This is a genomic window from Sphingopyxis sp. (assembly GCF_036261875.1).
Taxonomy (GTDB): Bacteria; Pseudomonadota; Alphaproteobacteria; order Sphingomonadales; family Sphingomonadaceae; genus Sphingopyxis.
Genome location: NZ_DATAJZ010000014.1, coordinates 56,673 through 113,253 on the forward strand (window position 1 = coordinate 56,673; position 56,581 = coordinate 113,253).

Sequence of the window (56,581 nt, forward strand, 5' to 3'; positions counted from 1 at the left end):
TCGCGCTCGCCGGGCGGCAATTGCCCTTCGGCGAGGCTCATGCACCAGAGCGCCGCTTCTTCGTGACGGTCGGGCTGGATATCGTCTTGCACGGCCCTCATTGCGCACCCTGCATCTGTTTGGTCAACAACGCGGTCGCCTTGGCGATCTGTTGCTTGACCGCGCTTGTCGAGATGCCGAACGTTGCGGCGATGTCGTCCTGACTCAGATGTTCGAGCCGATAGAGGATGAACATGGTGCGTGTGCGCTCCGGCAAAGTCGCGAGGGCAGATAGGAAAACCGCCATCTCCTCGCGGCTGGCGGTGATGGTGTGCGGATCGAGAACGTCGAATTCCCGCTCCGGTTCGGTAAGCGCGGTTTCGCGATAGCGCTGACGCACAACGAGTTTGCGGACGCGATCTACCAGCAAATTCTGCGCGGTGCGAAAAACATAGACATCGGGTTGATCCGTCGTTCCTTTCCCGACCAGCAGCCTGGCGAAGACCTCCTGCGTCAAATCCTCCGCCTCGGCATAGCTTTGAACGCGGCGCAGGAAAAAGGCCATCAGCGCCGGCCTCCAGCGCTGATCCAGTTGATTGCCGGATTGTCCCTCGTCGGGCGGCAAATTCTCGTCCCTTCGTTGTTCTGATTAGAAAAACGTATGACGCGGCTGCGGGTCTAGGGAGAATTTTTGTCGGGGGCCAGAAAATCGACGCGAGCTGACGGGCGGCAGGCGGAAAGGTCATTCAAGGGGCTGCGATGCTACGCATCGAGCCAACAATCTGGATACACACCTCACGCACGGGTGCATGGTGATTTTCCGCCGCGTTTCGAGGGTGCGATTAGACCGCTCTTGGAAATTTCGATCATAAAACCCACACAATTCCACTGTTTTTCGAGAGTGCTATCCGCATCCTCGCCCTTTTCGCGTGGGGCTGGCGTCGCCAAGGGAAGGCACGGATTTCATTGAAAGGGATAATAAGATCATGCGAGGCAGTAATTTATGGCGAACCGCCGCGCTGACTGTCTTTATCTGCTTTCGTTCGTGTCCATCCAATAGGCGGTGAGGGTATGAGTGGGGGTATTGATAAATTATTTGACGATAATTTCATGTAATTATGATTTATATCAACACTTTAAGGAAAATAGGTTAGAATCCTCGCGGGTCCAAAACTTCGGTATTAGGTAGCAAACGCACAAAGCTACCTTTTACCTGAAATCTCGAGCGTCACGGCAGTCAGTCGGCCTATTCCACCAAGCGCGCCCAGAGCCGGGTTAGACGTAGCGAGGCGCAAGAACCTCATCATTTTCAAGATGCTCCACGTAGCATTCGAGATTGCCTACTATCTTTTCAAAAATGAGCGGCAGGTATGGCACTAGCCCCTCGAATGTCTCGGCGTCTGGCGAAGGGCCACCATGATAGAACCGACAGTGCGTTAAAACGTCGTTTCGCTCGTCATCTGGTAGATGCAGAAGCGGGTCTCGATCATTGTAATCATGAAGATTCGATAGATGGATGAACGCGCAGCCGAACTTGTAGACGGATCGAGTCCATCCTTGGAGGGCGTCCGCAAGATCGACCATTTCTCGGTCTGTAACCTTCGCTCGCGAGGACTGTTGAGTCCATTTTTCTCCCCGAACTGAGGCATCGATTAGAAGTTCTCGGCGCGCCAAGTCCTGCGTGAGCAGATAGATCACGCGGACCATCGAATCCAATTCTTGCCGCAGGACGGAAATCATTTGGCCTGCGAGGCCGGCGCTTGCGAGGAGTTCCATGGCTTGCCGGTGTTCGAGCGATCTGCTGCGAATTTGCCGGATAAAGATAGTTTTATTTGACATCCCCGAGCGCCCAACTTTTTCCAAAGACTTAACCGTACCGATCTCCCCTTTTTCGACTGGAAGATTTTAGCGCACTGCCGGGCGCGCTGCAGCTCCTGCGCGGTCGCCAGCGGCCCTTCCCAGACGAACCGCCAAGGAGAGGGTGCGTCTTAACGGCAATTCAATCCGGCTTCGGAAGATCCTCCATGTGCGGGGTGACGAAATCGCGGAACTTGCCGCCTATAAAGCCGTTTGAAGTCATTCCTGGGCCGTCGCCGATGGGATAGAGGTTACTTGTCTACGCCGACCCTTTGCCGATCTGGAGGCGTTCCACAGCAAGATCGGCCTGATTGACACCCCAATCGGCCAGGCCGGTCGGCCAATTGCCGCCGGTGATCAGCGACTCCGTTGCGGCAGCCATCGCGGGAGCGGTCTGCAGACCATAGCCGCCCTGACCCGCCAGCCAGAAGAAACCTTCCGCATCGGGCGCGAAGCCGGCGACCGGAACGCGGTCGTGCGTGAAGGTGCGCAGCCCCGCCCAGCTATGGCTGATCCGCCGGACGGCGAGCGAGGTATAATGTTCGACCTTTGCCGCTGCGAGAGCGATGTCATAGTCCTCCGGCTGGGCGTCGGTCGGCTCGCTCGGAACCTCGTCGACCGGGCAGGCGAGCAGCCGCCCCGATTCGGGCAGCATGTAAAAATCGTCGACCGCGGTCTTGGTGAACGGCCAGTCGCCGATCTCCTGATCCGGCGGCGCGTCGAAGACGATGATCGTCCGGCGCAGCGGCTGCAGGCCGAGCGGCGCGACGCCTGCCAGACGTGCGACCTCGTCGCACCAGGCGCCCGCCGCATTGACGAGGACGGGAGCGGCGAACCGGTCGCCGGCCGCGGTGGTCGCGACCCAGCTTGCCCCTTCGCGTGCGACCGCGACGACGCGCGCCCCTGCGATCGACTGGCCGCCCGCGCGCTTGATCGCGGCGCGATAATCCTGCTGCAGCGCTTCGCTGTCGAGGCGGCGGGCGGTGCGGTCGATCACGGCGGCAGCGATCCCGTCGCCACCGCACCGAAGAACCGGAACGATGCCCCGCACGCCATCGGCGTCGAGGCGTTCGAGCCCGTCGCTATAGGGTCGCATTTCCGCCTCGAGCGCGTCGAGCCCGGCGAGCATCTCCGGCGGCGCGATGAACAGCGCGGGGGACGAGCGCGACAGCGCGGTGCCGTTCGCGCCCACGGTTTCGAAATGAGGACGGCTGAACGCCGTCATGCCGCGCACGACCGATTTGCCGATGCCGAAATGATAATAGGTCGCGCTCCGGCCGCTCGAATGATAGCCGAAGCTGTCCTCGGCTTCGAGCAGGAGGGTCCGGCCTTGTGGGGCGAGCCGCGCGGCGGCCGACACCCCGGCGATGCCGCCGCCCACGATCAGAAAATCGGCTGTCCGCAATTGCTGCTCCTTTTCGACCGTCCTGTGTTTGCCGGCGGTTATAGCGGCTTCGGCCGCCCCCTCCTAGTTCGCGGCGACGCGGATGATGCCGACGCCCTTCACGATGTCGATGCGCGTGCCGAAAGGCTCCGACAACCGCTGGAGCCGTTCGAGAATGCGGGCGCCAGTCGCGGCGTCGGCCATATGCGGCACCCCGCGCGCCGCACCGGTCGCGGTGACGCCGAGGTCGATCGGATAGAGGCGCACCTCGGTCAGCCGTCCGTCGCGAAAATGGGTGGTCGCGATCACCGATTCATAAAGATTGGGATCGGAAAAGCTCTTCGCATTGCGCGCCTGGAGCAGCTCGGGGGTCGTGACGCTGCCCGGCGTGACGCCGAACTGGTCGAACATATCGGCGGGCACGTCGTCGAGCGAATTGTTCATCATCGCGAAGTTGCCGAGCGAATAGAAGATCGGCTTGCCCTTGTAGATCTCGATGCCGCGAAGCTGGTGCGGCCCGTGCCCCATATAGACGTCGGCGCCCGCGTCGATGATCTGGTGGGCGAGGCCGGGGGCAAAGTCGGCGGGGGTCTGGCTGGCGTTGCCCGGTTCGTGGTTGTGCAGCGAAAAGACGACGAAATTGCCGTTCTGCTTCGCCTGCCGCACCGCGAGCAGATTGGCGGCGAGATCCTTCGGGTTGAGGTCATAGCCGATCGTCATCGGGGTGGTCGGCGCCTCGACCGCGCGAAAGTCGCGGCCCTTGATCCGCACCGGCGCGCCCGGTTTCGTGCCGGTGATGCGGGCCAGCACAGCGAGGTCGGCCTCGGAGACCTGTCCGACCTCGGTGCTGCGGATCGTATTGGCGCCGGGGCGGCCGGGCACGCGGCCCAGCGGATCGGCCGCGGGCGACATGGGCGTGAAGGTCGTCGTCGCCGAGACCAGCGCCACGCGCCCCTGCGGTCCGTCATAATAAGCGGGCGCGCGCGCTTCGGCCATCGTGCGACCGGTTCCGGCGCGCACCAGATGCGCGGCATCGAGCAGCTTCAGCGTCTCGATCATCCCCTCGACACCCCAGTCGGTCGCGTGGTTGTTGGCGTGGCCGACGATGTCGATCCCCATGGCGGCGACCTCCTTCGGCACGCCCGGGTCGGCAAGCATCCAGGTGCCGCCCGATTCGGCCTGCGGCGATCCCTTGAAGGTCGCAAGGTCGAGCGCGGTCGTCTCGAAATTGCCGAAGGTCACGTCGGCGCCGCGCAGGATGCGGAGCATATCGGGCGCCTGCTTTTCGAGCGTCGCCAGCATCGGGCGCAGATAGATGAGGTCGCCGACGGCGGCGAGGCTGAAATCGCCCGCGATCGGCGTGCTGGGGACCGGCGCGGTTTCGAGCGTTTCGCCGCCACGCGGCTGGGCCTGAACCGAAAGTCCGGCCAGCGCGATCGCGGCGGACCCGGTGAGCGCCAGAAGACGCAGCGCCCCGGAGCGGGCAAAGGGACGGGCGAAATGGATCGACATGCTGATGCTCCCCTGATGTGAAGCGACAGCGAATAGGCGGCGGCGCTGACACCAACCTGTCACAGGTCAATCGGCGCGAAGAAATCGCACCGTCACGCACAGCCCGCGCCCCGTCCGGCCATCGGCCAGCTCGATCTCCGCGCCCATGCGCTGCGCCAGCGCGCGCGCGATCGGCAGGCCCAGGCCGGTCCCCGGCGGCTGGCCGCGTCCCCGGATGCGATAGAAGCGATCCCACACCTTTTCGCGCTCCTGTTCGGGAATGCCGGGGCCGTCGTCGTCGATCTCGATCAGCGGTCCGTCCGCACCGTTCGTCAGGCGGACCGAGACCATCCCGCCCGGACGGCTGTAGCGTATCGCATTGTCGAGCAGATTGCCGATCAGTTCGGCGGCAAGCGTCGGCTGGCCCATCGCCATCACCGGACCCTCGCCCTCCTTTTCATAGCTGATGACCCGGTCGGCCGACGCCTGCGCCGCGCGCTCGCCGGTCACGCCGGCAGCGATGTCGGCAAGGTCGAACGGCTGCACCGATATCGTCCCCTGATCCTCGCTCCGCGCGAGCGCGATCAACTGACGCAGCAGTTGCTCGAGCGTGTCGAGGGCGTGGGGAATATCGGTCAGCGCCGCCTGGCCCTGCCGCGATTGAGGGCCATAGCGTTCGAGCACGTCGAGCTGCACACGCGCGACCGCCAGCGGCGTGCGCATCTGGTGCGAAGCGTTTGAGGTGAATTGGCGCAGCGATTCGCTCGCGCGCTCCAGCCGCGCCATCAACCCGTTGAACGCGGCGACGAAGGGGCGGATTTCGGTCGGGGTCGCTTCGTCCGCGTCGAGCCGGACCGAGGGAGAGGCAGCGCGCCGGGCCGCCTCGACCTGTCCGGTCAGCGTGGCGAGCGGGCGCAGACCCCAGCGGATCGCCAGCCAGAACAGCAGGCCGGTGACGACCAGCGCCGTCAGTCCGATCATCAGAACCTGGTGCAGGAAGGCGCGTTCGTGCGCCAGCCGATCGTCGACATAATCGGCGATCTGGATCGCGATCAGCCGGTCGTCGCCATGCGCGCGGCGGATTTCCATCGCGATCCGCGCGGGCTTTCCATGCAATGTTCCATCGCGCAGATAGGCGGCCTGCGTCACCTCGCGCGCGTCGGCGGGATCGAGATAGCCGCGCACCAGCTCGTTTCGGCGATAGGCGTTGGTGAAGGTGGTCGGTGGGTGACGGTCGATCGTGCCGTCGCCGACCGGGCTATAGTCGGCGGGCGGGCGTAGCGCCGCATCGCCCGCGATCAGCCGGTCGCCGCGCCAGACGCTATAGTGGACGACCGGCCGCGCGCGCCGTTTCAGCAGGTGAACCGCAAGCGGCACCAGCCGCTCGCGGTCGCTCGCCGGGCTGTTGTAGGCGAGGCTCAGGGTGCGCACCGATCCGATCAGCACCCGGTCGACGGTATCGGCCTCATTGTTGCGCGCGACCAGCGTCGTGATGATGCCGAAGAACAGCACGAGCGCGGTGAGCGGCAGGAGGACCGCGGCGGTCAGGCGAAAGCGCAGCGAAGGGGGCAGGCGGCGCATCGGTTCAATCGGTCTCGATCATATAGCCGAGCCCGCGGACGGTGCGAATTGCAGGGCCCGACGGCTGCAGCTTGCGGCGCAAGCGGCCGACATAGACTTCGAGCGCGTTGGGCGTGACCGCATCCTCGAAATTGAAGACTTCGGCCGCCAGCCTTTCTTTCGGGATCACCTTGCCCGGGCGTCCCATCAGCGTTTCGAGCACCGCCAGTTCGCGGCGGCGGAGGTCGACGATCCGGCCTTCGAGCGATACGGTGCGGCTCGACCGGTCGAACGACAGCGCGCCGATCCGCAGCACCGGGTCGGCCGTGCCCTGGCTGCGCCGGACGAGCGCACGCAGGCGCGATTCGAGTTCGCGCGGACTGAACGGCTTGGCCATATAGTCGTCGGCGCCGCGGTCGAGGCCGGTAACGCGGTCGTCGATCATGTCGCGCGCGGTCAGGATCAGGATCGGCGTCGCGACCCCGCGCGCGCGCAGCGCCCCCAGTACGTCCAGCCCGTCGATGTCGGGCAGACCCAGGTCGAGGACGATGGCGCTATACGGTTCGCGGTCGGCGAGCTGCAGCGCGTCCTCGCCATTCGCCAGACAATCGACCGCAAAGCCGGCCGCTTCCAGCGACGCGGCCATGCCGCGCGACAATCGCTCATCGTCCTCCACCAACAGCACGCGCATGACCCGATCCCGCTTCGCCTCCTCGTCTTTCCACTGGAAATTACAGTCTGCCTCTATCTCGGCATATGGAAATGTCACGCTTGGGGCCGATAATTTTCCATTCCTTGCGCCAAAGCCGCGCCTTCGCATTTGGTGTCAGCTTCGTGACAGCGATCCCCGGTAAGGCGGCGGCATTCGCGCCTTACCCGCCGCGCCGACGGAGAATCGGAACATGAAGATCAACCTGCCCCTGCTCGCAGGAGCGACCTTGTCCCTATGGGCCGCAGCGCCATCGGCCGCGGCCGCGCCGGCGGCGAGTCCCGACGCCGCCGGCGCACGCCTTGACGCGCTGTTCGCGCGCTGGGCGCATGGTGATACGCCGGGCTGTTCGATCGCGATCTCGCGAAACGGACAGCCGATCGCGATGCGAAGCTATGGCATGGCCAGCCTCGAACTCGGCGTTCCGGCCACCGTCGACAGCATCTATGAAGCGGGATCGGATTCGAAGCAGTTTACCGCCGCCGCGATCCTGATGCTGGTGCGCGAGGGTAAGATGTCGCTGGACGACGACGTCCGCAAATATGTTCCCGAATTGCCCGCTTATACCGCGCCGGTGACGATCGCGCACATGCTGCACCACACCAGCGGCCTGCGCGATTGGGGATCGGTCGCGGCAATCGAGGGATGGCCGCGCAATTCGCGCACCGCGAACAACGACGATGTGCTGAAAATCGCCGCGCGCCAGACCGAGCTCAATTTCGCGCCGGGTAGTCATTATCTCTACAGCAACAGCAATTACAATCTGCTGGCGATCGTCGTCGACCGGGTCAGCGGGCAATCGCTCGCCGATTTCACCCGCGACCGCATCTTCGCGCCGCTCGGCATGACCAGCACGCGCTGGCGCGACGATCATGGCGACATCGTGCCCCGCCGCACCGGTGCCTATGAATATGAGGACGGCGCCTGGCGCAACGAGCAGGTGATCGAGGACGCCTATGGCAACGGCGGTCTGCTCACCACCGTCGGCGATCTCGTCAAATGGCAGGCGGCGCTCGACAGCGATGCCTTCGGGCCGGGCTTCACCGCCCAGATGCAGCAGACGACGAAACTCAATGACGGCACGCCGATCGCCTATGCGCTCGCGCTGGTGAACCTCGACCATCGCGGCCAGCAGGAGGTCAGCCACTCGGGCTCGACCGGCGGCTATCGCGCCTGGATGGCGCGCTATCCGGCTCAGCAACTCGCCGTGTCGCTGCTCTGCAATGCGGGCGATGCCGATACGCCGGTGCTTGGGCGCGCCGCCGCCGACATCTTCCTGCCGGGCGAAAGCGCCGAACCGGCCTATGCGCCGCGCGGCGCCGCGCCGACCGGTCTCTATGCCGACGGCGTCAGCGGTGCGCCGCTGCGCTTCGAGGCCGACGGCAAGAGCGGCTTGCGCGCCGATGGCCGCGCGCTCGTTCCCGTCGGCCCCGGCCGCTGGATGCTGCGCGAGGATATTTTCGCCTTCGGCGCGAAGGGCGCGCTGGTCCGCGAAACGCGCGAGGGAGAAAAAATCCCCTATCGCAAGGTCGAGGCGGTGACCGCGGTCGACCCGGCCTCCTATGCCGGGCGCTTCTGCTCGGCCGAAACCGGAACCTGCCTCAGCTTTCGGGCCCGCGACGGCCAGCTTGTCTACAGCGGCCCGCGCTGGGCCGACCAGATGCTGACGCCGGCCTATCGCGACGTGTTCACCGGCGCCGCGGCGCCGCGCGCCTCGCGCATCGTCGTCAAGTTCCAGCGCGACGCTGCGGGCGCCGTCACCGCGCTCCGCTTTGGCGAGAACCGCGCCTTCGACCTGCTTTTCACGCGAGCGGACTGACCGCCGATTTCATGCAACGCCATTCAAAAAGGGGAATATCCATGCGTAACGACCGGACCGGGCTGAAAGGCCTGTTGAGGAGCGGCAGCGCCGCGATGGGCCTGATGCTCGCGCTGGCCTATAGCGGCGCGGCGGCGGCGCAGGAGGCTGGCGACGAAGCCGACACCGGGGATTCGGCGATCGTCGTCACCGGTTCGCGCATCGACCGCAAGGGTTTCGATGCGCCGACCCCGACCACCGTGGTCGGCGAATCCGAACTGGCGCAGGGCGCGCGTCCCAGCATCGCGCAGGTGCTGAACGATCTGCCGCAGTTCCGCGCGACGGTGTCGCCGAACAGCACCAACGCCAACACCAATTCCAGCACCTCGGCAATGGACCTTCGCGGCCTCGGCGCGACCCGCACGCTGACCTTGCTCAACAACCGCCGCTTCAACGGCGCGTCGGACCTCAACAGCATCCCGCAGGATATGGTGAAACGGGTCGAGATCGTCACCGGCGGCGCGAGCGCGGCCTGGGGCTCGGGCGCGATCGGCGGCGTCGTCAACATCATCCTCGACGACAATCTGACCGGCCTGAAGCTCGGCGTCCAGAACGGCATATCGACGCGCGGCGATGGCTATCGCTACAGCATCAACGGCAGCTTCGGCACCGAATTCGCCGGCGGCCGCGGCCATTTCATGATCGGCGGCGAATATCAGAACGACAATGGCATTCTCAGCCGTAACGCGCGCAAGAATGTCGGCAGCGCCGACCTGTTCACCCCCGCGGGCAGCGCCGAGCAGATCCTCGTGCGCGACGTCAACCCGGCCAATACGGGCCTCGACGGCCTGATCACCACCGGCGCGCTCAAGGGCATGACCTTCGCTGCCGACGGCTCGCTGCGCCCCTATCAATACGGCAGCATGATCAATCAGGACGGAACGCTGATGGTCGGTGGCGAAGGCCGCGGAATCGGCGACCAGAAGTCGCTCGCCAACCCCTATCAGCGCGTCAACGGCTATGCCCGCGCCAGCTTCGAGGTCGGCGATGCGACGGTCTGGATCGATGGCCTCTATAGCCGCATCTGGGCCAAATATCCCTTCTATGCCGAATATGGCAATTACACGCTGAAGGCCTCGAACCCCTATCTCGACGGCATCCGCAGCCAACTCGGCGCGGGGGAGACGACGGTCAAGATTGGCCGCGTCTTCGAAGACTACGGCCTGCGCACCTTCGATTATTACCGCCAGAATGTCGAAGGCGGCATCGGCGTCGACGGCAGCTTCGCCGACGGCGCGTGGCGCTATTCGGCCTATTACAACCATGGCGAACTGCGCAACATGCAGAGCTATCACAACCAGATCGTCGGCTCGAAGATGACCGAGGCGCTCGACGCGGTCCGCGTCGGCGACAACATCGTCTGCGCGGTCGCGCTGACCGATCCGAACACCGCCTGCCGTCCGCTGAACATCCTCGGCGCGGGCCGCGCCGATCCCGCCGCGATCGACTATGTTTTCGGCGACCTCGCCAAGGTCGTCTACACGACCAAGCTCGACAGCATGGGCGCCAGCCTGCGCGGCGACCTCTTCTCGACCTGGGCCGGCCCGGTCTCGGTCGCATTCGGCGGCGAGGCGCGCTGGGAAAAGCAGGTGACGAACAGCATCGACCCGATTTCGACGGCGCGCGGGTTCAGCCGCTTCAACTTCTCGCCGCTCGACGGCGGGTTCAACGTGCAGGAAGGCTTCGGCGAAGTCGCGGTGCCGCTGCTCGACCAGCCGTTCAGCAAGCTCGATTTCAGCGCCGCCGCCCGCTACAGCCATTACAGCACCAGCGGCGGCATCTGGTCGTGGAAGCTCGGCGCCACCGACCGCATCCTCGACAATCTGCTTCTGCGCGTGTCGCGCTCGCGCGACATCCGCTCGGGCAGCCTTGCCGAACTGTTCACGACGCGCACCACGACCTTCTCGACGGTGTCCGAGAACGGCCAGTCATACAGCGTCACGCGCTACGGCGGCGGTAACCCGAACCTGAAGCCGGAGGTCGGCAGCACGCTGACGCTCGGTGCGGTCTTTACCCCGACCTTCCTGCCGGGCTTCAACCTCGCGGTCGATTATTTCGACATCAAGCTGCGCGACGCGATCACCTCGCCGAACGCTCAGGACGTCATCACCGCGTGCGGCAACGGCAACCAGAACGCCTGCTCGCAGATCACGCGCGACGGTCAGGGCCGCCCGACCGAGATCAACTCGACCTATCTGAACCTGGCGCAATACAAGACCAGCGGCGTCGACATCGAGGCGAGCTATCAGCAGCCGGTCGGCGGCGGCACGCTTCGCCTGCGCGCCCTGGCGACCTATGTGTCGAAGGTGGTGATCGACGACGGCATCTCGGTCATCGATCGCGCCGGCGACGTCGGCGACGTCACCTTCGGCACGCCGCACTGGCGGGGGACCGGCAGCGTTACCTACGGCAGCGATAACGCGAGCTTCACGGCGCGCGTCCGCTATGTCGGCGGCGGGGAGTATAACCATCTGCTGAACATCGCGAACAACGACACCTCGGCCCGGGTCTATGTCGATCTCAACGCGCAGGTGAATGTCGATGAGCGCTTCACGCTCTTTGCCAACGTCAACAATCTGTTCGACCGCGATCCGCCGCTGAGCCCGGCGGGATCGATCCATTATGACTCGATCGGCAGCTATGTGACGGTCGGCGCCAAGCTCCGCCTCTGATCGCCCCCGGATCATAGGCAAGGAAAAGGGCGGGCATCGCACGATGCCCGCCCTTTTTTGCGTCCCCCTCCGGCGCGAGGGCCGAAGGGGAAGCCTTATCGGATCATTGGACGCCCGCGGTCGCGAGCAGGATGCCGAGGCCGACGCTGGCGCCGTGCACGCTTTTCGTCTTTTCGACGTCGATCCACTCGTCGAGCGAATGGCCGCGTTCGGCATGTCCGCCCGAACCGATCGTGATCGCGGGGATGCCGAGGCTCATCGGGATATTGGAATCGGTCGAGGAATAGGAGGCGATGGGGGTCAGGCCCTTGGCGCGGATGATCGCTTCGGCGTTGCGAACGACCTCTGCGGTTGCGGGCGTCTGCCCCGCCGGGCGATCGCCGATCAGCTTGACGTCGGCGGTCACCGGCCCCTCCTTGATCGACCGCGCGGCATTCTCGTCCGCGACGCTCTTTTTGACGATCGCGAGGAAAGCCTGCTCGACCTTGGCGAGTTCCTCCGGATTTTCCGAACGCATGTCGAATTCCATGAAGACCTCGTTCGGGATCGAATTGACCGAGGTGCCGCCGCCCGTGACGCTGGCGGAATAGGTGGTCTTGGGCTTCGCGGGCACCGGAATCCTGTAGAAATCGACGACTGTCTGGCTCATCGCGACCATCGGATTGACGAGGCCGAAGGCGCCATAGCTGTGTCCGCCCGGTCCCTTGTAGGTGATGCGGTAGCGCCGCGACCCCACGCCGCCGGTGACGATGCGCGCCGGATCGGTGCCGTCCATCGAGATGAAGGTCTTGATACGATCCTTATATTTGCCCTTGGCCATCATATAGCGGACGCCGCGCAGATCGCCGGGGCCTTCCTCGCCGACATTGCCGACGAAGACGATGTCCTGCCGCACCTTGACGCCGCTTTCCTTCATCGCCCGCGCATAGGCGAGCAGAACCGCCAGGCTGCGCGTATCGTCGCCGATGCCCGGGGCGTGAAGCTGCGTGCCTTCGCGGCGAACCTTGATCGGCGTTCCTTCGGGAAAAACCGTGTCGAGATGCGCCGCGATCATCACGACCGGGCCGCCCGCCGGACCAGTGCCGCGATAGACGCCGGTGACATTGCCTTCGGGATCGATTTCGACGTCGGTCAAGCCGGCCTCCACCAGCATATCGCGATAGGCGGCTGCGCGCGCGGCTTCCTTGAAGGGCGGCGCCGGAATCTCCGTGAGCTTGACGATCTCCGCGACAAGCCGGTCATGATCGCGGTCCAGAATTTCCGCTGCTTTTTCATATCCTTTGCTCTTCAAAACCGTTTCGGGCTTTGCGTTGGCCGCGGCCAATGCCGTGCCGGACGAAAATAACAGGGCGGCTAGGGTAAAAGAGACGGCGTTTCGCATGAAATTCCTTTCGCTGGGGAGCCACGGCCGTCTCTGAAGGCTTCGCGGAAAGCATGTCAAGCGAACCCATCTAACCGTAAGGAAATGACGAATGCCCCGTCCGCCGCCATCCCGCAGCAGCCATGGCTTCTTTTGGGGCTCTCTTCAAGCGCACCAGGCGTCCGGCTAGGATATTTGCCGAAGGCTTGCCCAATCCGGGTACACCGGCGGGTTTGTGGGGAATGCGCGCCCTAAGCTCGACAGCGGCAGCGAATGCTATTGCAGACTATCTGGAGACTTTGCCGGATAGGCCTTCAAATGTCCGCTAGGGTCCGGCCCGGAGCGGGCCGGAGGATAGTCTAGCGGCCGCAGGCGGCGAGGCGAGCGCGTGCGGATTCGGCCTGGCGCATGATGGTCGCGACCAGATCGGCGCAGGTGGGGATGTCGTGGATCAGCGCCTGGCTCTGGCCGCTGGTCCAGATGCCGCCGTCGACATCGCCATCGCGCAGGACATTTTCGCGCCCGCGCACGCCCGCCATCAGATGCTTTACGTCGTCGAAGGTCTTGGTCGGATCGCGCTGGATTTCGGCGACCTCGATCGACACCGCGTTCTTCGCCACGCGGGCGGTATTGCGCAGCGTGCGCCCGACCAGCACGGTGTCGGTTTCGTTCGCCTCGACGATGCGCTGCTTCACATTCGGGTGAATCTTGGCCTCGACCGTCGCGCAGAAGCGCGTGCCCATGTTGACCGCGTCGGCGCCGAGCGCGAGCGCGGCGACCAGGCTGCGCCCGTCGGCCATGCCGCCCGAAGCGATGATCGGGGTGTCGGGAAGCGCGTCGACCGTCGCAGGAAGCAGCACGACGAGCCCGACATCGTCCTCGCCCGGATGTCCGGCGCATTCGAAGCCGTCGATGCTGATCACGTCGACGCCCTTTCGCACCGCCGACACCGAATGACGGACCGAGGTGCATTTGTGGATGACCCTGACCCCTTCTTCCTTGAAGCGCGGCAGATGGTCGGTCGGCGCGCGGCCCGCGGTCTCGACGATCTTGATCCCGCTCGCGATGATCGCCTCGCGATAATCGTCATAGGGGATGGGGTTGATCGACGGCAGCAGGGTCAGGTTGACGCCGAAGGGCTTGTCAGTGCGCTTGCGCGTCGCCTCGATCTCGTCGAACAGCGCCTGGCCGGTCGGATACATGTGCGCGGTGATGAAGCCCAGCGCGCCCGCATTCGCGACCGCGGCGACGAGCTCGCCATAGCCGACGCCGGTCATCCCGCCCATCACGATCGGGGTTTCGATGCCGAACATCTCGGTGATACGCGTCTTGAAAGCCATGGTCTTTTTCCTCGGTTGCGGGCGACTGCCCTGTTCCTATGGCACGCCTTCCTGTCGGCGTGCGGGGGTCGATCAGCCGGCGTCGGCCTTGACAACGCCGCCGTGCCAGCTTCGATATTCGTCCTCGCCGGTATCGATCACATATTGATGGCGGTGAATGGGGTAGGAGCTGACCTGGCGGAACTGGACCCGCCGGACGCCGGGCATTCCGTAGATCTCGTCGATCGTTGCGGTGAGTGCGTTCTGGTCCTTCGCGTAGATATGGGCGAGGAGGTTGAACGACCCCGTCTTCATCGCGCAGCCCGAGCAGCGATCCATGCCCGCGAGCGCGCGATAGGTGGCGCTGAGCTCGCTCGGGTGCACTTCGACATAGGCCCATCCGAAAACGCGCATGTTCGTCGCGCTGACGTCGATGAGCAGGCCATAGGTGATGGTGCCGGTTTCGGTCAGCCGCCGCAGCCGCTTGCGGATGGCGGCTTCGGAAAGGCCGAGCTGGCGGCCGAGTGCCCGATTGCTGGTGCGGCCGTCCCCGTGCAGTATCTCGATGATCTGGCGGTCGATCGGATCGGGGTCGAAGCGGATGGTCATAGCGAGGCGATTCCCGATTTGATGCACGCCTCGCCGATCGAAACGTCGGTCGCGAGCGCGACGACGCCGGGGATCCGGCCGATCCGGGTTTCGACGATCTCGCGAAGGTCGGATACCTCCTGCGCGAAGATCATCACCTGCAGGAAGGGATTGTCGAAGAAGCGGGAGATCGAGAAGACCGTTTCGATTTCGGCGATCTCGGCCGCGATGCGCTCGATGTCGGCATGGTCGCAGCTAACCTCGATCCAGCCGACCGTCGCATAGCCGGCCCGCGCGATATTCTGCTGGACCGACGGCTTGATCACCTTGGCGCGGATGAGCGCGTCGACCCGGACCGAGATGGTGCTTTCGGCGACTCCGAGTTCGCCGGCGATGTCCTTGTTCGAAATCTGGGGCCGGCGTGACAGGACCGCGATGATCTGACGATCGAGCGCGTCAATCTTTCTGGTCCCCGTCATCCGCTCGATGTCCCCATTGCGTCCGGCCCGTTTTCGGTGCGCGCCGCCGGGAATGGGCCGGGAATTTGCATGACTCAAGCGAAAAATCCATCTCATTTGATGAAGATATAAAATACAGAATTATGCGTTCCAATTATGCCTTGACAGGTTCGCATTCATCGATAATCATCATGACATACAGAAAGTCCAAAAATGGGCAAGCGCCGCGTGGGAGCGGCGAACCGGCACCGCAGGGGCCGGGCGCAGGGAGAGGAAAAGGCTATGGGAATCAGACTGAGGCATTCTGTCCGCTGGCTGGCGGCCGCCAGCTGCCTGGCGATCGCGGGGGCGCTGCCCGCGACGGCGAGCGCGGCCGAGGAAACGGCCGACGCCGCCGCGGCGCAGGCCGGCGAAGCCGCGAGCGCGGTCCATGGCGAAACCGATATCGTCGTGACGGCGCGGCGCCGCGAGGAAGGGCTGAGCCGCACGCCGGTCGCAGTCTCGGTGCTCACCGGCGATGCGCTCCAGTCGCGCAGCATCAATTCCGAGGCTGACCTCCAGACCGCGACGCCGGGGCTGATCGTCCGCTCGACCCAGGGGAGCAGCCAGTTCAACTATGCGATCCGCGGACAGTCGATCGATGCCTTCAGCGTCTCGCAGCCGGGGGTGCTGACCTATGTCAATGAGTTCCAGACCAACGCGCTGACGGCGGGTTCGCTCTATGATCTCGGCTCGGTGCAGGTGCTGAAGGGGCCGCAGGGGACATTGTTCGGCCGCAACACCACCGGCGGCGCGGTTCTCTTCTCGACCGCGGAGCCCGAGTTCGACGCGTTCGCGGGCATGGCGCGCGGCCGCGCGGGGAATCTCGGCGCGTGGCAGCTCGAAGGCATGGTCAATGCGCCGCTCGGCGACGGCGTGGCGCTTCGCCTTGCCGGTCTCGTCGACCGGCGCGACGGTTTCGTGCGCAATCTCGTCAATGGCGAGCGGCTCGCCAATGTCGATCGCTGGTCGATCCGCGGATCGCTGCGCTTTCAGATCGGCGATGCGATCGAGAGCAGGTTCGTCGGCGAATATGGGCGGACCAAGGGCCATGGCGATCCGCTTCTGGCCTATTCGGCCAACGCGCCGGGATCGGTCGGCCCGAACGGGCAGGCGCTCGCCGCCGACGTGCCGACGTTCTACAGCCCCATCCTCGACACGATCGCCGGCGCCGGCGCCTATGCGGCCCTGATGGCCGCTTATCCGGGCACGCCGGCGGGGGGCTATGGCGATTATGTGAACGTCCAGCGCGCGCTCGGCACTCGGGCGACCTATCTCGACGCCGATACCGGCCTCGACGCCAGGAGCGGCTACATCATCAACACCACCAGCATCGATGTCTCGGACAGCGCCCAGATCAAGAATATCATCGGCTATTCGAGCAATCGCAACGTGTCGCTGTTCGATCAGGACGGCAGCCCCTTTCCCTTCTATGGCAACGTCCAGACCTTCAACCGGGTGAAGACCTTTTCGGAGGAACTGCAGCTTTCGGGAAGCGCGATCGACGGCCGGCTGAGCTATATCGCCGGCCTCTATTATTCGAAGGAAAAGCGGACGAGCGGACAGGATTTCCGCTATTTCGATCTTGGCCCGGTCGCCAATCCGATCCTCGCGCCCGTTTTCGGCGCGCCGTCGCTGCCGCTCGCCAACCGTCTCGAGGGCGATTTCGACATCCAGAGCATCGGCGCCTTCGCGCAGCTCTCGTTCAAGCTGACCGACCAGCTCAGCGCGACGGGCGGCATCCGCTATACGAAGGAGAAGAACGCCTTCACCGAAGTGTCGGGCTTCGCCCCTTTCTATCCGTCGGGAATCGTCGAGAAGCGCAAGGACAGCAAGCCGAGCTGGACGCTGGGGGTCGAATATCAGGCGACGCCGACCTTCTTTCTCTATGCGACCTATCGCGGAAGCTGGCGCGGCGGCGGCTTCAATTATAATGCGCCGCCGGTCAACGCGTCGGCCGAGAATGGTGGTAACAGCTTCGATCCCGAACGGATCGAGGATGTCGAACTGGGCGCCAAATTCCTCGGCGAGGTCGGCACGGTTCCGCTTCGCGCCAATCTGGCCGTCTATAAAAGCTGGGTGAAGGCCATCCAGCGCGTCGCCTATCTGACCTTTCCCGATGTCGGGCCGGGCGGGGCGACCGTCAACGCCGACGGCGCGACCTTCCGGGGCGTCGAACTCGACGCCGAGGTTACCGTGGCGCCGGGGGTGCGGATCGGCGGTTCCTTCAATCACACCGATCCCAAATATCGCGGCGATACGCAGCAGACGCTGTTCGGCACCTTCATCGACTTCACGACCTTTGCCGACGTGACGCGATATTCGGGAAGCGGCTATATCGACGTCGCGGCGCCGCTCGGCAACGACGCGGGCGAATTGCGCGCGCGCGTCGACATCTATGCGCAGTCGGGCCTCTATTTCTCCAACTATGGTCAGAGCGGCGCGCCCGGCACCCGGCTGCCCTCCTATGAGCTCGTCAACGCCCGGATCGGCGTCGACGACATCGGTGGCACCGGCATCTCCGCCGCCTTCTTCGCCAAGAATATCTTCGACAAGGAATATTTCGTCGGCGGCATCGGGCTCGGCACCGCCGGCGGCTACAACCTCGCGGTTCCCGGCGAACCGCGCACCTACGGCGTCGATTTGAGCTTCCGCTTTTAAAGACCCTCCTCCGCCCCGGCCGCTCGCCGGCCAGGGCGCTTTTCCCTCATTGGAGTGGGCCATATGATTGAAATGGACGCGATCGTCATCGGTGCCGGCATGTCGGGCATGTATCAGCTTCATCTGCTGCGACGGCTCGGCCTGTCGGTGCAGGTTCTGGAAGCCGGCAGCGAAGTCGGCGGCACCTGGTACTGGAACCGCTATCCGGGCTGTCGTTTCGATTCCGAAAGCTACAGCTATTGTTTTTCCTTCGACGAGGACATGCTCCAGGAATGGAACTGGAGCGAACATTTCGCACCGCAGCCCGAAACCTTCGCCTATCTTCGCCGCGTCGCCGACAAGCTCGATCTGCGCAAGGACATCCGTTTCGACACCCGGGTCGCCTCGGCGCACTGGCAGGACGAGGCCGGCCGCTGGGTGGTGCGGTGCGAGGATGGGTATGAAGCCAGCGCCCGCTATCTGGTGACGGCGGTGGGCATATTGTCGATCCCCGTCATCCCGAATTTTCCGGGGCGGGGCAGCTTCGCGGGCCGGCAGTTCCACACCTCCGACTGGCCGCGCGATGGAATCGAGCTTGCGGGCAAGCGTATTGCGGTCGTCGGCACCGGGGCCACCGGGGTCCAGGTCATTCAGGAAATGGCGAAGGTCGCGGGGCAGCTTACCGTGGTCCAGAAAGAGCCGAACTGGTGCAAGCCGCTCTGCAACGGCCCGATTTCGCCCGACGAAATGGCCGATATCAAGGCGCGCTATGCCGAAATCTTCGCGACGTGTCGCGGCAGCGACGCGGGGTTCGTCCACAATTGGGATCCGCGCGGCACCTTCGACGTCAGCGACGAGGAGCGCGAAGCCTTTTACGAACAGAAATATGGCGAACGCGGCTTCGCCTTCTGGCTGAGCAATTTTGCCGATCTCTCGGTCGACGCACGCGCGGCCGGCCTCGCGAGCGATTTCCTCGCGCGCAAGATTCGCGCGCGCGTTGCCGATCCGGCGACGGCGGAAAAGCTCATCCCCAAGGATCATCTGTTCGGCACGCGGCGGGTGCCGATGGAGACGAACTATTACGAGGTGTTCAACCAGCCCAACGTCGACCTGATCGACGTCAACGCCGACCCGCTGATCGAGATCACGCCCGAAGGCATGCGGTTCGAAAGCGGCTTCGTGCCTGTCGACGTGATCATCTATGCCACGGGCTTCGACGCGGTACGCGGCGCTTTCGACCGCATCGATATCGTGGGCAAGGGCGGGTTGACGCTGAAGGAGAAATGGGACGACGGGCCGGTCACTTTCCTGGGCCTCCAAAGCCACGGCTTCCCCAATTTCTTCATGATCGTCGGGCCGCACAGCGGCGCCACCTTCTGCAACGTGCCGCGCTGCGCCGAACAGAATGTCGAGTTCATCGCCGGGCTGATCGGGCACATGGAAGGCAAGGGGCTGACGCGGTGCGAAGCCACCGCGGCCGCCGAGGAAGACTGGACGAACCAGGTGCTCGACCAGGCCGACCAGTTGCTCGCGGGCAAGACGAACAGCTGGTTCACCGGGATCAACCACAACATCGAAGGGCGGGGAAAGCGCAAGATGCTGCTCTACACGCTCGGCCAGCAATATTTCCTGAAGGTCTGCCGCGACGTCGTCGAGCAGGACTATCGCGGCTTCGACATGGCGCGCGAGCGGACGGCCGCCTGAGCCCTTTTCCTAAGGAGAGTCCCATGCCCAGCGCAGCCTATGAAGCCCTGGTCGCCGATCTGTTCACATCGCCGATGCCGACCGACATAAAGGAGATGCGCGAGGCCTATCGCGCGATGGGCGACGCCTTTCCGCTGCCCGATGACGTCAGAGAGGCGAAAACCACGCTCGGCGGCCGCCCCTGCGAATGGCTCGCGGTCGCCGCGGCGCCGCGGCACGCCATCCTGCTCGTGCACGGCGGCGGATATTGCATCGGCGGTCTCGATTCGCACCGGCATCTCGGCGGCGAAATCGCGCGGCAAACCGGCAGCCGCGTCGCCGTGATCGATTATCGCCTGGCGCCCGAGCACCCCTACCCGGCGGGGCTCGACGACTGCAAGCGGGCCTATGCCGAGCTTCTGGAGCAGGCGGGCACCGAACAAATCGCTCTGGTCGGCGACAGCGCCGGGGCCGGGCTCGTGATGGCGCTTCTCGCCGAATTGCTGCGCGAGGAGCAAGTGCTCCCGGCCAGCATCTATTGCATGTCGCCCTGGGCCGATCTTGCCAATACGGCCACGTCGCGGACGCTCAAATGCGCCGGCGACCCGCTGGCGAAGATCGACCAGCTTGCCAAGATGGCCGGTCTTTATGCCGGGGACATCGCGGTCAGCGATCCCCGGATATCCCCGGCCTTCGCCGATTTTCGGGGGGCGCCGCCGGTCTTCATTCAGGCGGGCACCGCCGAAGTCCTGATGGACGACGCGCTCAATCTCGCCAAATCGCTCGCCGATGCCGACGTCGATGTCGACCTCGAACTTCGCGCCGGTATGGTGCACGTCTGGCCCTGGTTCTTTCCCGCGATTCCCGAAGGAGCGGCCGCGCTTACGCGCGCGTGCCGCTTCCTGTCGCGTCATTTCGACGAGGGCTGACCCCGTCTATTTCGCCTGAACCTCGTTGCCGAGGACCATCATCGCCGACAGCGCCAGCGTCTGGGCGCCGCGCTTGATCGTCGGTTCGGGGACCGGCGCGAAATAGGGCGAGTGGTTGACCGGCAGCGGCTTCCCCTCGGCCTTGTAGCGCGCGATCGTCGCCGGGTCGTAGCCGCCGATCGCGAAGAAGACCGACGGCACGCCTTCGTCGATGAAGACCGAATAATCCTCGCTCGCGGTGCCGCCCGACTCGCTGGCGGGGACGAATTGCACATCCTTGCCGAAAACCGTCTTCAGCATCGCCGCTGACCGCGCCGACAGCGCGGCGTCGTTGTGGACCGCGTTGGTGCCCGTCGGCTGGGTGATCGTCGGCTCGGGCGCGTGCGCCATCGCCGCGACCGCGCGCGCGGTGCGCTCGACGCCCTCGACCAGCAGCTTGCGCGTCGCATCGTCGTGCGAGCGCAGCGTGAGCTTGAGGTCGGCATGGTCGGGGATGATGTTGTTGACCGTGCCCGCGGTGAAGGCGCCGACGGTCACGACGCCGAACGCCTTGGGGTCCTTTTCGCGGCTGATGATCGTCTGGACGTCGGTGACGAAGCGGCTGCCCATCATCACCGGATCGATGCTCTTGTCGGGCATCGACCCGTGCGCGCCGACGCCGTTGAAGGTGATGTCGATCGCGTCCGACGCCGAACTGACGACGCCGTCCTTCACCATCACCGTGCCGACCGGCATCGGCGCGACATGCGCCGCGAAGCCGAAGTCGGGCTTGGGCCAGCGGGTGAAGAGCCCGTCGGCGATCATCGCCTTCGCGCCGCTGACAGTCTCCTCGGACGGCTGGCCGATGAACATCAGCGTGCCGTGCCACTGGTCCTTCATCGCCGCGAGCGCCGCGGCGGCGCCGACCCACCACGCCATGTGGCTGTCGTGGCCACAGCTATGGTCGACGAAGCTCAGCTTGCCGTCGACGGTCTGCTGCGCGCGGCTGGCATAGGGGAGGCCGGTCTTTTCCTCCATCGGCAGCGCGTCCATCTCGGCGCGGACGAGCAGGGTCGGGCCCTCGCCGTTCTTGAGGATCGCGACGATGCCGGTCTTGCCGACCTTTTCGGTGACGGTGAAGCCGAGCTTGCGCATCTCGGCCGCCAGGATCGCGGCGGTGCGCACTTCCTGGAAGCCGACCTCGGGATGCGCGTGGAGATCCTTGTAGAGCGCGTCGAGGTGCGGATATTGCTTGTCGATCGTCGCGTCGATCCGCGCCAGTGCGGCAGCGGCGTCGAAGCCGGGCGCGGACGGGGCCGTCTGGGCATGGACGGGAAGCGCGGCGAGGCCGGCGGTCAGGGTCAGCAATATCTTGCGCATCGGGCAGTCTCCACGGTTGGAACGGAAAGGGATGCGCCGGGTCAGCGCAGGAGCGCGGTGACCAGGCGGTGCAGGAAATCGTCGGCGACCGGACGGCGGGCGAGATAGCCCTGGTCGATCGCGGCGGTGATCGCGAAGAGGATTTCGAAGGGCGACAGCACGGGGGCGATGCCCTGTTCGCCGAGCGCGCGGGTCAGCGTCGCGACATTGGCTTTGCGCCGCTGGCGCTGCGCGTCGATGATCGGGGCGATGAGGTCGGGCGCCGCGCGCCGCGCCTCATAGATGGCGGGCAGGCAGGTGCCGACGACCGGGTCGTCATAGCGGTTGCGGACGGCGATCGCGAAAGCCAGCAGGTCGGCCGCCGCGTCGCCCCCATCGACGAGCAGCGCGTCGTCGAAGCGGTCGTTGAAGGCGTCGACGAGCGCCGCGACCGCCGAGGGCCAGCGGCGATAGAAGGTCGGGCGGGGAATGCCCGCGTGCTGGCAGATGCGATTGATCGACAGGCCTGCGAAGCCGTGGGCGCCCAATATGGCGACTGCGCTGTGCTTGATCCGGTCGTCGAGGTCGGCCTGCCGCGGCCGCCCTGCCGTCGTGTCCCTGTCGCCCACTGCCGTGACTTCCATCTATCCCGCACCCGCAATGCCCGATCGCGCCGCCCCAGGCGAATGAATAATATCGATACATGATTGTATCGATATTTTATGCAAGGTCAAGGGTTTCGCTCGGTCCGCGCCGCCGCCTCGTCCGTTTCCGGCCTTGTCCGGGGATTGACACGCGTATCGATTTTGCGCCAAGGCTCAATTTCGATGCATATTTGTATCGAAATGGTTCGCGGCAGCGACAGATAATGACGAAGGGGCGATCAAGCCCTCGCATCGCCGCGGCAGGCAGACAGGGAAGGGCTCTCGATATGTTGGACAATCGCAAACTATTGCTCGTGATTTCGGCGTCGGCTTTCGCGCTCGCCGGCACCCCCGCCTTCGCGCAGGACGAGCCTGCCGCCGCCGAGACGGCGGCCGATGCGGGCGCGAACGAGATCGTCGTTACCGGCTCGCGCATCGCGCGCCGCGACTTCGAGGCCGCGAGCCCGATCGTCACGCTGGGCGCCGACGCCGTCGCGGCGACCGGGCAGGCGACGCTGGAGGGCGCGCTCAACCAGCTTCCGCAATTCTCGGCGGGCTCGACCGCCTTCTCGAACGACCTCAACGCGACCGGACAGGCGACGCTCAACCTGCGCGGCCTCGGCCCGCAGCGCAACCTCGTGCTGCTCGACGGCCGCCGCCTGCAGCCGTCGAACAGCAGCCAGGTCATCGACATCAACACCATCCCCTCGATCCTCGTCGGCGGGACCGAGATTATCAGCGGCGGCGCTTCGGCGGTCTATGGCTCCGACGCCATTTCCGGCGTCGTCAACTTCAAGGTGCGCGACCTCGACGGCATCGAGATTTCGGGCCAGAACACGCTGACCGAGCGCGGCGACGGCGGCATTCGCGAGATTTCGATCGGCGCGGGCACGCGCTTCGCCGACGGCCGCGGCCGCATCATCGTCGGCGCGGCCTACACCGACCGCGACGCCGTCAACATCAACAGCCGCGCCTTCTTCCGCCGGAACCAGGGCGTGTCGGGGACGATCCCGTTCGGCATCTTCACCCCCGGCGCCAACCCCGCCAGCCAGCAGGCGCTCGACGACGCGTTCGCGGCTTATGGCGTCGCGCCGGGATCGGTGATCCCTTCATCCGGGATCGGGGTCAATTCGGATGGCACGCTCTTCGCCAACGGGCGCGGCGTCTATAACTATCACGACAATGAGCCCTATCTCTACAACAACGGGCAGGCGCTGCTGCAGGTGCCGTCGACGACCTATACGCAGATTCCGCTCGAACGCATCTCCACCTTCGGCCGCGCGACCTTCGAGGCGAGCGACAATATCAAGCTGTTCGTCCAGGGGCTTTACACCGACTATACCTCGACGACGATCCAGGATCCCGCCCCGAACGCCGGGCTGTGGACGATCCGCGTGCCGGTCACCAATCCCTTCGTTCCCGCCGCGCTCCAGCCGATCCTCGCATCGCGCGCCAATCCGACCGCGCCGGTCGTCGTGACCAAGCGATACAGCGAGGCCGGTCCGCGCAGCGTCGATCACAAGGCGACGACGTGGCAGGTTCTCGGCGGTGCCTCGGGCAAGTTCGGCGCCAGCGGCATCACCTGGGAGCTCTATGGCTCGACGGGGAAGAGCATCGTCGACGACATTTCCTATGGCTCGGTCTTCACCAGCAAGGTGCAGCAACTCGCATCGGCCGCCGACGGCGGCGCGTCGATCTGTTCGGGCGGTTATAATCCGTTTGCGGTCACCAACTCGCCCGAATGCGTCGCCTTCATCAGCGGCGTGACGCGCAACCGCACCGAGACCAAGCAGGATGTCGTCGAGCTCAACCTGCAGGGCGGCATCGCGCAGCTTCCCGCGGGCGAGCTGCGCTTCGCGGCGGGCGTCGGCTATCGCCGCAACACCTTCGCCTTCACCCCCGATCCGGAGCAGGTGACCGGCAATATCGTCGCGATCGCGCGCACCTCGCCGACCGCGGGTTCGACGAGCGCGAAGGAAGCCTATGCCGAGCTGCTGATCCCGCTGCTCCACGACATTCCGCTGATTCAGGACCTCACGATCGACGCGGCCTATCGCTACTCCGACTATAAGCAGAGCGGCGGCGTTTCGACCTACAAGGTCGATGTCGACTGGACCGTGGTGAACGGCGTGCGCCTGCGCGGCGGCTATCAGCGCGCGATCCGCGCGCCGAACGTCGGCGAGCTCTATACCGCGACCACCGGCCTGTTCCCGACCATCGGTTCGGTCGCCAACGGCGCCGGCGATCCGTGCGACATCCGCAGCGCATTCCGCAATGGCGCCAACGCGGCGCAGGTGCGCGCGATCTGCGTTGCACAGGGGATGCCCGATGTGCTCGCCGACTCCTATGTCAACAACGTCACGCAGGTCGCGGCCTTCCTGTCAGGCAACGCCAATCTGAAACCCGAAAAGGCCGATACCTGGACGGTCGGCGCGGTGCTGTCGCCGCGCGCGGCCTCGCCGTGGCTGTCGAACCTGCGCGCGTCGGTCGACTATTATAATATCGCGATCGACGACGCGATCGCGACGATCCCGGTGTCGGTGTCGCTCAACAAATGCTTCAACGCCGACGGCAGCAACCCGAGCTACGACGCGAATAATTTCTTCTGCGCGCTGATCGGCCGCGACGTCAATTCGGGCGGCATCACCAACGCGCTGCAACCCTATCTGAACCTTGGCGGCTACAAGACCGCGGGGGTCGACGTGCAGCTCGACTGGTCGGTGCGCCTGGCCGATGTCGGGCTCGGTGACGGGTCGGGGCGCTTCGGCATTTCGTCGGTGATCAACTATCTCGACAAGTTCGAGATCCAGAACCTCCCCGGCGGGCCGTTCCAGGATTTCGGCCGCACGATCGGATCGGGAACCACGCTGCCGCGCTGGCGCTCGACGACCTCCTTCACCTTCGGCACCGACAACATGAGCGCGCTGGTGCGCTGGCGGCACATCGGCGCGATGATGGACGCGTCGAAGGTCACGAACGACGCGAGCACGACGCCGGGGGTCAAGGCCTACGACTATTTCGACCTCTCGCTGCGCGTCGACCCGGCCGAGCGCTTCAGCCTGCGCTTCGGGGTGAACAATCTGTTCGACAAGACGCCGCCGGTGGTCAGCGGCGTCCTCGGCCAGACCGACGCGGGCACCTATGACGTGCTCGGCCGCACCTATTATCTCGCCGCCACGGCGCGCTTCTGACGGTCAGGAAAGGGAGAAAACCGATGTCCACATGGATGCGATCGGCGGCGGTCCTCGCCGCCTTCGGCCTCGCGGCAGGAACTCCGGTGCTGGCGGCGGAGGCGCCCGCCGCGCAGGCGGCGCCCGCTCCCGTGGCGGGAACGCTGATCGAAAGCGCGCCGCTCGCGCCCGAATTCGGTCTCGACGGTGCGGCGCAGGCCTTTGCGATCCGCTACGGCTCGACCGACGGCGTCACCGGCAGCGGCGCGGTGCCGGTGACCGGCGCGCTGTTCATTCCCAAGGGCACGCCGCCCGCGGGAGGCTGGCCCCTGATCGCCTGGGCGCACGGCACCGTCGGCATCGGTGACGATTGCGCGCCTTCGCGCAACGCGCGCTCGGCGCGCGACCGCACTTACCTCGATCATTGGCTGGGTGAGGGCTACGCCGTCGTCGCGACCGATTATCAGGGGTTGGGCGGGCCCGGACCGCACGCCTATCTCAACACCCGCGTCGAGGCTTATTCGGTGCTCGATTCGGTGCGCGCGGTGCTCGGCGGCGATTTCGGCCTCGCGAACAAGGTGCTGCTCGTCGGCCAGTCGCAGGGCGCCGGCGCGGCCTTCGCCACCGCGGGCTATGCCGCCGACTATGCGCCCGACGTCAACCTGCGCGGCACGATCGCCACCGGTCTGCCCAACCTTGCCGTGGCGGGGGAAACGAGCCGCAGCGACGGCGACAAGCCCGACCGGCTGATCGCCTATCTGCTCTACATCGCTTCGGCGGCGCAGCAGATCGACCCCAGCTATGATCCCGCCGCCGTGATCACCGAGCGCGCGATGCCGCTCTACCGGCAAGCCGCCGACACCTGTGTCGTCGATATGTTCAATGCGGTGGTCGAGGCGGGGCTGACCCGCGCCAACAGCTTCAGGACCGACTTCTGGCACCATTATGCGCCGATGCTGACCTATGCCGGCTATCCGACGCTCCATATCGCCACGCCGGTGTTCATCGGCACCGGCGCCGAGGATGTCGACACGCCCGCGGCGATGCAGAAAACGGTCGTCGATGGCGCCTGCGCCGCGGGTTCGACGATCGAATGGCACGTCTATCCGGGGCTCGACCATTCGGGGACGGTCAACCGCTCCTTCACCGATTCGCGCCTGTTCGCGCAGCAGGTGATGGCGGGGAAACCCGTCGCCGGAACCTGTTCCGCCAAGGCGAGCTGACGCGATCGCTCGATGTGAATCGAGCGAGCGGAGCGACGCAAGGATGGCGTCGCTCCGCTCGCGATGATGAAGGACCCTGAAATCAGCGGTCGCGGGTATTGCCGCGTTCGGCGCGATGGCTCCCCTGCGATGCGGGCTTGCTCGCTTGCGGCGCGGGCTGGCTCGCGGTCTGTTCCTGCTGCTGGGCAGTGTCCTTGAGCTGGCCCTTGGTCATGCCGGTGACGAGCACGTCGCCCGACCCCGCGAAGCTGGCGGCGGGAAGCGTCGCGACGCGGTTGCCGACCTCGACCGTGACTGCCTCGACGACCCCGCGCCCGGTCTGGCGCAGCTCCTGCACATAGCCGATCACCTTGCCGCGCGCGTCGGTCACCGCCATGCCGGGCTCGACCGCGAACATGCCGCTGCCGCTGGCCGCGCCGCTGCCCGCGGCGGCGAGCTGACCCAGCGCGCCCTGGAAGCTGCCCGCGGCCGAACCGGCGGTGCTGGTGCTGCCCGAGACGTTCGACAGCGCGCCGCCTGCCCGGTCGCGGACAGTCCCGACCGCACCGCGGGTCGTGCCGGTGACGGTCGATGTGGTGTTCTGCGCCGCGCCCTGAAGCGTGCCGGCGGCGCCCTGCGCGGTCTGGCCGACGAAGTCGGTGCCGACCGCCTGCGCGTCGAGGCTGCCGCTTCCCGAGGCGCTGCCCGAACCATCGGCGCTGCCGCCGACGGCATGGCCGAGCAGATCGCCGTTGCCGTTCGCCGAGCCCTTGCCGTTTGCGCCGGCGCTGCCCTTGCCATGCACGCGGCCCGAGTGGCGATCGACATTCGCCTCGCCGCGGCCCGAGCCGGTGAGTTCGCCGGCGCTGCCGAGCGTGCTGCCGAGCGTGCTGCCGATCGGGCCGGTCGGATTGCCGAGCGTCCCGCCCAGCGTGCCGCCGAGACCGCCGGTGAGGCCGCCGCCGCCGCCGAGCAACTGCGCCGCGGCGGGCGCCGAAAAGGCCATGGCCGATGCGGCGAGCGCGAGGGCCGGAATGAAAATGCGATGGGTCATTGTCCTGCTCCTGAATCTGCGGCCCGGAGGGGTGGGCCTGTGGAGAGAACGATGCCGGGGTCGATTTTCTTCCGAATAATTTCGGCAGCGGGTCAGCGGCCGCCGCAGGTGCCGCAGACGAGGCCATGACCGTAGATTTTGTCGCGGCCCCTTTTGCCGAGATCGCGCGCTTCCATGACCAGCGCGGCGACCGCCGGACCGATGGCATTGATCGACGGCGCGGGATAGCGGAGCGCGAGCCGGCCCGCGACGAGCGGCGCGGCGAAAGAAGTGCCGCGCAGCCGATCGGTGCTCTGCGCGCCGGTCGCCGCCAGCACGGCGTCGCCGGGCGCCGCGAAATCGACGTGCAGCGCGCGGCCTGCTTCGGGAAGCGCGCGGTCTTTCGCATCGACCCCCGTCACCGCGAAGACGCCGGGATAGGATGCCGGATAGGCGGGCGGCGCGGCGGGCCCGTCGTTGCCGACCGCCGCGACGATCAGCATCCCGCGCTGCCGCGCGCGGAGGACTGCCGCCGACAGCAGCTTGTTGTCGGGTCCGACGAGGCTGATCGTCGTCACCGCGACGCCCCTTTCGACCAGCCAGCCCAGCGCGCGGGCGATCGCGCTTGCATTGCCGCCCGCGGGGTCGGTGCCATAGACATCGGCCGCGAGCAGGCGCCGACCGGGCGCGGCCCCGCGCACCGGCCCGTTCCCGACGAGCAGCGAGGCGACCGCGGTCCCGTGGCGGTTTGCCGACGGTGCACCCTTCGCAAAGCCGCGCTGTTCGACGCGTCCCGCGATCGATGGATGCGCGGCGACGCCGCCGTCGATCAGGCCGAGCGCCGCCGGTCCCGCGCCCGCCGCCGCTGCGAGCGCAGCGTGCGGTACCGCGCCGCCCGGCCCGCTGGCGAAATAGAGATTGTCGACATCGATCTCGGCCGCGGGGAGCAGTTTTGCCAATTGCTTGCGCGCGCGCGCGAGGCTGCGGCCCTCCGGCACGTGAAAACGCGCGATGTCGAGGTCGAGTCCCGCGATATGGTCGCGGTCGAGCAGGGCAAAGCCGTGCTGGCCCGCGCGCGCGATCATCGCCGCGTCGATCCCGCTCGCGACGAGGACGCCGCGCACCGCGGGCTCGCCGCGCTCGTCGAGTTCGATACTCTCGCGATGGCTGCACAGCAGCGCGGTGATCCGGTCGAGCCGGAGTCCCGTCAGTCGGTCGCCCGCCGAGAGCAAAGGCTCGGCGTTCAGCTTGGGCAACGGCGGCAGCGTGTGCGCCGGGTCGGGAATCTGGACCTGCGGCAAGGCAAGCTGCGCGTCCGCGCGCGGTCCGATCGCGGTGACCAGCAGGCAAAGCATCATCGGCAGGGCGGCCCGGAGTTTCATCTCACCTCTCGCAAAAATCGTCCCTGGACGAAATGGGGAGCGCTTTCCCGGAAAAATTTAGCATGTCGCGGAAGAAACGATAGAAGGCTGTCGTTTCTTCCTCGGACAATCGAAAAGGCGATCATGCGCTTTGAAGAGGAACTGGTCGAGCTGCTGCCGCGTCTGCGCCGTTTCGCGCGCGGGCTGGCGCAGAGCGCCAGCGACGCCGACGATCTGTGCCAGGCGGCGATCGAGCGCGCGCTGAAATCGCGCGAACAGTGGCAAGACGGAACGAGACTGGACAGCTGGATGTACCGCATCACCCGCAATCTCTGGATCGACGAGCGCCGCGCGGCGGGCCGGCGCGGCGTCCATAGTCCCATCGACGAGGCCGCGACGCAGGTCGCGGGCGATGGCGCCGCCGAGGTCGAGGCCGGCGCGCTGCGCGGCGATGTCGACGGCGCGATGGCGCGGCTTCCCGACGAACAGCGCGAGGTGGTGATGCTCGTCCTCGTCGAAGGCTATGCCTATCGCGAGGCGGCCGAAATATTGGAGGTGCCGATCGGCACCGTCACCTCGCGCCTCGCGCGCGGCCGCGAGACGTTGATGCATTTGCTGGGAGAGGCGGCATGAGCTTCGACCCCGCCACCGTCACCGCTTTCATCGACGGCGAACTCGACGACCTGACGGCACGCCGCATCGCGCGCGAGGCCGAGAGCGATCCCGCGCTGGCGGCCGAGATCGCGCGCCACCGCGCGCTGAAGGCCCGCCTGACGGCGCATTTCGCGCCGGTCGCCGAGGAGGCGGTGCCCGAACGGCTGCGCGCGCTGCTGGTGGATGCCAGCGTCGACACCAGCCTTGCCGGTCGCCGCGAAGCGAAGCGCGCGCGCTTTTCGTCGATCCATTGGGGGGCAATCGCGGCGTCGCTGGTGCTCGGATTGACGCTGGGCCTGAGGCCGTGGCTGCCCGCGCCCGACGTGACCAGCGCGAACGGCACGCTGGTCGCCGCGGGATCGCTGGCGCGGGCGCTCGACACGCAGCTCGCCTCGAACCAGCCCGCCGATGCCGCCGTGCGGATCGGCCTCAGTTTCCGGGACAAGCAGGGCCGCACCTGCCGCAGTTTCGAGGGCGCCGCGTTTTCGGGTATCGGATGCCGCGAGGACGGGCGCTGGGCGCTCGAGCGCGCGCTGCGCGGGGAAGGCAGGCGAGACTATCGTCAGGCCTCCTCGGGCGCGCTGGCGGCCGATGTGGCGGCCATGCTGGCGGGCGATCCCTTCGATGCCGCCGCCGAACGCGCCGCGCGCGACCGGGGGTGGTCCGATTGAGCGCCGCCCTCTAGAGGGTCGCCGGCCGGGCCCTTGGGGCGGCCGCCATGGCGCTGGCATAGCCGCCGGGCGCGAGGCGGGCGATCAGCATGGCGGCGATCGCGACGCAGCCGAGGTGGAGCAGCCAGCCGGCGACGAAGCCGCCGGTGCGGTCGTGCAACGCGGCGACGATCCACGGCGGCAGCGCCGCGAGCAGGAAGCCGCCCCCCTGCATCAGCGCCGACAGCGCGCCGGCTTCGGCCGCGTCCGCCAGATGATCGAGCGCGACGATCATCATCAGCGCGAAGCACCCGCCGAGCCCGGCGCCGAGCAGGATTGCGATGGCGAGCGGCGCGGCCTCCGGCGCGAAGGCCAGCCCGGCAAAACCCGCTGCCTGCATCGCGAGCGTCAGCGCCAGCCAGCCGCGCCGGTCGGTCCGCCCGCGCGCCGCGACCGGCAGCAGCAGCGCCGCGGCGGCCTGAGCGACCGCCAGCACCGCGAGCAGGGTGCCGCTGGCGGCGATGCCGCGCCCCTGGTCCTGATAATAGGGAGCGAGCCAGGCGACCGAGGAGGCATAGCCGCCGTTGACCAGCCCGAAGCCGGCCATCAGCAGCCAGGCGCGCGGGCGGCGGAGCAGCGCGCCCATGCTTCCGTGCCCCGTCCGCGCCGTCTCGTCGCGCGGTAGCTGCGTCGCCAGCGCGAGCGCCGCTATCGCCGGTGCGGCGAACAGGGCAAGGCCGACGCGCCAGCTTCCGGTCGCCTCGACGAGGAGCGGGGCCGCCTGCGCGCCGAGCGCGCCGCCGCCCATCAGCATCGCCGAATAGAGGCCCATGACGATCGCCACGCGTTGCGGAAAATCGCGCTTGATGATGCTCGGCAGCACCGCCTGAACGACCGCGACGCCGAGCCCGCAGAGGAGCGCGGTGCCGAGCAGCAGCGCGCCGCTCGCGGCGAACAGGCGGAGGAAGGAGCCGAAGGCGAGCAGCGCCAGCGCCAGCATGACCAGCCGTCGCGGCGCGATCCTGCGCTGGAGCAGCGGTCCGGCGAAGGCGCCGATCCCCATGAGCAGCATCGGCAGCAGGGTCAGCAGCGCCATATCCTGCAACCCCAGCCCCGTCGCTGCGCTGATTGCCCCCGCGAGCGGCCCGATCCCGGTCAGGAACGGCCGCAGGTTGAGCCCGATCAGCGCGATCGCCGCGAGCGGGAGCAGGCGGGCGGCTTTCATCCCGCTTTCGCCTGCTGCTTTCGCGCCCAGTCGGCGTAAAGGGCGGGGTCGCCCTGCGGGACGTGGCGGATCGTCATCGCCTGTTCGGCGAAGGGCTTGGCGAGGTCCGCATAGATGGCGGCGGTCGACAGGCCATAGGGCGCGCCGTCCTCGTTCGAATAGGCATAGGTGACCGCGGCGATGCCCGACAGGCGCATCGCCGCCAGGCACATCGGGCAGGGGTGGCCGCTCGCGAAGACCGCGCAGCCGCCGAGGTCGGGCGAGCCGAGCGCGCGGCTCGCGGCGCGGAGCGCGCCGAGTTCGGCGTGCGCGGTTGGGTCGCCGGTCGCGAGGATCTCGTTGACGCCGGTCGCGATCACCGCGCCGTCCCTGACCACCACGGCGCCGAAGGGGCGGCCGCCATCGTCGGCGTTGGCGCGTGCGAGAGCGATCGCTTCGGCGAGGAAGCGTTCGGTATCGTCCATCATCGGGCCTTTCTGCCTATTTTGCCGCCGCGGCGTTCCACGCCGCGACCTTGGCGCGGGTGTCGGCGAGCATCTTGTCGAGCGCCGCGCGGTCATAGGCGGCGCCGCGCAACACCACGGCGCGGATCGCGCGCGTCGCGGCGATGTCCTGAAGCGGGTTGCGGTCGAGCAGCACGAGGTCGGCGGCCTTGCCCGCCTCGACCGCGCCATAATGGTCGAGCTTGCCGAACCACGCAGGCCCGGCGCGCGTCGCGGAGGCCAGCGCCTGTGCCGGGGTCAGCCCCTTGTCGACGAAAATGCCGAGTTCCTGATGCAGCGCGATGCCGGGATAGTTGAACGAATTGAGGAAACCCGCGTCGGTCCCCGCCATGATCGTCACCCCTGCCTTTTGCAGCATCGGCAGCACCGATGCCTCATGCTCATATTCGGCGTGGCGCGCGGCGATGGCGGCGGCGTCGGCCTTGGCGGCGCGATCGATGCGCCACTGATAGGTTGCGCGCAGGCCGGGGCCGATCAGGCCGAGATAATCGTCGCTCTTGTGATCGTCCCGATCGAGATAGGCGATGACGCGGCTGCCGTTCAGCGTCGGAGTGACGAACACGCCCTTCGCGGTGAGTTTGCGATAGGCGGCCATCGCGGTTTCGGGGTCGAAGCCCGCGTCGATGCGGCGATAGGCCTCGGCCCGGTCGATGCGCCCGGCGGCGAAATCGGCGGCGATCGCGGCTTCGTCCTTCACCCCGGCCTTATAGGCATAGCCGATATGCTCGATCGAACTGATCCCGGCGTCGACTGCCTGATCGACGGTGAGCGCGAGCGGGATATGGCCCGAGACGCGCAGCCCCGCCGCGCGCACCTTGCGGATCGCGTAGAGGAAGAGGTCGGGCTTCATCGTGCTGTCGGTGATCTTGACGAAATCGACGCCAAGGCCGGTGAGCTTGGTGACCGCCGCATCGACATCGGCTTCCGACCCCGTTTCGATCGTGCCCTTCCAGATCGGCTTGATGCCCTCGATCTTGGGGCCCGAGCTCAGCAGGGTCGGGCCGAACAGCCTGCCGCTCGCAATCTCGCCGCGCCACGCCAGCACGTCGTTCGGCAGGTCGCCCGAGGCGTCGCGCACCGTCGTGATGCCGTGCGCGACATAGAGCGGCAGCAGCGCCTTATTCTCCTCGACCAGCGCCGGGCCGCCGCCGAAATGGACGTGCATGTCCCAGAGGCCGGGGATCAGGAAGCGCTGGCTGCCGTCGATGATGCGTCCGGCGGACCATGCCTTTGCGACTTCCGCGTCGCCGCCGACCGCGACGATCACGTCGCCTTTGGTCGCCACCGCCTGGTCGGCGATCAGCCGCGCGCCGGCGACGTCGACGATCGTTGCGTGGCGGATCAGCAGGTCGGCCTGCTCCTTCGCGGCGGCGGCGGTGGACAGGGGCAGCAGGGCGAGCCCCGCGATAAGGACGGATACCAGCTTCTTCATGGCGTCGATTCCAGCTTGTTGAACGATCCGTCGCAGATAGGCCTTTGGCACATCATTATCCAATGAGATGTTTAAATGCCTATCATTCAAGTTTAGGATGATGCCATGTTCGATCCGCGCCTCCTCCGTGCCTTCGTCGCGATCGCCGACACGGGAAGCTTCACGCAGGCGGCCGAGCGGCTCCACAGCACCCAGTCGACGATCAGCCAGCAGCTTGCGCGGCTGGAACAGGCGGTCGGGCAGGGGCTGATCGACCGCGCGGCGCGGCCGGTTCGCGTCACCGCGCCGGGCGAACGGTTGCTCGGCTATGCGCGCCGCATCCTCGCGTTGCAGCAGGAGGCGGAGACGTTGCTTGCCGACCGCGCGGGCACCGCGGCGATCCGCATCGGGGTTCCCGAGGATATCGTGACGTTGCCGATGAGTGAAATCTTCGCGCGCTTCGCCGAGCGGCATCGCGAAGTGCGCCTCGACGTCACCACCGGGCTCAGCCGCGACCTCGACCGCCGTTTTCGCGCGGGCGAGTTCGACATCGTCGTCGTCAAGGAAGCCGCCGCGAGCCCCGACCATCGCGCGACCTTTCCCGAGGCGATGGCGTGGTTCGAGAGCGCGGAGCGTGCGCGGCCGTGGACCGATCCCGTCCCGCTCGTGACCTTTCCGCCGGGCGGCCTTTATCGCGAGGCGATGTTCGAGCGCGTCGACCGGGCCCGCCGCCACTGGTATGTCGCCTTCACCGCGACCAGCCTCGCCAGCGTCCTCACCGCGGTCGCGGCGGGGCTCGGCCTGTCGCTTCTGCCCCGCGCCGCGGCCGAAGGGTGCGGGATACGCCCCTATGGCGGGTTCGGCGAGGCGGCGGCGATGGCGGTCTCGGTCTATTCGTGGGAGGATGCGGGCGAGATCGGCCTGCTGCTGGGCCATATCAAGGCGGTGCTGCAGGGTCGCTACGAAGCCTATCGCGCGCCGTTCGGGATTTGAGCGAGTGGGTCGGGGAGGGCGGGATTCAAGCCGCAACTCGCCGTCCGAAAGAATTTCTTCGCTTGACGATTCCTAAATCAATCTTTTAAGTTGAATTTGTCGCTCGAAGCTGGTCGAGACGGGCGACGGGCTCTCCCGCCTTCTCTCCTCGACCCGCGGCTTTTGACCGGGAAGCAGCTTGCTCCGCGTTACCAACGGCTAAAGCGCGTGATGCTCGGGCGACGGCGCCAGGCATTGCGTTCCCCCAGCAGGGGTATTGCGATGCGCATGTGTAGCAGCAGGTCTTGAACCGATGCCGATCGGGTCCGGCGCTTTCGCCGGCCCGTCTTTCTTTGCGTCGTGCCCCGCCCTGGCGGGGGTGCGGCTTTGGTCCGGCGCCGCCAGCCAAATGCGCGCGCCGGTGACAGGTGAACCCATGCCTTTGCTGACTCCATCCGACCTGTCGGATCTCGCTCGCTATCCCGCGTCCCTGCGCAGCGCCGCCCGCGCGCTGTGGGGAAGCGGGCTGGCGACCGCGCGCTCCGGCCCGGCGCCGCGCGCCCCCCAAAATCCGCGATTTCGTGGAAAATGAAAGAATTTTTTCCGTTTCAATAAGAAATCTTCTTCGCACAGCGCGGCGAGGCTCTGTTACAGATGAAGCGAAGCGCTTTGCCGCGTGTATCCCAAGCGACCGGGCAGGGCGCCGGGTTGATGATAATAGCAAAACCAGGAGGACTGATATGACCCCTTTCCGCACCATGGCGACCAGCGCCATCGCTCTCGCGGCGATCGCCGCCTTTCCCGCGCAGGCGCAGGATGCGCCCGATGCCGCGGATAGCGCCGGCAACGGCGACGAGATCATCGTCACCGGCACGCGCGCGGCCGGGCGGTCGCGGCTCGACTCGCCGGCGCCGGTCGACGTGCTGAACGGCGAGACGCTGCGCCGCCAGGGGTCGACCGAAGTCGGGCAGGCGCTGGCGACCGTTGCGCCGTCGATCGACTTCAAGCGCTCTTCGGCGGTCGACGGCACCGACGCGATCCGCCCCGCGACGCTGCGCGGCCTGTCGCCCGACCAGACGCTGGTGCTGATCAACGGCACCCGCGCCCACACCTCGGCGCTGCTCAACGTCAACGGCAGCGTCGGGCGCGGCTCGGCGGCGGTCGACCTCAACACCATTCCCACGGTGGCGCTCGACCGCATCGAGGTGCTGCGCGACGGCGCGTCGGCGCAATATGGGTCGGACGCGATCGCGGGCGTCATCAACCTGCGCCTGCGCGAAGCGCGCGAAGGCGGCGGCGTATCGGCGACATACGGCATCTATGCCACCGACATCGACACCGCGCGCGGCCATCGCAGCGTCACCGGCGAGCCCGTCCTCACCGTATCGGGCTGGCAGGGCATCGGCTTCGGCAACGACGGCTACCTCACCATTTCGGGCGAATATGTCGACCGCAAGCCGACGAGCCGCGGCGATTTCGACCCGCGCGTGACGCCCAGCCGCGTCACCAGCCGCTTCGGCGATCCCGAGGTCGAGCAGGCGACGGTCTTCGCCAACGCCGGGGTCAACGTGACCGAGGCGTTGCAGCTCTATGGCTGGGTCGGCTATCAGGACCGCGACAGCAAGAGCGCGGCCTTTCCGCGTCTCGCCACCACGGCCGCGGCGAACGGCGTCGGCAGCATCTGGCCTGACGGCTTTCTGCCGCTGATCAACACCAAGTCGCGCAACCTGACGAGCGCGCTCGGCCTGCGCGGCGACGTCGGCGAATGGAATGTCGACCTCAACCTCAGCTATGGCCGCAACCGCATCGCTTTCCGCACGCTCAATTCGGCGAACTACAGCCTCGGCGCCGCCTCGCCGACCGAATTTTATGACGGCGCGGTCACCTATGACCAGTGGATCGGCGGCCTCGACGTGTCGCGCAAGTTCGACATCTTCCATTCGCTGAACCTCGCCTTTGGCGCCGAGTGGCGGCGCGAGGGCTATAAGATCGCGGCGGGCGAGCCCGATTCCTATACCGGCAGCGGCGCGCAGGGCTTCCCGGGCTTTGATCCGCGCAACGTGGTCGATGCGCACCGCCGCAACATCAGCGGTTATATCGACATCGAGGCCGAACTGACCTCGCGCTTCCTCGTCGCGGTCGCGGGCCGGGTCGAGGATTATTCGGACTTCGGCTCGACCGCCAACGGCAAGATATCGGCGCGTTTCGATGCGACCGACTGGTTCGCGCTGCGCGGCACCGCCTCGACCGGCTTCCGCGCGCCGTCGCTGCAGCAGCAATATTATACCTCGATCACTTCGGTCGTGGTCGATGGCGACGTGCTGCTGACCGGTCATTATCCGCCGACGAACATCGTCGCCGAAAAGCTGGGCGGCCTGCCGCTCGAGCCCGAGAAATCGACCAACTTCTCGCTCGGCGGGGTGATCCACAGCGGTCCGTTCAGCCTGACCGTCGACGCCTATCAGATCAAGATCCGCAACCAGATCGCGCTGTCGGAGAATATTCGCGGCACCGGCGCGCCGGGCGATCCGATCAACGCGATTCTCGATCCGCTGGAAGTTCAGGCGGCGCGTTTCTTCATCAACGGGGTGCGCTCGAGGACGCGGGGCGTTGACGTCGTCGCCAATTATAAGGCGCGGAGCGAGAATCTCGGCACCTTCGACTTCACGCTGGCCGCGAATTTCAACGACATCGACGTGACGCGGGTGCCGACTTCGACCTCGACACTGAACCCGGCGCCGACCCTGTTCGGGCGCAGCCGCATCCTGACGCTGGAGGAAGGGACGCCGCGCACGAAGATCACCGGGGCGATCGACTGGTCGGGCGACCTGCTCGGCGCGACGCTGCGCACGACCTATTATGGTCAGGTCAACCAGCCCGGTACGGCAGCCGACGGGTCGGCGGATATCTTGACCGGCAAGCATGTCATCACCGACCTCGAGCTGCGTTACCAGCCCATCAAGGGGGCGCAGGTCGCGCTCGGCGCGAACAATCTGTTCGACGTCTATCCCGACGCGACGCCCGCCGCGCTCAACTCGACTGGGGTCGTCGGTTTCCCCTATTATTCGCCGTTCGGCTTCAACGGCCGCTATCTCTACGCGCGGGTCGGCCTGACCTGGTAAGCGCGACCGCGAACCGCGGGTCCGGCCCTATTCGGGGGCCGGACCCGCATCGCTGCGTTCGGCCAGCATGTCATAGTGGCGGCCGATTCCGAAACGGGTGAGGCAATCGAAGCCGGCGCCGCCGAGGCGGCGCGCGATCGCGGCCCCGTCGGTCCAGCGTTCGTCGACCTCATAGAAGATCGCGGCGATCCGGCCGAGATGCGCCGACGCCATCAGCGCCTCGATCACCGCTTCCTCATGACCCTCAACGTCGATCTTGACGATCAGTGGCGGTGCGCCGTCGATCAGCGTATCGACCCCTGCGATGCCGAGGATGCGAATCTCTTCGCCCTCCGCTCCGCCCGTGTCGCGCAGGCTGGCGGTTCCGCTGTGTGCGCGGTCGGTGGCGATGCGCGCGATGCCCGACTGGAGCGAAACCGCGGCATGGACCGGCTTGATCGTCGCGCCCAGGCCGTTGAGCGCGATATTGTCGCGCAGCAGGACAAAGGTCGCGGCGACGGGCTCGAAGGCGACCGCCGCCCTGCAATGCGGGTTCTGGGCGGCGAGCAGGCTGTAGAGACCCTGATTGGCGCCGATATCGACGAAGGCGAAGGCGCGGTCCTGCGCGGCGAGATAGTCCGACAGCGCGCGGCCATAGGTCGCATAGTGGCAATAGCGGAAGGTGCGATCCTCCCAATTGGCGCGCATCCGCACGCCGTAGCGCGAGGTCACGACCCCGCTCTCGCGGCGGAGCGGCAGCCGGGCGAGCAGGTTCACCCATAGCTTCGCGAGCGTCTTTGCGACGCCATAGTCGAGGAAGGCGGCGAAGCGCGAAGATGCTGCGGTGGTCATGCGCGCGCCATGAAATCGAGGATCGCCTCGGCCGCCCGCTCGGACGAGGGGCGGTCCTGAAGGTCGAAGCTGTAGCCGAAGATATCCTCCTGCCGCGCGCGCATTGCCGGGGACAGCGTCGGCGTTTCGGCGAGCGCCGAGTCGAGTTCGTCGATGCTGGTGAGCACGGTGCCGGCGCGCCAGTGCGCGAAGTCGGGATTGCCCTGCCACGCGAGTCCGCGCGGGTTGAGGAAGAAGCAGGGGCGCGGCCGGCGGATGAATTCATAGACCTGGCTGCTCGCGTCGCCGAGGTAGATGTCGGCGGCGTCGGTATAGGTCATGTCGAGGCTGGCGGCGCTGCCGGTATCGATCAGCATATGGTCGTGCTCATAATGGTCGGCGCGCGGGCCGAGGTTCCAGCCGAGCGCGAAGGGAGAGAGCGAGGCGGTGACGCGCTTCCTGAACAGCATCACATGCGGCGCGAAGATGAGGTTGTAGCGGTCGCTCCTTGCGAACCAGTCGAGAATCGCCGGCCCCATGCGATACCAGGACGATAGCGCGGGCGACGGGTGCGGATTGTAGAGCACCGTCGGCCGGTCCTTGGGGAAGAGGCGCGGATGGCTGGGCGGCGCGAGGTCGAATTTGGGGTAGCCGACGATCGCATGGCCGTTCTCTTTCAGCAGGTCGGCCTCGGCCAGCCGGTCGCGGATCTTTTCGCCCGACAGCAGGACGAGGTCGAATTTCCCGCTCGCCTTGTCGAAACCGATCGCGCGGTCGCCCGCGCCGTGGCGGGTGTGGACGAGCTTCAGCGATTTGAGGCCGAACAGCGACTTCAGGAGGAGCGAGGTTTTTTCGGGGACGACGAGCGCGTCGAGGGTGCGGAAGCGGTCGAGATTGCGGCGGAGCGTCGAGACGATGTCGGTGGGAAGCGCGCGGCCGCTGGCGCGGTTGGCGGCGCGGGCGAGCGCCGACGGCGGCCGCAACCGGACGATCTCGGGCGCGGCGCCCGGCGTGGCGGCCGCGAGCCGGCGGACCTCGCCCTCGCAGCCTTCGGAGACGAGGATGCTGACGCGCGCATTGGTGCCACGACCGAGCAGCGCCAGCGCCACCGGCAGCGCGTGCGCGACCTGATGCGCGCCGTGATGGTTGAAAAGGAAGCCGATGTGCATCGCGTCACCGCCGCCAGTCGAGAATCGGCCAGCCGCGCGCTTCGGCCACGCCGCGCAGTTTCGCCGACGGATTGACCGCGATCGCTTCGTCGGCGAAGGCGAGCATCGGCAGGTCGGAGATATGGTCCGAATAGAAACGGATATGCGCGCGGTCGCGGGCAATCCCGGCGCGGTCCAGAAAGGCCGCGACCCGGTGGCGCTTGTCGCCGCCATAGCAGTTGGCCGAGCCGATCGCGGGAGTCAGGCAGCCGTCCCGCCACGTCGAGTCGGTCGCGATCACGTCGGCGATCCCCAGCCTGCGGGCGAGCGCGGCGGTATAGAAATGCGGTGCGGCGGTCGCGATGACGACGCGGTGGCCCGCCGCGCGTTCGGCCTCGATCAGCGCGAGGCCCTGCGGGTAAAGTCCGCGGGCGACGAGGCGGCGCGCGAAGCGGTCGGCCAGTCGCGCGGCGTCGCGCTCGGCCAGCCGCGGCCCGAGCGCGACGCGGTGCATCGCCTGTTTCATCGTCCGGCGTGGGACGAGCTTCAACGCATAGAGAATCGCGACGGGCAGCAGCAGCGGGAGCAGCAGGATGCGCCACGGTGCGCGGGTGCGGATCGCGAAGAGCAGGAAGGGGGTGTAAGTGGGCAGGATGGTCAGCGTGCGGTCGAGGTCGAAGACCGACAGCATCGCCTTTGCCGGCACCGGGGATGCCGCCTCATGCTCGATCCGGCGCTTTGCTTCTGCCATCGTCCGCTCCTTCTCCGAACGGAATGGCAGCGGTGCCTGACGCCCGGATGGCGCGAAGATTTGATTTTCGACATGTTCGGTGACCGGGTGGCGGCCCAGCCGTCGAACCGGTATCGAGGGGGGTCTATGCATATCCTGGTGATCGAGGACGATGCCCGCGTCGCGGAGCATATCGGCAAGGGGCTGACCGCCGCCGGGCACCTCGTCGATGTCGAGGGCGACGGCCGGTCGGGCCTGCTCCGCGCGGCGTCCGAAAGCTATGACCTGATCGTCGTCGATCGCATGTTGCCGTACGTCGACGGGCTGACGATCGTCCAGACGATCCGCGCGACCGGCGATACGACGCCGGTGCTGTTCCTGAGCGCGCTCGGCGAGGTCGACGAGCGTGTGGCGGGGCTGCGCGCGGGCGGCGACGATTATCTGACCAAGCCCTTCGCCATGTCCGAACTGCTCGCGCGCATCGACGTGCTCAGCCGCCGCGGCCCGGCGCTGTCGGCCGAAACGAAGCTTTGCGTCGGCGATCTCGACATCGATCTGCTCGGCCAGCAGGTGCGGCGGCAGGGGGCGGTGATCGACCTGACGGCGCGCGAATATCGCATCCTGACCTATCTGGCCCGCAACCAGGGCCGGGTCGTCACCCGCTCGATGCTGCTGGAGCATGTGTGGGACTATCATTTCGACCCGCAGACCAACATCATCGACCAGCATGTCAGCCGCCTGCGGCAAAAGGTCGACAAGGGGTTCGGCCGGACGCTGATCCACACGGTGCGCGGCACCGGCTATGTCATGCGGGCGGAAGGATGAGGGCGCGCGGGGTTGGGCGCGGCGGCCTCCGGCACAGCCTGACGCTGCGGCTGGGGCTGATTTATGTCGCACTCTTCCTGACCTCGACCGTGGCGCTGTTCGGCGCCGCCTATTGGATCGGGGTCTATCAGCCGCTGCTCGAAGCCGCGGCGGGGGTGAGCGACGAAGCGGCCGAACTGGTGGCGATCGACCGCGGCGGCGGGCGCGATGCGCTGGTGCGCGCGCTGCTGGAGCGCGAGAAGACGGGCCCCAAGCGCCCCTTTCACGCGCTGATCGCCCCGGACGGCAAGACGGTGGCCGCCAATCTGCCGAGCTGGCCCGAAACGCCGATCGGCGGCTGGACCACGCTGGAGGCCGACGTCTATCAGGCAGGACAGGAACAGGATTATGAAGCGCTCGTCGTCGAACGGCGGCTGAGCGACGGCGCGCGGCTGATCGTCGGGCGCGATGTCGAGTCGATCGACGATCGCGACGAGCTCTACACCATCGGATCGCTGTGGCTGATCCTCTTTGCGGCGCTGCTCGCGCTCGGCGGCAGCGTCGCGATGAGCCGCGCGGTCGGCCGGCGGATCGATGCGGTGACGCGGACGGCGCGGCGGGTGATGGCGGGCAATCTGACCGAGCGCATCCCCTTGCGCGGCACCGGCGACGATTTCGACGAGCTTTCGGCGACGCTCAACCTGATGCTCGGGCGGATCGAGGAGGCCGTCGAATCGGTGCGCCGCGTATCGGACAATGTCGCGCACGAACTGCGCACCCCGCTGGCGCGGCTCCACGCCGATCTCGACGAACTGCGCGCGGCGGAAAGCGAAGACGAGCGCCAGCGGCTCGCCGAACAGGCGGCGGCGGAAGCCGAGCGGCTGCAGGCGATCTTCGACGCGCTGCTCCGCATCGCGCGCATCGAAAGCGGGCGGCACCTGAGCGGAGTGCGCCGCATCGACCTGACGACCTTGCTCGCCGATGCGGCCGAACTCCACACCCCCGATGCCGAGGCGCATGGGCAGAGGATCGAAAGCCGCGTCGCGCCGGGGCTGGAACTCGACGCCGATCCGAACCTGCTGTTCCAGGCGATCTCCAACCTGCTCGACAATGCGGTCAAATATGGCGGCCCGGGTGCGGTCATCGCGGTGACCGCGCAGCGGACTGAGTGCGGGATCGAAATCGCGATCAGCGACAGCGGCCCCGGCATCGCCGATGCCTGGCGCGACCGGGTGACCGAGCGTTTCTTTCGCGGCCCCGATACGGCGGGGCAGCCCGGAACCGGCCTCGGCCTGGCGCTGGTGTCGGCGATCGTCGGGCTGCATAAATGGCACCTCGATATCGAGGATGCCCGGCCCGGGACGCGCGTCCGCATCCGCTGCTGACCCGCTTCATGCTGCCCGCCGTGGCTTTCGGGCGATCCGCCGCGCTCCATCTTGTCAATTATTTTAGTTGAATTAATATCCCTGCCGCGGGACGTATTCCGAGTCGACCGATCCATCACCGACCGGCGAGAGGAGAATGCCGATGGCCAGCCTTGCCCAGATTCCCGATATCTTCGATGCCGCGCGCTCGCTGGGCATCGCCATTTCGCCCGCCACCCCGGCGATCGGCGCCGAGATCAGCGGGCTCGACCTCGACCGGCCGCTGTCTTCGATCGAGGGCGACCTGCTGCGCGCGGCGTGGCTGCGCTTCAAGGTGATCTTCTTTCGCGACCAGGATATCAGCCACGAAAGCCATGTCCGGCTCGGCCGCTTCTTCGGCGAGCTCGAAGGCCATCCGGTGATCCCGCATATCCCCGGCTATCCTGAAATATTGCGGATCGAGGGCGTCGAGGGCGTGCGCCTGACCGCCGAAACGCTCGGCCCCTTTCAGGCCTATAACAAATGGCACACCGACGTGACCTTTCGCGAGCGGCCGTCGATCGCCTCGATCCTGCGCGCGTGCCTCCTGCCGCCGCTCGGCGGCGACACGATGTGGGCCGATGCCGCGGCCGCCTATGCCGGGCTGCCGCAGGCGGTGAAGGACCGGATCGAGGGGCTCGACGCCGAACATGACATCGTCCGCAGCTTCGGCGGCCGCGTGACCGAGGAAAAGCGCGCCGAACTCGCGCGCGACTTTCCGCCGGCGCGCCATCCCGTCGTCCGCACCCATCCCGACACGGGCGAGAAGATCCTCTACGTCAACTACACCTTCACGACGCGCATCCTCGGCGTGAGCGAGGAAGAGAGCGACAGCCTGCTCCGCCTGCTGTTCGACCGGATTAAGGTGCCCGAATATCAGGTGCGCTTCCGCTGGACCCCGAACGCCATCGGCATCTGGGACAATCGCTCGACCCAGCATTATGCGGTCGGCGATTATTGGCCCGCCGAGCGCCTGCTCGAACGCGTGACCGTCGCGGGCGACGTGGCGCGTCGGTGAACCTGATTAGCAGCGAACTTCATTCGCCGCGCCCGCGCTTTCGCACCGCGACCCGCGTCGCGATCGTCGGCGCCGGCTTTTCAGGGACGATGCTCGCGCTCAACCTGCTCGAACAGGCCGATGTCGAGGTGCTGCTGATCGAGCGCGACCGCCATCGGATGGGGGCGGGGGTTGCCTATAGTAGCAGCGAAAGCGCGCATCTGCTCAATGTGCGCGCGGGCAATATGAGCGCTTTCGCGGATCGCCCCGATCATTTCTGCGACTGGCTCGCGGCGCGCGGGCTGGGCTGCGACGCCGCGTTCGTGACGCGCGCGACCTATGGCCGCTATCTGCGCGAGACGCTTGCGGGGGCGATGGAGCGCCATGGCCGGCGGTTGAAGCTGGTCGACGACGAAGTGCTCGATATCGAGGAGCGCGGCGGGCAGGTGACGCTCGGGCTCGTCAACGGCGGGCTGATCGAGGCCGACCGCGCGGTGCTCGCGATCGGCAATCTGCCGCCGCACGATCCGCCCGCGATCGCCGGCGCGCATCTGCCCGCGCACCGCTATATCGGCGATCCCTGGGCGAGCGCGTTCGAGGAGGGGCTGGACAAGGCGGCGGCGGTGCTCGTCGTCGGCACCGGCCTCACCGCGGTCGACGTGATATTGCGGCTGGTGTCGCACGGCCATGAGGGGCCGATCACCGCGCTGTCGCGGCGCGGCCTGCGTCCGCACCGCCACGTCGACGGGCTGCGGCCCAAGCCGGTGCTCGCGAAGCCGGCGCCTGAATTGTCCGAGCTCGTGCGCTGGGCGCGGGGCGAAGCGCGCCGCCGCGACTGGCGGCTCGTCGTCGATTCGATCCGCCCGATCACCCAGATGATGTGGGCTTCGGCCGAGGCGGCGAAGCGGATGCGCTTCCTGCGCCATCTCCGCCCTTTCTGGGACGTCCACCGCCACCGGCTCGCGCCCGCGGTCGCCGACCGCATCGACGCGCTGGTCGCGTCGGGCCAGCTTTGCTTTCGCGCGGGCAAGATCGCCGGGGTGAGCGTCGAGCGCGACGCGCTCGCCATCGCCTGGCGGCCGCGCGGCGCGGCGGAGCCGGTCGTGACCCGTGCGGCGCGGATGATCAACTGTACCGGGCCGCAGTGCGACCTGCTGCGGTCGACCGACCCGCTGGTGAAGCGGATGCTGGCGGCGAAGCGCATCCGGCCCGACGCGCTGCGCCTCGGGCTCGACATCGACCGCGATGGCCATGTCGTCGATGCGCGCGGCCGCGCCTCCGACCATATTCTCGCGATCGGCCCGATGACGCGCGGCGATCTGTGGGAAGTCGTCGCGGTGCCTGATATCCGCGTTCAGGTAAGCGCGCTCGCGCGCCGCCTCGTCAACGCGCACTGGACGGGCGGCGAGGGGCTGTGACTTCGTTCAGGCCGCTCCCGGCAAATCCTCGCCCTCCAGCCCCTGATATTTGAGCTGGAGATAGCGTTCGCGCGTCGCGAGCTTGTCAAGTTCGCCCGCCGCGAGGTTGCGCGCCGCTTCGCCGATCTCGCGTTCGAGCATGGTGAGTCCGCCGACGAGCGTTTCGTCGGGGGTGCGGCCGGCATGGGCTTCCTTGCGCAGCCCCGCCGGGATGCGCTGATAGCCCGCGACGAGTTCGGGCAGATCCTCGCCGACGAGCTTGCGGATGTTCGCGGCGGCGGGGCTCGATGCGTCGAGCGTCTGGAGCTGCGGTGCGAGCAGGTCGAGCTGCACTCCGATGCCGTCGACGAGCTGGCGCGCGGGTGCGGGAAGCGCCGGTCGCTGCGCCTCCAGCCAGATTTCGGTGCGGCCCGCGAGCTGCTTCAGATCCGCCTTGGGCAGATCGGCCTGGCGCGGCTCGGGGAAGGGCGGCCATTTGCCGAACAGGAAGGCGACCGCGACCAGCAGCAGCGTGACCGCCATCACCCCGGCGAAACCGAGCGGCTGGATCACCATGCCGAAGATTGCCGCGGCGATCAGCACCGCGCCGCCGGCCAGAAAGATTCGGCCGATCTTGCGGGCGAGATGCTGGCGGCGCAGCGCCATGCTCTTGGTGCCGATCGGGCGCCGCCGCTCACGCGACCGCTCGATCGCCGACGCGGCGGAGAGGCGGACCTTGTCGACCTCGCTCATGGTCATTTCGCCTTAGCCTTCGAGCGCGGCGAGCGGGCTGCCCTCGCCGCCGACGCTCGCCTGCGCCTGGCTCGCGCCCTCGGCGCGCGCGATATAGCCCTTCGACTTGGCGACCTCGCTTTCGAGCGTGCCCACCGTCGTCTTCATCGTGTCGAGCGCCTTGAGCTTGAAGGTGTCGATCGCGTCCATCGTGTCGTAGATGTTCTGGAAGGCGCGGCTCAGCGTCTCCATCGGGATCGTGCTCGACGCCGCCTGTTCGTGGATGCGCGCGGTATTGTCCTTCAGCATCTTCGACGTGCCGTCGATGATGTTCGCGCTCGTGGTGTTGAGCGCGGTAATCTGTTCGAGCACCAGCTTCTGGTTGGTCATCGCCTGCGCGACGGTGATCGCGGTCTTAAGCGCGCCGACGGTCGTGGTGCTTGCGCGGTCCACGCCCTTCACCAGCTCGACATTGTTCTTCTTGACCAGATCGAGCGCGAGATAGCCCTGCACCGTCACCGCCATCTGGGTGAGCAGGTCTTGGGTGCGCTGGCGCGCGTAGAAAAGGGCGTTTTCGCGGAGGATCTTCGCCTTGGCGGGGTCGGTGCCGTCGAGTTCGGTCGCCTTCGCCTCCAGCCGTTCGTCAAGCGTTTTGGCGATGTGGATCATCTGTTCGAGCTTGCCCATCGATTCCCACATCTTGCGGCGCTCGACGTCGATGGCGGCGTTGTCCATCAAGAGCTCGTCCTTGCCGTTGGAGAGCGCGGTCAGGATGCCGCCGATATGCGTCTGGGCGCTGCGGTATTGCGCGAAATAATTGTTGATCTTGCTGCCGAAAATCTTGTCGAGGAAGCCGCGCTTCGACAGCAATTTGCCGTTCGCCGACGGGTCGAGCCGCTCGACCGTGGTGCGAAGTTCGATGAGGCTCTGGCCGATGTCGGTGTCGCGGTCCATCGCGCGGATCGGGCGGTCGAGGAAGCGGTTGCTGTGGCTCGCCGCCTCCAGCATCTCCTTGCGGCCCATATTGGTGATCTGGTCGACGCGCTTGCCGAATTCGGGGCTGTTCTCGTCCTGCGCGACGAGGTCGTCGATGAAGCCGTCGACGCGCTCCTCGAGCTTCGATTTCTGCTCGCCCGACAGCGGGACGAGCCCGGCGGCCTTTTCGGGCGCGACGGCGGGGACGGGTTCGGGCGGCGTCAGCGTCAATGCCTCGGTTGCGGTCGCCGTCGCGGTCTCTTCGCTCATAACTATCCTTCCAGCTCCGTGCCCGTTTTCTATATGACATGCCGGTCTGTATTGTTCAAGTATCACACCTTGGAAGAGAGGCGCGGGCGGCGCGATTTTGATTTCACGCGAAGGCGCAAAGAAGAGAAATCTCACACAAAGACACAAAGAGGGCGCGCCCGGCCAGAGGCATCGGCCCGTCGCCGCAGGCGACTATATCGAATGCGCTTCGCGCGGTTCTTTGCAGCGCTTATAGCGTGCCCCGCCCTCTTTGTGCCTTTGTGTGAGAAAATTCAGGCGATGTCGTCGCCGCGCCGCGCCAGCCCCGGCGCGATCCAGGCGGAGACGATGAGCTGCGCCATATGATAGATGAGGATCGGCACCAGCACCATGCCCGCGACCGCGGGCGGAAACAGCGTCGCGGCGAGCGGCGCGCCGACCGCGATGCTCTTTTGCGCACCCGCGAAGAGCATGGTGATGCGGTCGGGCCGGGCGAGGCGCAGCAGGCCGCCGAGCAGCCAGGCGCCGGTGAAGGCCAGCGCCAGCATCGCGGCGACCGCGGCAAAGACGATGCCGATCTCGCGCATGTCGAGCTGGTGCCAGATGCCGCCGACGACGGCGGCCGAAAAGGCGACATAGACCGCGATGGCGATCGAGGTGCGGTCCATGAAAGTCGCCGCGCCGCGATGTGCGAGCACCCAGGGACGCAGCCAGCGCTGCGCCGCCTGCCCGGCGATGAAGGGCAGCAGCAGGGTGGCGACGATGCGGAGCGCGGCGTCGCCGCTGATGTCGCCCGCGCTGCCCGCGATCGCGGCGAACAGCAACGGCGAGACGATGACGCCCGTCAGGTTCAGCAGCGCCGCCGCGACGACGCTGGCCGCGACATTGCCGCCCGCCATGCTGCTGGCCGCGGTCGCCGACATGACGGTCGACGGCAGGATGCCGAGGAAGAGGAAGCCGAGCGCCAGCGTGGGCACGGCGTCAGCAGCGGCGCCGTCGCCGCCTGCGCCGCCAGCCCGATCAGCGCCATGGCCCCGAAGCTGTAGAGAAGATTGCCGCCCTGCAGGCGCCAGTTGCGGATGCCGTGCAGCACCTCGTCGCGCGGCAGGCGCACGCCGTTCAGGAAGAACAGCAGCAGAATCGCGGCCGTCGATATATTTTGCGCGATCGGAACGGCTGCGCCGCGCACCGGCAGCAGGCTGGCGAGCAGGATCGTCGCGAACAGGACGGGGACGAAGCGGTCGGGAAAGATACGGGACAGCATGGGGCGGTGCGATGGCGGCGCGCGCGGCGCTTGGCAAGCCCAAGGATCGGCGGCCGATATTCCAAAATCCTATTGCTCGACACGCGGGGGAGCGGCGCTAAAGGGCGGCGATGGCCCGCATCCTGATCCTCGCCGCGCTTCCTGAAGAGGCCGACGCGCTGTTCCCCGGCGAAGGCGTCCACGACGACGGCGCCTTCGCCGTCCGCCGGCTCGCCGCGCACGGCCATGATCTCGCTGTCGTCACCACCGGCCTCGGCAAGGTCCATGCCGCGCTTGCCGCCGGGCTGTTCGGCGCCGACGCCGACCTGCTGCTGATGAGCGGCACCTGCGGCGCGCTCGATGCCGAGGCGGGCCGCGCCTATTGGCTCGCGGAGGCGGTGCAGCATGATTATGGCACGGTGCGTCCCGATCGCTTCGACCGCTATCGCGCCGGGGACTGGCCGGCGGGCGAGGCGGGCGAGGTGCATTTCACCGCCATGCCCGACCCCGGCCTCGGCCTGCCGCACGCGCGGATCGCGAGCGGCGACAGCTTCGTCGCCTGTCCCGACGTCGGCGCCGGCATCGCGCGCGGCCTCGGCGCAGCGCTCGTCGACATGGAGGTCGGCGCGGTCGCGCAGGCAGCGGCGCGGCTCGGCAAGCCGTGGGCGGCGATCAAGGCGGTCACCGACACCGCCGACGAAGGCAGCAGCCGCGATTTCCACGCCAATCTGCTCCGCGCGGCGCAGAGCGCGGCCGCCGAAATCGAGCGACTCGTCGCGCGGATTGCGTTATAAACGCCTCGGCAATTTTGTTGCGCTGCGGTAGGAAATTCGCTACGCGCGCGGCCAAATCGCGGCACGGCGCCGCGCTGCTCCCATAAGGTATTTTTGATGTCCCTGCGCAATATCGCCATCATCGCGCACGTCGATCATGGCAAGACCACTCTCGTCGACCAGCTTTTCCGCCAGTCGGGGACGTTTCGCGACAATCAGCGCGTCGAGGAACGCGCGATGGATTCGAACGACCTCGAAAAGGAGCGCGGGATCACCATCCTCGCGAAGTGCACCTCGGTCGAATGGGGTGAGGGCGCCGACGCGACGCGGATCAACATCGTCGATACCCCGGGTCACGCCGATTTCGGCGGCGAGGTCGAGCGCATCCTGTCGATGGTCGATGGCGTCATCCTGCTCGTCGACGCGGCCGAAGGCCCGATGCCGCAGACCAAGTTCGTGACCGGCAAGGCACTCGCGCTCGGCCTGCGTCCGATCGTCGTCGTCAACAAGATCGACCGCAGCGACGCGCGCGCCGCCGAAGTGCTCGACGAGGTGTTCGAGCTCTTCCTGTCGCTCGACGCCAATGACGAGCAGCTCGACTTCCCGATCCTTTACGCCTCGGGCCGCGGCGGCTTCGCCTCCGACAGCCCCGACGCGCGCGAAGGGACGCTGGAGCCGCTGTTCAAGACGATCGTCGGTCATGTGCCGGCGCCGGGCCTCGACGAGAACGGCCCCTTCACCTTCCTCGCGACCCTGCTCGACCGCGACAATTTCATCGGCCGCATCCTGACCGGCCGCGTCCAGTCGGGCACGGTCAAGGTCAACCAGCCGATCCACGCGCTCGACGCTGAGGGCAAGGTGATCGAGACCGGCCGCGCGTCGAAGCTGCTCGCGTTCCGCGGGCTCGACCGCGTACCCGTCGAGGAAGCGCGCGCGGGTGACATCGTCGCGATCGCGGGGCTGACCAATGCCACCGTCGCCAACACCGTCGCCGACCCGAGCGTGAGCGAGCCGATCGCCGCGCAGCCGATCGATCCGCCGACGCTGTCGATGCGCTTCGCGGTCAACGACAGCCCGATGGCGGGCCGCGAGGGCAGCAAGGTGACGAGCCGCATGATCCGCGACCGCCTGCTGCGCGAGGCCGAGACCAATGTCGCGATCCGCATCACCGAAAGCGCCGACAAGGACAGCTTCGAGGTCGCGGGCCGCGGCGAGCTTCAGCTCGGCGTGCTGATCGAGACGATGCGCCGCGAAGGCTTCGAGCTCGGCATCAGCCGCCCGCGCGTCCTTTATGGCGAGGACGAGGCCGGCAAGCGCACCGAACCGTATGAAACCGTCGTCATCGACGTCGACGACGAGCATAGCGGCACGGTCGTCGAGAAGATGCAGATCCGCAAGGCCGATCTCACCGACATGCGCCCGTCGGGCGGCGGCAAGACGCGCATCACCTTCAGCGGCCCCTCGCGCGGCCTGATCGGCTACCACGGCGAATTTCTGTCGGACACGCGCGGCACCGGCATCATGAACCGCCTGTTCGAGAAATACGGCCCCTACAAGGGTGTGATCGAGGGCCGCAAGAACGGCGTCCTGATCTCGAACGGCGCGGGCGAGGCGGTCGCTTATGCACTCGGCCCCTTGGAAGAGCGCGGCATCCTGTTCGTCTCGCCCGGCGAGGCGCTCTATGAGGGGATGATCATCGGCGAGAATGCCAAGCCCGACGACCTCGAGGTCAATCCGATGAAGTCGAAGCAGCTCACCAACTTCCGCTCGACGGGCAAGGACGACGCGATCCGCCTTACGCCGCCGCGCCGCATGACGCTGGAGCAGGCGATCGCCTATATCGACGACGACGAGATGGTCGAGGTGACCCCGAAGAACATCCGCATTAGGAAGGCGATCCTCGACCCGCACGAACGCAAGAAGGCGTCGCGCAAGAAGGAAGCGGCGTAAGATACAGACCGGCGGCTCCATCGGGCCGCCGGTTTTTCTTTGAACCCTCCCCCATTTCCGTTCGTGTCGAGCGAAGTCGAGACACCCCGCGGCTTGGCGTAGTCCCAATGGGTGTCTCGACTTCGCTCGACACGAACGGTTAGATAGGTCGGCTTTCCAATCTCAAGAGGATCGCGCCGTGGCCCGCCTGATCCTGTTCAACAAACCCTATGGCGTCCTGTCGCAATTCACCGATCGCGGCACCGAAACCGCGCGCGCGACGCTGTCGGATTATATCGATGTTCCCGGCGTCTATCCGGCCGGGCGGCTCGACCGCGACAGCGAGGGCCTGCTGGTGCTGACCGACGATGGGGCGCTGCAGGCGCGCATCGCGTCGCCGCGGCACAAGATGCCCAAGACCTATCTGGTGCAGGTCGAGGGCGAACCCGATGCGGCGAGCCTCGACCGGCTGCGATCCGGCGTCGTGCTGAACGACGGCCCCACCCGCCCTGCCGCTGCCCGCCGGATCGACCCGCCGGAATTGTGGCCACGCGACCCGCCGGTGCGCTATCGCAAGAGCGTGCCCGACTGCTGGCTGGAACTGACGATCACCGAAGGCCGCAACCGCCAGGTTCGTCGGATGACCGCCGCCGTCGGCCATCCGACGCTGCGGCTCGTGCGCTGGCGGGTCGGGTCGTGGGATCTCGGCGATCTGGCGCCGGGGACGTGGCGCAGTGCGGAGTGAAAGCGCCGACCCCTAGCTTGCCGGATCGTACATGAACGCGCGAAGCTCCTGCGCGCACCGGCAGGCCGCGGCGATCTTGCCCGCCCATGCGACCGCGTCTTCACGGGTCGGCAGTTCCAGCACCGTGAAGCCGCCGTTCAGCCGGCTGTCCGGATAGGTTTCGGGGGACACCGACCCGTCGGCAAAGACCCGCACCGGCGCGACCTGCTCGTCGATGCCTCCGCCGAACACATAGACGCCGGCGGCCTTCGCTTCCTCGATCACCGCATGCGCGGCGGCGGACACGACCGGAAGCTCCTCGTCCGTGAGGACCATGGCTTCGCTCGGGAAGGAGATGAGATATTTGGTCATGCCGCGATGATGCATCGCCTGCGTGAAGGCGGCAAGGGGGCGCGGGACCGCATCGCTTTTGCATGTGCCCCGACGGCGTGGTAATCGGGGACGAAGCTCAGGGTGTTAAGGCTTGATCGGCCGGCCCTGTCCCCGCTGGAGAACCGCCGATGACAATCCGCAAGAAGATCGCCCAGATTGCGATGGGAGCATCGCTGGGCCTTGGTCTGGGGCTGACCGTCCTGCCGGTAGAGGGCATCGCGGCGCTTCGGCAGGGCGCGAAGGCGCCCGACTTCACGCTGAACGCCGCGTTGGGCGGCAAGCCTTTCAGCCTGTCGTTGAAGCAGGCGCTCAGGAAAGGGCCGGTTGTGCTTTATTTCTTCCCCGCCGCCTTCACCCCCGGCTGCACGGTGGAAGCCCATCTCTTCGCCGAGGCGAGCGACGACTTCAACCGGCTCGGCGCGCGCGTCGTCGGCGTCACCGCCGGCAACATCGATCGCGTCGCGGAGTTTTCCCGGTCGGAATGCCGCGACAAATTCGCCGTCGCGGCCGATCCGGGCGCCAAGATCGCGGCGAAATATGACACCGCCATGCCGGGGCCGGGACAGACGATGATCTCCAACCGGACATCGTTCGTCATCGCGCCGAACGGCACCATCCTGCTCGCTTACACTGATCGCAATCCGCAGGCGCATATCGAAAAGACGATGGCGGCAGTCCGCGCGTGGAAGGCGCGCCACCGCTGATCCGAAGCCGCGAACGGCCGTTTCCGGGGCGTATTCATTCCCATTCGACCATCAAGTTTCCGCGCGCGCGGCGCATCGTTTTGCTGCGCTTGACAAAACAGGTCAACCCGTCTGTATTGCAGATGGAGGTGTGCAATGATCGGGAAATGGGCAGGCGCGATGGTGATGGCGGGGACGGCGATCGGGGCGATGACCGGCGCCGCGACCGGGACCGAGCGCGGGCAGACGACCGACGCGGCCGATGCCCAAATCGTCGAGCTTCGCCAATACAGGCTGGTTCCGGGTGTGCGCGATGATTTCGTGGCGCTGTTCGACAGGGCGTTCGTCGAGAGCCAGGAAGCGCTCGGGATGCGGATCGTCGGCCAGTATCGCGATCATGACGACGCGGCGCGTTTCACCTGGATTCGCGGTTTTCGCGACAGGACGGCGCGTGAGCAGGGGCTGAAGGGTTTTTACTTCGGACCCGTGTGGCAAGCGAACCGCGCCGCCGCCAATCCGATGCTCGACGACAATGATAATGTGCTGTTGCTGAAACCCGCGGCGCCGGGACTGGGCTTCGCTTCGGCGCAGGCGCGCGCGTCCGATGCGGGGGGCGATGCGGCGGGCGGGGCGGTGCAGGTGGTCATCGAATATCTGTGGAAGACTCCCGACACGGGTTTCGCAGCTTTCTTTGCAAACGAGATGAAGCCGGCGCTCGAAGCGGCGGGGGTGAACGTCATCGCCGCCTATGTGCCGCTCGGCGAGCCGAATAATTTCCCGCAGCTTCCGGTTCGCGACGACCGCAAATTGCTCGCCTGGTTCGTGCGCGGCGACAGCCACGACGCGATCGCCGCGGCGCTGGCGCGAGCGCGCGGGAGCGCGCGCTGGCAAAGCCGGGTCGCGGCCGTCCTGCACGATGCCGAGGAACGCCCGCCGCAGATGCTGCGGCTCGACCCGACGCCGCGATCGGCGCTGCGCTGAGAAAGGAGAGGATGATGCACGACGGACGCCATGATTTCGCATTCCAGACCGGCGACTGGCGGGTGCGGCATCGCAAGCTCAGCGAGCGGCTGGCGGGAAGCGACGACTGGTTCGAATTCGACGGCACCTGCCGCGGCTGGGAGTTGATCGGCGGCGCGGGCAATGTCGACGATCATTGGCTGGACGACCCGCACGGCGCCTATGCCGCGGCGACGGTGCGGCGCACCGATCCCGCGACCGGCCTCTGGTCGATCTGGTGGCTCGATTCGCGCTTTCCGGGGCTTGCGCCGCCGCTTCAGGGGGGCTTCGAGGGCGGGGTCGGCACCTTCTTCGGCCAGGACGACCATGCGGGGAGGCCGATCGACATCCGTTTCATCTGGTCGGAGATCACCGAGTCCGGGGCGCGCTGGGAGCAGGCCTTTTCGGCCGATGGCGGCATGACCTGGGAAGTCAACTGGATCATGGCGTTCACCCGCGCATGACCGCGCGGCCGTTGCTGTTCGGCAGCCTGTTGTCGGGGCACAGCTACAAGGTGCGGCTCGCGCTGCTGCTGCTCGGCATCGAGCATGACTATCGCGCGATCGACCTGTCGCGGCCGCACGCCGATCGCGATTCCGACTGGCGGCGGTGGAGCCGGTTCGGCGAGGTGCCGGTGCTCGTCGCGGACGGGCGCGCGATGACGCAGTCGAACGCGATCCTCCTCCATCTCGCGCGCACCCATGACGCGCTGGGGTGGCGCACCGATCGCGATGCCGTCACCGAATGGCTGTTCTGGGAAGCGAACCGGATCGGACTGTCGCTGCCCAATTACCGGCTGTGCCAGTTGTCCGACGCGCCGCTGCCGCCCGATGTCGCCGGCTGGCTGCATGAGAGGATGATCGCCGATCTGGCTTGGCTGGAAAAAGAGCTGGCGGAGCGCGCCTTTCTGGTCGGCGATGCGGTGTCGGCCGCCGACATCGCGTGCAGCGCCTATCTCCATTATCGCGATGTGCCGGGCCTCGCCCTGAGGGCCTATCCCGCGATCGATCGCTGGCTCGGCCGGATCGCGGCGCTGCCTGGCTGGCGCGCGCCGCTGGAGGTGATGGGCGAAGGACGCCCCGAATAGCTCAAACTTAAGGCCGGGCCAGCAATCGCATCAGGATCGCGACCGCCGAATCGAGCGGGGCGGGCGATTGTTCGGCCTTCGCAATGGTCATCGCGCCCGAATAGGCGGCGACGATGAAGCCCGCGAGGTCGGCGGGCGAGACCCCGGCAAGCGCCGGCGGCGCGGGCTCGGCGGCGATGCGTTCGGCGATGCGATCCTGCCAGTCGGCGAAGATATGCTGGAGCGCGGCGCGGAAATCCGAATCCGAAAAGGCAAGCTCGACCGCGAGATTGTTGACCGGGCAGCCGCGCACGAAACCCTGGTCACCGAGTTCGCTGCCGATCGTCCCCATCGCCGCGCGCACTCCCTCGGCCACGTTCGGCGCGGCGATCAGCGGATCGAGCCAGGCGGCCTGCAGTGCATCCGCGACCCGTTCGCGCACGACGGCCAGGCCGAGCGCCTTTTTCGATTCGAAATGATGGTGAAAGGCGCCGCTCGACACCCCCGCGCGCCGCTTCACATCCTGCACCGACGTGTCGTGATAGCCGCGTGCCTGGAACAGGTCGGCGGCGGCGTCGAGGATGCGTGCGCGCATCCCCTCGGGGTCGTTGGTCCGGATCCTGCCGCGGCGCTTCGTTTCCATCATGGACCGGACTAGGCGAAATTCGCCGCAGTCGCCAGCCGCCTCGTCCCGGTCCGGTTCGTGGCAGCGCTTGATTTGGCGCCGCGTCTCGCCTAGCGGCGACGGCCAGAACCGGAGATAGAAGATGACCGATACGCCGCCCGACCATTTGTCGACCAACCCGCGCTCGCCCCATTTCGACATGGAAGTGCTGCAGCGCGGCATCGGCATCCGCTTCAAGGGCAAGGAACGCACCGACGTCGAGGAATATTCGATTTCGGAAGGCTGGATCCGCGTCGCCGCGGGCAAGTCGAAGGATCGCTTCGGCCAGCCGATGACGATCAAGCTGTCGGGCGAGGTCGAGGCGTGGTTCGAGGATGCCGCCGAGGGCGGCGAGGCGTCGGAAGACTGACTTCAATCGTCATTGCGAGCCCTTCGACTGCCTTGCAGGCGCTCAGGATAAACTACGCGAAGCAATCTCCAGCTATCGGACTGGAGATTGCTTCGCTGCGCTCGCAATGACGAATATGAGGTGAGCCTGACTCAGCGCAGCGAAGCGACGACGAGGTCGAGGCCGTTGCCGGGCTTCCAGTCGTTCTGCGCCCAGACGGGCTCGCCGCCGCTGATGCGGTGATCGGACTTGGCGTCGCCGTCGGCGTAGATGAAGCCCTGCACCGGATTGGCGCGCAAGCCGAGGTCGCCGATCGGCGCGTACCAGACGCGGACCAGGCTCCAGTCGCCCTTGTCGCTGACGTCGAGGACGCGGACGTTGCGCTCGATCTGGCCGCGGCGGCCGTGGATCGGCGACCAGTTGGCGTGGTCGATCAGGATTTCGCGGTCGCTGATGATCTTCTTGACCACCGCGACATGGCCGAGCGGCATCCCGCGGGTGCCGGCGAAGGCCATGACCGCGCCCTTGCGGGGTTCCTGGCCGCGGTCATATTCGCCCGCCGCCTGCGCCCACCAGGTCTTGGCATTGCCGCGAATCTCGACGCCCGATTCGGCGCGGGCGAAAGGGACGCACTGGAGATAGTCGCGCGCGGCGGCCGGGACGCTGGCAAGCAGCGAAGCGCACAGCGCGAAAGCACCCAGA

51 protein-coding genes (2 of these 51 only partly in view) are annotated in these 56,581 nt (G+C 67.0%); 23 read left to right on the forward strand and 28 right to left on the reverse strand.

From position 1 onward, the window contains the following. From VHO04_RS07970 to VHO04_RS08000, 7 genes are all read right to left on the reverse strand, one after another. Positions 1-92 carry the 5' end (the start) of a FecR family protein gene (locus VHO04_RS07970; protein WP_329627823.1) on the reverse strand. The gene continues 913 nt to the left of window position 1, outside the view, so only the first 92 of its 1,005 coding nucleotides appear in the window; its start codon is at positions 90-92; its stop codon lies beyond the left edge, outside the window. Between the two features lie 5 nt (positions 93-97). Next, positions 98-604: an RNA polymerase sigma factor gene (locus tag VHO04_RS07975; protein ID WP_067106010.1), complete on the reverse strand. Its 507-nt coding sequence runs from the start codon at positions 602-604 to the stop codon at positions 98-100. A gap of 650 nt (positions 605-1,254) precedes the next feature. Continuing rightward, positions 1,255-1,755 (reverse strand): hypothetical protein, encoded by a 501-nt coding sequence (locus VHO04_RS07980; RefSeq protein WP_329627824.1) that lies wholly within the window; start codon positions 1,753-1,755, stop codon positions 1,255-1,257. A gap of 340 nt (positions 1,756-2,095) precedes the next feature. Further along, positions 2,096-3,241 carry an FAD-dependent oxidoreductase gene (locus tag VHO04_RS07985; protein WP_329627825.1) on the reverse strand — a complete coding sequence of 382 codons (1,146 nt, stop codon included), beginning with the start codon at positions 3,239-3,241 and terminating at the stop codon, positions 2,096-2,098. Positions 3,242-3,304: 63 nt separating this feature from the next. Beyond that, the gene (locus tag VHO04_RS07990) at positions 3,305-4,732 is read right to left on the reverse strand and encodes a CapA family protein (protein WP_329627826.1); all 1,428 of its coding nucleotides are present in this window, start codon (positions 4,730-4,732) and stop codon (positions 3,305-3,307) included. 66 nt (positions 4,733-4,798) lie between these two features. After that, on the reverse strand, positions 4,799-6,292 hold the full coding sequence (locus VHO04_RS07995) for a sensor histidine kinase (protein ID WP_329627827.1): 1,494 nt from the start codon (positions 6,290-6,292) through the stop codon (positions 4,799-4,801). 4 nt (positions 6,293-6,296) lie between these two features. After that, positions 6,297-6,962 carry a response regulator transcription factor gene (locus VHO04_RS08000; RefSeq protein ID WP_329627878.1) on the reverse strand — a complete coding sequence of 222 codons (666 nt, stop codon included), beginning with the start codon at positions 6,960-6,962 and terminating at the stop codon, positions 6,297-6,299. A 211-nt stretch (positions 6,963-7,173) separates the two neighbouring features. On the opposite strand from VHO04_RS08000, the gene VHO04_RS08005 reads away from it, so the two are divergent. Both VHO04_RS08005 and VHO04_RS08010 read left to right on the forward strand, forming a co-directional pair. Then, complete coding sequence (locus tag VHO04_RS08005; protein ID WP_329627828.1) at positions 7,174-8,799, forward strand: serine hydrolase domain-containing protein; 1,626 nt, start codon at positions 7,174-7,176, stop codon at positions 8,797-8,799. 41 nt (positions 8,800-8,840) lie between these two features. Continuing rightward, positions 8,841-11,510 (forward strand): TonB-dependent receptor plug domain-containing protein, encoded by a 2,670-nt coding sequence (locus VHO04_RS08010; protein WP_329627829.1) that lies wholly within the window; start codon positions 8,841-8,843, stop codon positions 11,508-11,510. A gap of 103 nt (positions 11,511-11,613) precedes the next feature. Here the strand turns inward: VHO04_RS08010 and VHO04_RS08015 are convergent, their stop codons facing one another. From VHO04_RS08015 to VHO04_RS08030, 4 genes are all read right to left on the reverse strand, one after another. Then, positions 11,614-12,801, reverse strand: coding sequence for a M20/M25/M40 family metallo-hydrolase (locus VHO04_RS08015; protein ID WP_329627830.1), 1,188 nt, complete (start codon positions 12,799-12,801; stop codon positions 11,614-11,616). 428 nt (positions 12,802-13,229) lie between these two features. After that, positions 13,230-14,210 carry a nitronate monooxygenase family protein gene (locus VHO04_RS08020; RefSeq protein WP_329627831.1) on the reverse strand — a complete coding sequence of 327 codons (981 nt, stop codon included), beginning with the start codon at positions 14,208-14,210 and terminating at the stop codon, positions 13,230-13,232. 72 nt (positions 14,211-14,282) lie between these two features. Further along, positions 14,283-14,798 carry an Lrp/AsnC family transcriptional regulator gene (locus VHO04_RS08025; RefSeq protein ID WP_329627832.1) on the reverse strand — a complete coding sequence of 172 codons (516 nt, stop codon included), beginning with the start codon at positions 14,796-14,798 and terminating at the stop codon, positions 14,283-14,285. Next, positions 14,795-15,256, reverse strand: a complete 462-nt coding sequence (locus tag VHO04_RS08030) for an Lrp/AsnC family transcriptional regulator (RefSeq protein WP_329627833.1) — start codon at positions 15,254-15,256, stop codon at positions 14,795-14,797. The genes VHO04_RS08025 and VHO04_RS08030 overlap by 4 nt, the downstream gene beginning before the upstream one ends. Before the next feature lie 261 nt (positions 15,257-15,517). Here VHO04_RS08030 and VHO04_RS08035 point away from each other — a divergent pair, with 261 nt between their 5' ends. The 3 genes from VHO04_RS08035 to VHO04_RS08045 all read left to right on the forward strand — a co-directional run bounded on the left by VHO04_RS08035 (position 15,518) and on the right by VHO04_RS08045 (position 20,526). Further along, entirely contained in the window at positions 15,518-17,935 is a 2,418-nt protein-coding gene (locus VHO04_RS08035) for a TonB-dependent receptor (RefSeq protein WP_329627834.1), read from the forward strand. Between the two features lie 63 nt (positions 17,936-17,998). Beyond that, on the forward strand, positions 17,999-19,618 hold the full coding sequence (locus VHO04_RS08040; protein WP_329627835.1) for an NAD(P)/FAD-dependent oxidoreductase: 1,620 nt from the start codon (positions 17,999-18,001) through the stop codon (positions 19,616-19,618). Positions 19,619-19,641: 23 nt separating this feature from the next. Further along, positions 19,642-20,526, forward strand: a complete 885-nt coding sequence (locus VHO04_RS08045) for an alpha/beta hydrolase (protein WP_329627836.1) — start codon at positions 19,642-19,644, stop codon at positions 20,524-20,526. A gap of 6 nt (positions 20,527-20,532) precedes the next feature. Here VHO04_RS08045 and VHO04_RS08050 read toward each other — a convergent pair whose 3' ends face one another. Continuing rightward, positions 20,533-21,885, reverse strand: a complete 1,353-nt coding sequence (locus tag VHO04_RS08050; protein ID WP_329627837.1) for an amidohydrolase — start codon at positions 21,883-21,885, stop codon at positions 20,533-20,535. 41 nt (positions 21,886-21,926) lie between these two features. After that, the gene (locus VHO04_RS08055; protein WP_329627838.1) at positions 21,927-22,508 is read right to left on the reverse strand and encodes a TetR/AcrR family transcriptional regulator; all 582 of its coding nucleotides are present in this window, start codon (positions 22,506-22,508) and stop codon (positions 21,927-21,929) included. A gap of 287 nt (positions 22,509-22,795) precedes the next feature. Between VHO04_RS08055 and VHO04_RS08060 the strand changes: the two genes are divergently transcribed. Both VHO04_RS08060 and VHO04_RS08065 read left to right on the forward strand, forming a co-directional pair. Further along, entirely contained in the window at positions 22,796-25,699 is a 2,904-nt protein-coding gene (locus VHO04_RS08060; RefSeq protein WP_329627839.1) for a TonB-dependent receptor domain-containing protein, read from the forward strand. A gap of 23 nt (positions 25,700-25,722) precedes the next feature. Further along, a complete protein-coding gene (locus tag VHO04_RS08065; RefSeq protein WP_329627840.1) occupies positions 25,723-26,901 on the forward strand; it encodes a lipase family protein in 1,179 nt (392 codons plus the stop codon). Between the two features lie 82 nt (positions 26,902-26,983). On the opposite strand, the gene VHO04_RS08070 is transcribed toward VHO04_RS08065, so the two are convergent. Together VHO04_RS08070 and VHO04_RS08075 are read right to left on the reverse strand one after the other, a co-directional pair. After that, positions 26,984-27,934 (reverse strand): hypothetical protein, encoded by a 951-nt coding sequence (locus VHO04_RS08070; protein WP_329627841.1) that lies wholly within the window; start codon positions 27,932-27,934, stop codon positions 26,984-26,986. A 92-nt stretch (positions 27,935-28,026) separates the two neighbouring features. Beyond that, entirely contained in the window at positions 28,027-29,295 is a 1,269-nt protein-coding gene (locus tag VHO04_RS08075) for a S8 family serine peptidase (protein ID WP_329627842.1), read from the reverse strand. 123 nt (positions 29,296-29,418) lie between these two features. Here VHO04_RS08075 and VHO04_RS08080 point away from each other — a divergent pair, with 123 nt between their 5' ends. Next, a complete protein-coding gene (locus tag VHO04_RS08080) occupies positions 29,419-29,907 on the forward strand; it encodes an RNA polymerase sigma factor (RefSeq protein ID WP_329627843.1) in 489 nt (162 codons plus the stop codon). Further along, on the forward strand, positions 29,904-30,599 hold the full coding sequence (locus VHO04_RS08085) for an anti-sigma factor (RefSeq protein ID WP_329627844.1): 696 nt from the start codon (positions 29,904-29,906) through the stop codon (positions 30,597-30,599). The genes VHO04_RS08080 and VHO04_RS08085 overlap by 4 nt, the downstream gene beginning before the upstream one ends. Positions 30,600-30,609: 10 nt before the next feature. Here the strand turns inward: VHO04_RS08085 and VHO04_RS08090 are convergent, their stop codons facing one another. Genes VHO04_RS08090 through VHO04_RS08100 form a run of 3 tightly spaced genes read right to left on the reverse strand, consistent with a single transcriptional unit; the run spans position 30,610 to position 33,738 of the window. Continuing rightward, entirely contained in the window at positions 30,610-31,803 is a 1,194-nt protein-coding gene (locus VHO04_RS08090) for a cyanate transporter (protein WP_329627845.1), read from the reverse strand. After that, positions 31,800-32,270, reverse strand: coding sequence for a nucleoside deaminase (locus tag VHO04_RS08095; RefSeq protein WP_329627846.1), 471 nt, complete (start codon positions 32,268-32,270; stop codon positions 31,800-31,802). The genes VHO04_RS08090 and VHO04_RS08095 overlap by 4 nt, the downstream gene beginning before the upstream one ends. Positions 32,271-32,283: 13 nt before the next feature. After that, a complete protein-coding gene (locus VHO04_RS08100; protein WP_329627847.1) occupies positions 32,284-33,738 on the reverse strand; it encodes an amidohydrolase family protein in 1,455 nt (484 codons plus the stop codon). Positions 33,739-33,843: 105 nt separating this feature from the next. Here VHO04_RS08100 and VHO04_RS08105 point away from each other — a divergent pair, with 105 nt between their 5' ends. Both VHO04_RS08105 and VHO04_RS08110 read left to right on the forward strand, forming a co-directional pair. Next, positions 33,844-34,710 (forward strand): LysR family transcriptional regulator, encoded by an 867-nt coding sequence (locus tag VHO04_RS08105; protein WP_329627848.1) that lies wholly within the window; start codon positions 33,844-33,846, stop codon positions 34,708-34,710. Positions 34,711-35,429: 719 nt separating this feature from the next. After that, positions 35,430-37,811: a TonB-dependent receptor gene (locus VHO04_RS08110; protein WP_329627849.1), complete on the forward strand. Its 2,382-nt coding sequence runs from the start codon at positions 35,430-35,432 to the stop codon at positions 37,809-37,811. A gap of 27 nt (positions 37,812-37,838) precedes the next feature. Here VHO04_RS08110 and VHO04_RS08115 read toward each other — a convergent pair whose 3' ends face one another. From VHO04_RS08115 to VHO04_RS08125, 3 genes are read right to left on the reverse strand one after another with little or no spacing between them, the layout of a single operon-like run. Continuing rightward, positions 37,839-38,642, reverse strand: coding sequence for an FkbM family methyltransferase (locus VHO04_RS08115; protein ID WP_329627850.1), 804 nt, complete (start codon positions 38,640-38,642; stop codon positions 37,839-37,841). Continuing rightward, complete coding sequence (locus tag VHO04_RS08120; protein ID WP_329627851.1) at positions 38,639-39,790, reverse strand: hypothetical protein; 1,152 nt, start codon at positions 39,788-39,790, stop codon at positions 38,639-38,641. Before VHO04_RS08120 ends, VHO04_RS08115 begins: the two co-directional genes overlap by 4 nt. Before the next feature lie 4 nt (positions 39,791-39,794). Beyond that, complete coding sequence (locus VHO04_RS08125) at positions 39,795-40,520, reverse strand: HAD-IB family hydrolase (protein WP_329627852.1); 726 nt, start codon at positions 40,518-40,520, stop codon at positions 39,795-39,797. Between the two features lie 126 nt (positions 40,521-40,646). Here VHO04_RS08125 and VHO04_RS08130 point away from each other — a divergent pair, with 126 nt between their 5' ends. The 4 genes from VHO04_RS08130 (at position 40,647) to VHO04_RS08145 (ending at position 45,121) form a co-directional block, all read left to right on the forward strand. Beyond that, on the forward strand, positions 40,647-41,324 hold the full coding sequence (locus VHO04_RS08130) for a response regulator transcription factor (protein ID WP_329627853.1): 678 nt from the start codon (positions 40,647-40,649) through the stop codon (positions 41,322-41,324). Next, complete coding sequence (locus VHO04_RS08135; RefSeq protein ID WP_329627854.1) at positions 41,321-42,688, forward strand: HAMP domain-containing sensor histidine kinase; 1,368 nt, start codon at positions 41,321-41,323, stop codon at positions 42,686-42,688. Before VHO04_RS08130 ends, VHO04_RS08135 begins: the two co-directional genes overlap by 4 nt. Positions 42,689-42,830: 142 nt before the next feature. After that, positions 42,831-43,724, forward strand: coding sequence for a TauD/TfdA dioxygenase family protein (locus tag VHO04_RS08140; protein ID WP_329627855.1), 894 nt, complete (start codon positions 42,831-42,833; stop codon positions 43,722-43,724). After that, positions 43,721-45,121, forward strand: coding sequence for an FAD/NAD(P)-binding protein (locus VHO04_RS08145; RefSeq protein WP_329627856.1), 1,401 nt, complete (start codon positions 43,721-43,723; stop codon positions 45,119-45,121). Before VHO04_RS08140 ends, VHO04_RS08145 begins: the two co-directional genes overlap by 4 nt. Before the next feature lie 6 nt (positions 45,122-45,127). Here VHO04_RS08145 and VHO04_RS08150 read toward each other — a convergent pair whose 3' ends face one another. The 4 genes from VHO04_RS08150 to VHO04_RS08165 form a co-directional block, all read right to left on the reverse strand. After that, complete coding sequence (locus tag VHO04_RS08150; RefSeq protein ID WP_329627857.1) at positions 45,128-45,853, reverse strand: hypothetical protein; 726 nt, start codon at positions 45,851-45,853, stop codon at positions 45,128-45,130. A gap of 12 nt (positions 45,854-45,865) precedes the next feature. Continuing rightward, positions 45,866-47,077 (reverse strand): toxic anion resistance protein, encoded by a 1,212-nt coding sequence (locus VHO04_RS08155; protein WP_329627858.1) that lies wholly within the window; start codon positions 47,075-47,077, stop codon positions 45,866-45,868. 272 nt (positions 47,078-47,349) lie between these two features. Further along, positions 47,350-48,024 (reverse strand): bile acid:sodium symporter, encoded by a 675-nt coding sequence (locus tag VHO04_RS08160; protein ID WP_329627879.1) that lies wholly within the window; start codon positions 48,022-48,024, stop codon positions 47,350-47,352. After that, the gene (locus VHO04_RS08165; protein WP_329627859.1) at positions 47,907-48,320 is read right to left on the reverse strand and encodes a bile acid:sodium symporter; all 414 of its coding nucleotides are present in this window, start codon (positions 48,318-48,320) and stop codon (positions 47,907-47,909) included. Before VHO04_RS08165 ends, VHO04_RS08160 begins: the two co-directional genes overlap by 118 nt. 110 nt (positions 48,321-48,430) lie before the next feature. On the opposite strand from VHO04_RS08165, the gene VHO04_RS08170 reads away from it, so the two are divergent. The 3 genes from VHO04_RS08170 to VHO04_RS08180 all read left to right on the forward strand — a co-directional run bounded on the left by VHO04_RS08170 (position 48,431) and on the right by VHO04_RS08180 (position 51,746). Beyond that, positions 48,431-49,093 carry a purine phosphorylase gene (locus VHO04_RS08170; RefSeq protein WP_329627860.1) on the forward strand — a complete coding sequence of 221 codons (663 nt, stop codon included), beginning with the start codon at positions 48,431-48,433 and terminating at the stop codon, positions 49,091-49,093. Between the two features lie 96 nt (positions 49,094-49,189). After that, positions 49,190-51,022: a translational GTPase TypA gene (gene typA, locus VHO04_RS08175; protein ID WP_257545400.1), complete on the forward strand. Its 1,833-nt coding sequence runs from the start codon at positions 49,190-49,192 to the stop codon at positions 51,020-51,022. Positions 51,023-51,200: 178 nt separating this feature from the next. After that, the gene (locus tag VHO04_RS08180; protein ID WP_329627861.1) at positions 51,201-51,746 is read left to right on the forward strand and encodes a pseudouridine synthase; all 546 of its coding nucleotides are present in this window, start codon (positions 51,201-51,203) and stop codon (positions 51,744-51,746) included. Positions 51,747-51,758: 12 nt separating this feature from the next. Here the strand turns inward: VHO04_RS08180 and VHO04_RS08185 are convergent, their stop codons facing one another. Continuing rightward, a complete protein-coding gene (locus VHO04_RS08185) occupies positions 51,759-52,097 on the reverse strand; it encodes a transcription initiation protein (protein WP_329627862.1) in 339 nt (112 codons plus the stop codon). A gap of 149 nt (positions 52,098-52,246) precedes the next feature. Here VHO04_RS08185 and VHO04_RS08190 point away from each other — a divergent pair, with 149 nt between their 5' ends. From VHO04_RS08190 to VHO04_RS08205, 4 genes are all read left to right on the forward strand, one after another. Beyond that, entirely contained in the window at positions 52,247-52,822 is a 576-nt protein-coding gene (locus tag VHO04_RS08190; RefSeq protein WP_329627863.1) for a peroxiredoxin, read from the forward strand. A gap of 135 nt (positions 52,823-52,957) precedes the next feature. Beyond that, complete coding sequence (locus VHO04_RS08195) at positions 52,958-53,782, forward strand: NIPSNAP family protein (protein WP_329627864.1); 825 nt, start codon at positions 52,958-52,960, stop codon at positions 53,780-53,782. Positions 53,783-53,793: 11 nt separating this feature from the next. Further along, a complete protein-coding gene (locus VHO04_RS08200; RefSeq protein ID WP_329627865.1) occupies positions 53,794-54,264 on the forward strand; it encodes a DUF1579 domain-containing protein in 471 nt (156 codons plus the stop codon). After that, the gene (locus tag VHO04_RS08205; RefSeq protein ID WP_329627866.1) at positions 54,261-54,887 is read left to right on the forward strand and encodes a glutathione S-transferase family protein; all 627 of its coding nucleotides are present in this window, start codon (positions 54,261-54,263) and stop codon (positions 54,885-54,887) included. The genes VHO04_RS08200 and VHO04_RS08205 overlap by 4 nt, the downstream gene beginning before the upstream one ends. 7 nt (positions 54,888-54,894) lie before the next feature. On the opposite strand, the gene VHO04_RS08210 is transcribed toward VHO04_RS08205, so the two are convergent. After that, positions 54,895-55,512 carry a TetR/AcrR family transcriptional regulator gene (locus VHO04_RS08210; protein WP_329627867.1) on the reverse strand — a complete coding sequence of 206 codons (618 nt, stop codon included), beginning with the start codon at positions 55,510-55,512 and terminating at the stop codon, positions 54,895-54,897. Positions 55,513-55,633: 121 nt separating this feature from the next. Between VHO04_RS08210 and VHO04_RS08215 the strand changes: the two genes are divergently transcribed. Then, positions 55,634-55,900: a DUF3297 family protein gene (locus VHO04_RS08215; protein ID WP_329627868.1), complete on the forward strand. Its 267-nt coding sequence runs from the start codon at positions 55,634-55,636 to the stop codon at positions 55,898-55,900. A gap of 131 nt (positions 55,901-56,031) precedes the next feature. On the opposite strand, the gene VHO04_RS08220 is transcribed toward VHO04_RS08215, so the two are convergent. Continuing rightward, positions 56,032-56,581 carry the 3' portion of a CHAP domain-containing protein gene (locus tag VHO04_RS08220; protein WP_329627869.1) on the reverse strand. It continues 17 nt past the right edge of the window, so 550 of the gene's 567 nt are visible here — the last part of the coding sequence; its start codon lies off the right edge, out of view; its stop codon occupies positions 56,032-56,034.

What these genes read in the sequence shown, in the direction of transcription:
- VHO04_RS08210 (WP_329627867.1), bottom strand. Translation starts at nt 55,512, where the DNA reads ATGATGGAAACGAAGCGCCGCGGCAGGATCCGGACCAACGACCCCGAG.
- VHO04_RS08080 (WP_329627843.1), top strand. Translation starts at nt 29,419, where the DNA reads ATGCGCTTTGAAGAGGAACTGGTCGAGCTGCTGCCGCGTCTGCGCCGT.
- VHO04_RS07980 (WP_329627824.1), bottom strand. Translation starts at nt 1,755, where the DNA reads ATGGAACTCCTCGCAAGCGCCGGCCTCGCAGGCCAAATGATTTCCGTC.
- VHO04_RS08095 (WP_329627846.1), bottom strand. Translation starts at nt 32,270, where the DNA reads ATGATGGACGATACCGAACGCTTCCTCGCCGAAGCGATCGCTCTCGCA.
- VHO04_RS08190 (WP_329627863.1), top strand. Translation starts at nt 52,247, where the DNA reads ATGACAATCCGCAAGAAGATCGCCCAGATTGCGATGGGAGCATCGCTG.
- typA (WP_257545400.1), top strand. Translation starts at nt 49,190, where the DNA reads ATGTCCCTGCGCAATATCGCCATCATCGCGCACGTCGATCATGGCAAG.
- VHO04_RS07990 (WP_329627826.1), bottom strand. Translation starts at nt 4,732, where the DNA reads ATGTCGATCCATTTCGCCCGTCCCTTTGCCCGCTCCGGGGCGCTGCGT.
- VHO04_RS08170 (WP_329627860.1), top strand. Translation starts at nt 48,431, where the DNA reads ATGGCCCGCATCCTGATCCTCGCCGCGCTTCCTGAAGAGGCCGACGCG.
- VHO04_RS08035 (WP_329627834.1), top strand. Translation starts at nt 15,518, where the DNA reads ATGGGAATCAGACTGAGGCATTCTGTCCGCTGGCTGGCGGCCGCCAGC.
- VHO04_RS08010 (WP_329627829.1), top strand. Translation starts at nt 8,841, where the DNA reads ATGCGTAACGACCGGACCGGGCTGAAAGGCCTGTTGAGGAGCGGCAGC.
- VHO04_RS08105 (WP_329627848.1), top strand. Translation starts at nt 33,844, where the DNA reads ATGTTCGATCCGCGCCTCCTCCGTGCCTTCGTCGCGATCGCCGACACG.
- VHO04_RS07995 (WP_329627827.1), bottom strand. Translation starts at nt 6,292, where the DNA reads ATGCGCCGCCTGCCCCCTTCGCTGCGCTTTCGCCTGACCGCCGCGGTC.
- VHO04_RS08200 (WP_329627865.1), top strand. Translation starts at nt 53,794, where the DNA reads ATGATGCACGACGGACGCCATGATTTCGCATTCCAGACCGGCGACTGG.
- VHO04_RS08085 (WP_329627844.1), top strand. Translation starts at nt 29,904, where the DNA reads ATGAGCTTCGACCCCGCCACCGTCACCGCTTTCATCGACGGCGAACTC.
- VHO04_RS08155 (WP_329627858.1), bottom strand. Translation starts at nt 47,077, where the DNA reads ATGAGCGAAGAGACCGCGACGGCGACCGCAACCGAGGCATTGACGCTG.
- VHO04_RS08060 (WP_329627839.1), top strand. Translation starts at nt 22,796, where the DNA reads ATGTTGGACAATCGCAAACTATTGCTCGTGATTTCGGCGTCGGCTTTC.
- VHO04_RS08130 (WP_329627853.1), top strand. Translation starts at nt 40,647, where the DNA reads ATGCATATCCTGGTGATCGAGGACGATGCCCGCGTCGCGGAGCATATC.
- VHO04_RS08090 (WP_329627845.1), bottom strand. Translation starts at nt 31,803, where the DNA reads ATGAAAGCCGCCCGCCTGCTCCCGCTCGCGGCGATCGCGCTGATCGGG.
- VHO04_RS08070 (WP_329627841.1), bottom strand. Translation starts at nt 27,934, where the DNA reads ATGACCCATCGCATTTTCATTCCGGCCCTCGCGCTCGCCGCATCGGCC.
- VHO04_RS08215 (WP_329627868.1), top strand. Translation starts at nt 55,634, where the DNA reads ATGACCGATACGCCGCCCGACCATTTGTCGACCAACCCGCGCTCGCCC.
- VHO04_RS08110 (WP_329627849.1), top strand. Translation starts at nt 35,430, where the DNA reads ATGACCCCTTTCCGCACCATGGCGACCAGCGCCATCGCTCTCGCGGCG.
- VHO04_RS08055 (WP_329627838.1), bottom strand. Translation starts at nt 22,508, where the DNA reads ATGGAAGTCACGGCAGTGGGCGACAGGGACACGACGGCAGGGCGGCCG.
- VHO04_RS08140 (WP_329627855.1), top strand. Translation starts at nt 42,831, where the DNA reads ATGGCCAGCCTTGCCCAGATTCCCGATATCTTCGATGCCGCGCGCTCG.
- VHO04_RS08135 (WP_329627854.1), top strand. Translation starts at nt 41,321, where the DNA reads ATGAGGGCGCGCGGGGTTGGGCGCGGCGGCCTCCGGCACAGCCTGACG.
- VHO04_RS08075 (WP_329627842.1), bottom strand. Translation starts at nt 29,295, where the DNA reads ATGAAACTCCGGGCCGCCCTGCCGATGATGCTTTGCCTGCTGGTCACC.
- VHO04_RS08120 (WP_329627851.1), bottom strand. Translation starts at nt 39,790, where the DNA reads ATGCACATCGGCTTCCTTTTCAACCATCACGGCGCGCATCAGGTCGCG.
- VHO04_RS08025 (WP_329627832.1), bottom strand. Translation starts at nt 14,798, where the DNA reads ATGACCATCCGCTTCGACCCCGATCCGATCGACCGCCAGATCATCGAG.
- VHO04_RS08185 (WP_329627862.1), bottom strand. Translation starts at nt 52,097, where the DNA reads ATGACCAAATATCTCATCTCCTTCCCGAGCGAAGCCATGGTCCTCACG.
- VHO04_RS08195 (WP_329627864.1), top strand. Translation starts at nt 52,958, where the DNA reads ATGATCGGGAAATGGGCAGGCGCGATGGTGATGGCGGGGACGGCGATC.
- VHO04_RS08165 (WP_329627859.1), bottom strand. Translation starts at nt 48,320, where the DNA reads ATGCTGTCCCGTATCTTTCCCGACCGCTTCGTCCCCGTCCTGTTCGCG.
- VHO04_RS08150 (WP_329627857.1), bottom strand. Translation starts at nt 45,853, where the DNA reads ATGAGCGAGGTCGACAAGGTCCGCCTCTCCGCCGCGTCGGCGATCGAG.
- VHO04_RS08045 (WP_329627836.1), top strand. Translation starts at nt 19,642, where the DNA reads ATGCCCAGCGCAGCCTATGAAGCCCTGGTCGCCGATCTGTTCACATCG.
- VHO04_RS08125 (WP_329627852.1), bottom strand. Translation starts at nt 40,520, where the DNA reads ATGGCAGAAGCAAAGCGCCGGATCGAGCATGAGGCGGCATCCCCGGTG.
- VHO04_RS08115 (WP_329627850.1), bottom strand. Translation starts at nt 38,642, where the DNA reads ATGACCACCGCAGCATCTTCGCGCTTCGCCGCCTTCCTCGACTATGGC.
- VHO04_RS08020 (WP_329627831.1), bottom strand. Translation starts at nt 14,210, where the DNA reads ATGGCTTTCAAGACGCGTATCACCGAGATGTTCGGCATCGAAACCCCG.
- VHO04_RS08100 (WP_329627847.1), bottom strand. Translation starts at nt 33,738, where the DNA reads ATGAAGAAGCTGGTATCCGTCCTTATCGCGGGGCTCGCCCTGCTGCCC.
- VHO04_RS08000 (WP_329627878.1), bottom strand. Translation starts at nt 6,962, where the DNA reads ATGCGCGTGCTGTTGGTGGAGGACGATGAGCGATTGTCGCGCGGCATG.
- VHO04_RS08050 (WP_329627837.1), bottom strand. Translation starts at nt 21,885, where the DNA reads ATGCGCAAGATATTGCTGACCCTGACCGCCGGCCTCGCCGCGCTTCCC.
- VHO04_RS08030 (WP_329627833.1), bottom strand. Translation starts at nt 15,256, where the DNA reads ATGACGGGGACCAGAAAGATTGACGCGCTCGATCGTCAGATCATCGCG.
- VHO04_RS08005 (WP_329627828.1), top strand. Translation starts at nt 7,174, where the DNA reads ATGAAGATCAACCTGCCCCTGCTCGCAGGAGCGACCTTGTCCCTATGG.
- VHO04_RS08065 (WP_329627840.1), top strand. Translation starts at nt 25,723, where the DNA reads ATGTCCACATGGATGCGATCGGCGGCGGTCCTCGCCGCCTTCGGCCTC.
- VHO04_RS08040 (WP_329627835.1), top strand. Translation starts at nt 17,999, where the DNA reads ATGATTGAAATGGACGCGATCGTCATCGGTGCCGGCATGTCGGGCATG.
- VHO04_RS08205 (WP_329627866.1), top strand. Translation starts at nt 54,261, where the DNA reads ATGACCGCGCGGCCGTTGCTGTTCGGCAGCCTGTTGTCGGGGCACAGC.